The organism is Citrobacter sp. MGH 55, from assembly GCF_016906145.1.
Lineage (GTDB): Bacteria > Pseudomonadota > Gammaproteobacteria > Enterobacterales > Enterobacteriaceae > Citrobacter_A > Citrobacter_A amalonaticus.
The window spans coordinates 2,875,931-2,933,601 of record NZ_CP070239.1; the positions used below are offsets into that span (position 1 = coordinate 2,875,931).

General features: G+C 53.2%; 53 protein-coding genes and 1 pseudogene (1 of these 54 cut by a window edge). 41 read left to right on the forward strand and 13 right to left on the reverse strand.

Annotated elements, in window-relative coordinates; genetic code table 11:
* Positions 1-102: 102 nt before the first annotated feature.
* The 3 genes from JTI98_RS11475 to JTI98_RS11485 all read left to right on the forward strand — a co-directional run bounded on the left by JTI98_RS11475 (position 103) and on the right by JTI98_RS11485 (position 3,694).
* Positions 103-630, forward strand: a complete 528-nt coding sequence (locus tag JTI98_RS11475) for an ATP/GTP-binding protein (RefSeq protein ID WP_216081273.1) — start codon at positions 103-105, stop codon at positions 628-630.
* 40 nt (positions 631-670) lie between these two features.
* Positions 671-1,030, forward strand: coding sequence for a hypothetical protein (locus JTI98_RS11480; protein ID WP_046401778.1), 360 nt, complete (start codon positions 671-673; stop codon positions 1,028-1,030).
* 225 nt (positions 1,031-1,255) lie between these two features.
* Positions 1,256-3,694 (forward strand): sulfatase-like hydrolase/transferase, encoded by a 2,439-nt coding sequence (locus JTI98_RS11485; RefSeq protein WP_216081274.1) that lies wholly within the window; start codon positions 1,256-1,258, stop codon positions 3,692-3,694.
* A 156-nt stretch (positions 3,695-3,850) separates the two neighbouring features.
* Here the strand turns inward: JTI98_RS11485 and mnmC are convergent, their stop codons facing one another.
* Positions 3,851-5,851: a bifunctional tRNA (5-methylaminomethyl-2-thiouridine)(34)-methyltransferase MnmD/FAD-dependent 5-carboxymethylaminomethyl-2-thiouridine(34) oxidoreductase MnmC gene (mnmC, locus tag JTI98_RS11490; RefSeq protein ID WP_044327715.1), complete on the reverse strand. Its 2,001-nt coding sequence runs from the start codon at positions 5,849-5,851 to the stop codon at positions 3,851-3,853.
* Between the two features lie 158 nt (positions 5,852-6,009).
* On the opposite strand from mnmC, the gene fabB reads away from it, so the two are divergent.
* Positions 6,010-7,227: a beta-ketoacyl-ACP synthase I gene (gene fabB, locus JTI98_RS11495; RefSeq protein WP_044258478.1), complete on the forward strand. Its 1,218-nt coding sequence runs from the start codon at positions 6,010-6,012 to the stop codon at positions 7,225-7,227.
* A gap of 40 nt (positions 7,228-7,267) precedes the next feature.
* Here fabB and JTI98_RS11500 read toward each other — a convergent pair whose 3' ends face one another.
* Together JTI98_RS11500 and JTI98_RS21215 are read right to left on the reverse strand one after the other, a co-directional pair.
* On the reverse strand, positions 7,268-7,798 hold the full coding sequence (locus JTI98_RS11500) for a YbjP/YqhG family protein (protein ID WP_044327714.1): 531 nt from the start codon (positions 7,796-7,798) through the stop codon (positions 7,268-7,270).
* A gap of 2 nt (positions 7,799-7,800) precedes the next feature.
* Positions 7,801-7,893: pseudogene (locus JTI98_RS21215) on the reverse strand (hypothetical protein); the annotation flags it as partial.
* Between the two features lie 651 nt (positions 7,894-8,544).
* On the opposite strand from JTI98_RS21215, the gene JTI98_RS11505 reads away from it, so the two are divergent.
* Entirely contained in the window at positions 8,545-9,723 is a 1,179-nt protein-coding gene (locus JTI98_RS11505; protein WP_090049619.1) for an MFS transporter, read from the forward strand.
* Here the strand turns inward: JTI98_RS11505 and flk are convergent.
* Entirely contained in the window at positions 9,720-10,721 is a 1,002-nt protein-coding gene (gene flk / locus JTI98_RS11510) for a flagella biosynthesis regulator Flk (protein WP_216082245.1), read from the reverse strand. The genes JTI98_RS11505 and flk overlap by 4 nt on opposite strands.
* Before the next feature lie 103 nt (positions 10,722-10,824).
* Here flk and pdxB point away from each other — a divergent pair, with 103 nt between their 5' ends.
* From pdxB to hisP, 15 genes are all read left to right on the forward strand, one after another.
* A complete protein-coding gene (gene pdxB / locus JTI98_RS11515; RefSeq protein WP_044258488.1) occupies positions 10,825-11,961 on the forward strand; it encodes a 4-phosphoerythronate dehydrogenase PdxB in 1,137 nt (378 codons plus the stop codon).
* 66 nt (positions 11,962-12,027) lie between these two features.
* The gene (locus JTI98_RS11520; RefSeq protein WP_042999992.1) at positions 12,028-13,041 is read left to right on the forward strand and encodes an aspartate-semialdehyde dehydrogenase; all 1,014 of its coding nucleotides are present in this window, start codon (positions 12,028-12,030) and stop codon (positions 13,039-13,041) included.
* Positions 13,041-13,853, forward strand: a complete 813-nt coding sequence (truA, locus tag JTI98_RS11525) for a tRNA pseudouridine(38-40) synthase TruA (RefSeq protein ID WP_044327711.1) — start codon at positions 13,041-13,043, stop codon at positions 13,851-13,853. Before JTI98_RS11520 ends, truA begins: the two co-directional genes overlap by 1 nt.
* Positions 13,854-13,877: 24 nt before the next feature.
* Complete coding sequence (locus JTI98_RS11530) at positions 13,878-14,537, forward strand: DedA family protein (protein WP_042999994.1); 660 nt, start codon at positions 13,878-13,880, stop codon at positions 14,535-14,537.
* A gap of 153 nt (positions 14,538-14,690) precedes the next feature.
* Positions 14,691-15,605 (forward strand): acetyl-CoA carboxylase, carboxyltransferase subunit beta, encoded by a 915-nt coding sequence (gene accD, locus JTI98_RS11535; protein WP_042999995.1) that lies wholly within the window; start codon positions 14,691-14,693, stop codon positions 15,603-15,605.
* 69 nt (positions 15,606-15,674) lie between these two features.
* Complete coding sequence (gene folC, locus JTI98_RS11540; RefSeq protein WP_044327710.1) at positions 15,675-16,943, forward strand: bifunctional tetrahydrofolate synthase/dihydrofolate synthase; 1,269 nt, start codon at positions 15,675-15,677, stop codon at positions 16,941-16,943.
* A complete protein-coding gene (gene dedD / locus JTI98_RS11545) occupies positions 16,933-17,616 on the forward strand; it encodes a cell division protein DedD (RefSeq protein ID WP_042999997.1) in 684 nt (227 codons plus the stop codon). Before folC ends, dedD begins: the two co-directional genes overlap by 11 nt.
* A gap of 247 nt (positions 17,617-17,863) precedes the next feature.
* The gene (gene cvpA, locus JTI98_RS11550; protein WP_042999998.1) at positions 17,864-18,352 is read left to right on the forward strand and encodes a colicin V production protein; all 489 of its coding nucleotides are present in this window, start codon (positions 17,864-17,866) and stop codon (positions 18,350-18,352) included.
* Between the two features lie 34 nt (positions 18,353-18,386).
* The gene (purF, locus tag JTI98_RS11555; RefSeq protein ID WP_042999999.1) at positions 18,387-19,904 is read left to right on the forward strand and encodes an amidophosphoribosyltransferase; all 1,518 of its coding nucleotides are present in this window, start codon (positions 18,387-18,389) and stop codon (positions 19,902-19,904) included.
* Between the two features lie 96 nt (positions 19,905-20,000).
* A complete protein-coding gene (locus JTI98_RS11560) occupies positions 20,001-20,570 on the forward strand; it encodes a UbiX family flavin prenyltransferase (protein ID WP_216081275.1) in 570 nt (189 codons plus the stop codon).
* 288 nt (positions 20,571-20,858) lie between these two features.
* Positions 20,859-21,641, forward strand: a complete 783-nt coding sequence (argT, locus tag JTI98_RS11565) for a lysine/arginine/ornithine ABC transporter substrate-binding protein ArgT (protein WP_043000001.1) — start codon at positions 20,859-20,861, stop codon at positions 21,639-21,641.
* 247 nt (positions 21,642-21,888) lie between these two features.
* Positions 21,889-22,671, forward strand: coding sequence for a histidine ABC transporter substrate-binding protein HisJ (hisJ, locus tag JTI98_RS11570; protein WP_216081276.1), 783 nt, complete (start codon positions 21,889-21,891; stop codon positions 22,669-22,671).
* Positions 22,672-22,858: 187 nt separating this feature from the next.
* On the forward strand, positions 22,859-23,545 hold the full coding sequence (locus tag JTI98_RS11575) for a histidine ABC transporter permease HisQ (RefSeq protein WP_043000003.1): 687 nt from the start codon (positions 22,859-22,861) through the stop codon (positions 23,543-23,545).
* Positions 23,542-24,249 carry a histidine ABC transporter permease HisM gene (gene hisM / locus JTI98_RS11580; RefSeq protein ID WP_043000004.1) on the forward strand — a complete coding sequence of 236 codons (708 nt, stop codon included), beginning with the start codon at positions 23,542-23,544 and terminating at the stop codon, positions 24,247-24,249. The genes JTI98_RS11575 and hisM overlap by 4 nt, the downstream gene beginning before the upstream one ends.
* Positions 24,250-24,262: 13 nt before the next feature.
* Entirely contained in the window at positions 24,263-25,036 is a 774-nt protein-coding gene (gene hisP, locus JTI98_RS11585) for a histidine ABC transporter ATP-binding protein HisP (protein WP_043001873.1), read from the forward strand.
* A 179-nt stretch (positions 25,037-25,215) separates the two neighbouring features.
* On the opposite strand, the gene JTI98_RS11590 is transcribed toward hisP, so the two are convergent.
* From JTI98_RS11590 to yfcG, 4 genes are all read right to left on the reverse strand, one after another.
* Complete coding sequence (locus tag JTI98_RS11590; protein WP_043000005.1) at positions 25,216-25,719, reverse strand: GNAT family N-acetyltransferase; 504 nt, start codon at positions 25,717-25,719, stop codon at positions 25,216-25,218.
* A gap of 69 nt (positions 25,720-25,788) precedes the next feature.
* A complete protein-coding gene (locus tag JTI98_RS11595; protein ID WP_216081277.1) occupies positions 25,789-26,682 on the reverse strand; it encodes a TIGR01777 family oxidoreductase in 894 nt (297 codons plus the stop codon).
* A gap of 20 nt (positions 26,683-26,702) precedes the next feature.
* Positions 26,703-27,065: a dihydroneopterin triphosphate 2'-epimerase gene (folX, locus tag JTI98_RS11600; RefSeq protein ID WP_043000007.1), complete on the reverse strand. Its 363-nt coding sequence runs from the start codon at positions 27,063-27,065 to the stop codon at positions 26,703-26,705.
* A 66-nt stretch (positions 27,066-27,131) separates the two neighbouring features.
* The gene (gene yfcG / locus JTI98_RS11605) at positions 27,132-27,767 is read right to left on the reverse strand and encodes a GSH-dependent disulfide bond oxidoreductase (protein WP_044326794.1); all 636 of its coding nucleotides are present in this window, start codon (positions 27,765-27,767) and stop codon (positions 27,132-27,134) included.
* Between the two features lie 138 nt (positions 27,768-27,905).
* Between yfcG and yfcF the strand changes: the two genes are divergently transcribed.
* From yfcF to yfcD, 3 genes are read left to right on the forward strand one after another with little or no spacing between them, the layout of a single operon-like run.
* Entirely contained in the window at positions 27,906-28,550 is a 645-nt protein-coding gene (gene yfcF / locus JTI98_RS11610) for a glutathione transferase (protein ID WP_216081278.1), read from the forward strand.
* Between the two features lie 55 nt (positions 28,551-28,605).
* Positions 28,606-29,157 (forward strand): phosphodiesterase, encoded by a 552-nt coding sequence (gene yfcE / locus JTI98_RS11615; protein ID WP_044326792.1) that lies wholly within the window; start codon positions 28,606-28,608, stop codon positions 29,155-29,157.
* Between the two features lie 56 nt (positions 29,158-29,213).
* On the forward strand, positions 29,214-29,780 hold the full coding sequence (yfcD, locus tag JTI98_RS11620) for an NUDIX hydrolase YfcD (protein ID WP_042317782.1): 567 nt from the start codon (positions 29,214-29,216) through the stop codon (positions 29,778-29,780).
* A 53-nt stretch (positions 29,781-29,833) separates the two neighbouring features.
* Here yfcD and yfcC read toward each other — a convergent pair whose 3' ends face one another.
* From yfcC to ackA, 3 genes are all read right to left on the reverse strand, one after another.
* Positions 29,834-31,354 (reverse strand): putative basic amino acid antiporter YfcC, encoded by a 1,521-nt coding sequence (gene yfcC, locus JTI98_RS11625; protein WP_043000011.1) that lies wholly within the window; start codon positions 31,352-31,354, stop codon positions 29,834-29,836.
* Between the two features lie 185 nt (positions 31,355-31,539).
* Positions 31,540-33,681 carry a phosphate acetyltransferase gene (gene pta, locus JTI98_RS11630; RefSeq protein ID WP_043000012.1) on the reverse strand — a complete coding sequence of 714 codons (2,142 nt, stop codon included), beginning with the start codon at positions 33,679-33,681 and terminating at the stop codon, positions 31,540-31,542.
* Between the two features lie 74 nt (positions 33,682-33,755).
* Complete coding sequence (gene ackA, locus JTI98_RS11635) at positions 33,756-34,958, reverse strand: acetate kinase (RefSeq protein ID WP_042317795.1); 1,203 nt, start codon at positions 34,956-34,958, stop codon at positions 33,756-33,758.
* 338 nt (positions 34,959-35,296) lie between these two features.
* Here ackA and yfbV point away from each other — a divergent pair, with 338 nt between their 5' ends.
* The 4 genes from yfbV to JTI98_RS11655 all read left to right on the forward strand — a co-directional run bounded on the left by yfbV (position 35,297) and on the right by JTI98_RS11655 (position 38,909).
* Positions 35,297-35,752: a terminus macrodomain insulation protein YfbV gene (gene yfbV / locus JTI98_RS11640; protein WP_042317796.1), complete on the forward strand. Its 456-nt coding sequence runs from the start codon at positions 35,297-35,299 to the stop codon at positions 35,750-35,752.
* A gap of 83 nt (positions 35,753-35,835) precedes the next feature.
* Positions 35,836-36,330, forward strand: coding sequence for a YfbU family protein (locus tag JTI98_RS11645; protein WP_042290698.1), 495 nt, complete (start codon positions 35,836-35,838; stop codon positions 36,328-36,330).
* Positions 36,323-37,000, forward strand: coding sequence for a sugar phosphatase (locus tag JTI98_RS11650; protein ID WP_216081279.1), 678 nt, complete (start codon positions 36,323-36,325; stop codon positions 36,998-37,000). Before JTI98_RS11645 ends, JTI98_RS11650 begins: the two co-directional genes overlap by 8 nt.
* A gap of 76 nt (positions 37,001-37,076) precedes the next feature.
* Positions 37,077-38,909, forward strand: a complete 1,833-nt coding sequence (locus JTI98_RS11655; protein ID WP_043000014.1) for an SLC13 family permease — start codon at positions 37,077-37,079, stop codon at positions 38,907-38,909.
* A gap of 47 nt (positions 38,910-38,956) precedes the next feature.
* On the opposite strand, the gene yfbR is transcribed toward JTI98_RS11655, so the two are convergent.
* Entirely contained in the window at positions 38,957-39,556 is a 600-nt protein-coding gene (gene yfbR / locus JTI98_RS11660) for a 5'-deoxynucleotidase (protein ID WP_043000015.1), read from the reverse strand.
* Between the two features lie 129 nt (positions 39,557-39,685).
* Positions 39,686-40,903, reverse strand: a complete 1,218-nt coding sequence (alaA, locus tag JTI98_RS11665; RefSeq protein WP_043000016.1) for an alanine transaminase AlaA — start codon at positions 40,901-40,903, stop codon at positions 39,686-39,688.
* A gap of 929 nt (positions 40,904-41,832) precedes the next feature.
* On the opposite strand from alaA, the gene lrhA reads away from it, so the two are divergent.
* The 14 genes from lrhA to nuoN form a co-directional block, all read left to right on the forward strand.
* Positions 41,833-42,771, forward strand: coding sequence for a transcriptional regulator LrhA (lrhA, locus tag JTI98_RS11670; RefSeq protein ID WP_043000017.1), 939 nt, complete (start codon positions 41,833-41,835; stop codon positions 42,769-42,771).
* A 629-nt stretch (positions 42,772-43,400) separates the two neighbouring features.
* The gene (gene nuoA, locus JTI98_RS11675) at positions 43,401-43,844 is read left to right on the forward strand and encodes an NADH-quinone oxidoreductase subunit NuoA (RefSeq protein ID WP_042317806.1); all 444 of its coding nucleotides are present in this window, start codon (positions 43,401-43,403) and stop codon (positions 43,842-43,844) included.
* Positions 43,845-43,859: 15 nt separating this feature from the next.
* On the forward strand, positions 43,860-44,522 hold the full coding sequence (gene nuoB / locus JTI98_RS11680) for an NADH-quinone oxidoreductase subunit NuoB (RefSeq protein WP_003028075.1): 663 nt from the start codon (positions 43,860-43,862) through the stop codon (positions 44,520-44,522).
* Positions 44,523-44,611: 89 nt separating this feature from the next.
* The gene (gene nuoC / locus JTI98_RS11685; RefSeq protein WP_080343264.1) at positions 44,612-46,414 is read left to right on the forward strand and encodes an NADH-quinone oxidoreductase subunit C/D; all 1,803 of its coding nucleotides are present in this window, start codon (positions 44,612-44,614) and stop codon (positions 46,412-46,414) included.
* A 2-nt stretch (positions 46,415-46,416) separates the two neighbouring features.
* Positions 46,417-46,917 carry an NADH-quinone oxidoreductase subunit NuoE gene (gene nuoE / locus JTI98_RS11690; protein WP_042317807.1) on the forward strand — a complete coding sequence of 167 codons (501 nt, stop codon included), beginning with the start codon at positions 46,417-46,419 and terminating at the stop codon, positions 46,915-46,917.
* A complete protein-coding gene (gene nuoF, locus JTI98_RS11695; protein ID WP_042317808.1) occupies positions 46,914-48,251 on the forward strand; it encodes an NADH-quinone oxidoreductase subunit NuoF in 1,338 nt (445 codons plus the stop codon). Before nuoE ends, nuoF begins: the two co-directional genes overlap by 4 nt.
* 83 nt (positions 48,252-48,334) lie before the next feature.
* The gene (nuoG, locus tag JTI98_RS11700) at positions 48,335-51,061 is read left to right on the forward strand and encodes an NADH-quinone oxidoreductase subunit NuoG (RefSeq protein ID WP_216081280.1); all 2,727 of its coding nucleotides are present in this window, start codon (positions 48,335-48,337) and stop codon (positions 51,059-51,061) included.
* Positions 51,058-52,035, forward strand: coding sequence for an NADH-quinone oxidoreductase subunit NuoH (gene nuoH / locus JTI98_RS11705; RefSeq protein ID WP_043000018.1), 978 nt, complete (start codon positions 51,058-51,060; stop codon positions 52,033-52,035). The genes nuoG and nuoH overlap by 4 nt, the downstream gene beginning before the upstream one ends.
* 14 nt (positions 52,036-52,049) lie before the next feature.
* Positions 52,050-52,592: an NADH-quinone oxidoreductase subunit NuoI gene (nuoI, locus tag JTI98_RS11710; RefSeq protein ID WP_005129470.1), complete on the forward strand. Its 543-nt coding sequence runs from the start codon at positions 52,050-52,052 to the stop codon at positions 52,590-52,592.
* 11 nt (positions 52,593-52,603) lie between these two features.
* Positions 52,604-53,158, forward strand: coding sequence for an NADH-quinone oxidoreductase subunit J (nuoJ, locus tag JTI98_RS11715; RefSeq protein ID WP_043000019.1), 555 nt, complete (start codon positions 52,604-52,606; stop codon positions 53,156-53,158).
* On the forward strand, positions 53,155-53,457 hold the full coding sequence (nuoK, locus tag JTI98_RS11720; RefSeq protein WP_000612644.1) for an NADH-quinone oxidoreductase subunit NuoK: 303 nt from the start codon (positions 53,155-53,157) through the stop codon (positions 53,455-53,457). The genes nuoJ and nuoK overlap by 4 nt, the downstream gene beginning before the upstream one ends.
* Positions 53,454-55,295, forward strand: a complete 1,842-nt coding sequence (gene nuoL / locus JTI98_RS11725; RefSeq protein WP_046401783.1) for an NADH-quinone oxidoreductase subunit L — start codon at positions 53,454-53,456, stop codon at positions 55,293-55,295. The genes nuoK and nuoL overlap by 4 nt, the downstream gene beginning before the upstream one ends.
* A gap of 252 nt (positions 55,296-55,547) precedes the next feature.
* Positions 55,548-57,077: an NADH-quinone oxidoreductase subunit M gene (gene nuoM, locus JTI98_RS11730; RefSeq protein WP_043000021.1), complete on the forward strand. Its 1,530-nt coding sequence runs from the start codon at positions 55,548-55,550 to the stop codon at positions 57,075-57,077.
* A 6-nt stretch (positions 57,078-57,083) separates the two neighbouring features.
* A protein-coding gene (gene nuoN / locus JTI98_RS11735; RefSeq protein WP_042317815.1) for an NADH-quinone oxidoreductase subunit NuoN crosses the window boundary here: on the forward strand, positions 57,084-57,671 show its 5' end (the start). Its footprint extends 870 nt past the window's final position; the window shows 588 of its 1,458 coding nt (coding positions 1-588); the start codon lies at positions 57,084-57,086; its stop codon lies beyond the right edge, outside the window.

The window sequence follows — 57,671 nt, forward strand, 5'->3', positions numbered from 1 at the left end:
TTTTTTCTGGTTATTTCCTTTTTTATGCTTATAATGCATTTCATACGGTGAACCTCTGAATGTTGCAAAAACACACTAATTTGCTATCTGGTGTTTTTATATATGAATGAATTAAAAATAGTGTTCGTGGGGCCAACAGGGGCTGGTAAAACGACAGCCATAAATGCAGTTAGTGAAATATCTGTTGTGAGCACGGAGGTTATGCGTTCCTCATTAGATACAGAGTCTTTGAATAGTCAGCTGGTTCCAAAGAAGACAGTCACTGTTGGCATTGATTATGGTGAGTTTAGCTTTAACAATGATACCCGTGTGAGACTCTATGGCGTCCCTGGTCAGATGAGGTTCGAGTTTCTCTGGGAGTTTATGAGTAAAGGATCAAGTGGCACTGTTATACTTTTTGATATTACCAGCAAGACATTTACCGGTGAAATTAATTTTTTCATCAATAGGTTTCGTGATGTGTTGTTGACCAGTAAATGTATTGTTGGAATTAGTAAATATAGTGATTCTTATTCCGATAGAGTCATTGAAATATTAGATTTAATTAATGATTCTAATGTTCCTGTTATTGCTGTTGATATCAGGAATAAGGAGGATGTACTAAAGTTATTGGCGTTGTTAATCGAGTAGTTTTATTGGAATTAATCTATTTTTTTATAAAGGACTTATCATGAGTAATATTTCTGAATCATTAAATTCGCTGATGCAGGTTTCTGGTGCGATCGTCGCTTCTGTTGTGGACTCTAATAGCGGTATGATGTTAGGTCAGGCTGGCTCAGGCATTAATCTGGAACTGGCTTCTGCGGGTAATACCGAAGTAGTGCGTGCGAAAATGAAAACGATGGAAACCCTTAAGCTCAACGATAAAATTGATGATATTCTGATTACGTTAGGTAAACAGTATCATATTATTTGCCCAATTGATAAGAATCCGGGGCTTTTTATCTATTTTGTTCTTGATAAGTCGAAAGCTAACTTAGCTCTGGCTCGTCACCATGTGAAAGAAGTTGAGTCCCAGTTAGTTGTATAATTTTTGATTGAGTAAAGCGTTTTGTCATTGTCATACTATGTCAATGACTGGAGGCTCAACAAATTCATTGATACCCTACCGGCATTTTGCTTGTAGGGTATTTTATTGTGTTATTTTTATAAAAACATTTATTATGAATAATATACTTACGGGAAACAGTTGATAAATAATTTTCTATGACATCAGCATTTCCAATGACTGAGATTTAAAAGGATGCAGTTTATTATGGAAATGGGAAATGAGAGTTGGTCTTTTTTAGCAGCCTTGCTTTATTTGTCTGCTTTCTTTTTTTTCTTTAAAAGCCATTGTCGAGGTATCGCCGGTTCGATCATTGCTACCTGTTTTATCCTTATTACAATCATTTTTAGTTTGTTGACAGGTTGCTATTTAGTCGCTAATTGGTTTACGGGTATAGGTTTTGATGATTCTGTATTCTACCATCTTCGATTCGGAGTCGAAGGGGGCGATTTTAGTGATTTTTACTTTTTAATATTTTACTTCTTATTGTCGCAAGCTATTTTTGCAGTTCTTATTATTATCTATTTGAGGTCTTTTCTAAAAAGCAAAAAGACCAAATTCAAAATAGTGTCGGTGGTTGAAGGCGTGATAATGGTGTTATGCGCATTCTTTTGCGCTCCTGCGACCTCAAATTTAATTGCGTATTCTTTAACATCACAATCATCAGGTGATTTTTCTGATTATTTTATAAAGCCGCAAGTCATAGCATCAACTCCCAAACCAAAGAATATCATTTATTTCTATCTGGAAAGTCTGGAAGGGAATTATATGGATGAAAGTCTTTTCCCTGGGTTGCTTCCTGAGTTGCATAAAATTGAAAAGGATAGTGTTACATTTACGAACATTGGTCAAACTATTGGTAGCAGCTGGACAATGGCTGGAATGGTTTCCAGTCAATGTGGTATGCCGTTATTATCTGTGTTCACCAATGATAATTTCCAGATGAATAATTTTATGCCCAATGCTGTATGTTTAGGGGATATTTTAAAATCGAAAGGCTATCACCTGGAGTTTATGGGCGGAGCCGAAACTGAATTCGCAGGAAAGGGGCAGTTTTATAAGGATCATGGTTTTTCTGATGTGAAGGGTAAAAAAGAGTTTGTTGATCAACATGTGGCCAAAGATTACATAAACAACTGGGGGCTGTATGATGATACTCTTTACGAACAATTACTGACGCGCGTTGCTTCTTTGCGGCAGACCCAAACCCCCTGGGGACTCTTTTCGATCAATATCGGAACCCATCAGCCGGAAGGGTATTTAGCACATGAATGTGAGTCTATGAAGTATGGTGATGGCATTGATCATCTGCTGAATGCGGCGCATTGTACCGATTATCTTATTGGTAAAGTGTATCAGTCCTTGAAGAAGGAAGGTCTTCTGGATGATACGTTGCTGGTTTTTGGTTCAGATCATCTCGCTCCAGTAATGGTAAAGACGCTACAGACGTTGAAAAAGAAGGAGCGTCATAATTTGTTGATGATCACTGGTGCGGGTATCAAGCCGACACAAAATCCTCGTCATGGTACAACTCTTGATGTTTCTCCGACCATTCTCAATTATCTGAACTATGGTTCTCACCCTGTAGGGCTTGGCCGTGATTTAAATGGCAATATGGCGACGCTCGCGGAAAACTTCTCGGGGCAAATGTTCCTGGACAAAAAGCTGCTTTCCTGGCGAACGACTATTGATATGGCATTCTGGGGTTACCCTGATATTAATGGCAGCGTTGAAATTGATTCCCATAAAAAGCAAGTTAAGATAGGCGGTAAGTCATTTAAGATCCCTTCTCTTATCCGTTACACGAAAACCGGTAAAATAGAAGATGTTGTCTTTAGCAGTGATAATATCATCTCTGTCGGGAATAACAGCTATCTTCCGGCTTTTTTCCTTGTGAACCTTATCAGCAACAATCAAATGTTTTTGTGGATAGATACTTGTCGCGAGTTATCAACACTGAATCCTGAACTGCGTAGTTTTGACAATCAGTATTGCTATTATAATGGTTCTCTGTCTTCCATTCATTCGGCATCAGGTCTTATTTCTAAAACACCCATGGCTGTTAAGGTCAGTCTGAATGAAGATAATGCTTATTCTTCCTCACGAGCGAATGATTTACGTAATGCATTGAAAGATAGAAATCTAATGGTCTGGACAGAGACGCTGTTAAAATCTGAAAAAACACATAGTTTTCCGCCTGTTAATATCATGTCTGCCGGACATCATTCACTTATTCAACCCTCTATACTTGCTAACCGCTTTCTGGAAGGCGATGGTTTGTTTTTGACCCGTTTTACGTATACAAATCTCCCTTCGGCGGGGGTTACCATCTACCCGGAATTCATTGGAAAACTGGCGGTTTGCGATAAAAAACAGGGGGAAATCTCCCTTTCCCGGATGATTAAAGATGCCCCGCCGACAAAAGGAAAAACGAATCTCTTTTATGCCATTATGGGTAATGTTGATCCGGAGTGTTCGAAGGGGATTGTTAACCGTATTGATCTCGATTTGCCTCAGTTCGCTGCATTGACTGCAGAGAAGCCTTATATCGCTATTCTTGATGATAATCTGAGGCCTCTTACTGAGCACGCTGGTCGTCCTGACCAGTCAATAGCCATACAGGTCAAATTTAATGATGATGAATAACCGTACGAGTCAGCGTAATGCTTGAGTCGTTTACCGCGTAAAGCTGCATGATACGCCTGCGTTGACTCCTTTAAGACGAGGCGTATTGATACCTTCTACGCGATATGGTCTGTTCTCGTTGGGTTTAGCTCATCATGCCGGAACTGATTTGATGGGCTACTCAACAGGCCGACCTTTCAGGAGCTTTCGGATCCACAATCGATTCGGGTTCAGTGCAGCCAGTGTCAGTTTGTCGAGGGGAAGAGGTTCACTGCTCATTTGGGAAGCCAGAATTTCTGCTGCAAGTGGCCCAGAACAAAGTCCGCGAGCACCCAGGGCGCCAATCATGTACAGGTCCGGATAATATGGGGCTAAAACGGCATTTTTAGTCTGTTCATTGAGTGTTGCATAGCATGAAAGCGTCGACGCGTAGTCCGGAACGCTTCCTACCATCGGTAAATGATCGCGGGTGGCACAACGCACGCTGCAGCGAGCATCTTTGTCGTTCACATCGACTTCTTTGGCCCAGTCTACCGCCGGGAAGCAGTCAATCAGGCGCTGCCTATTTTGCCGCTGATCGTCTTCCCGATACTGCGTCTCTTCGCTGCCACGATGGTAGCTGGCGCCAATACAGTGTTGCTGGTTCGTCGGATTCTGCGGCGTCAGATAACCGTCATAGCACAGCACCTGACGGATCCGGGAAAGCGCTGGCGTCGTCGGAATATGACTGACCTGGCCGGCGACAGCGTAGACGGGTAACGGCTGCGTTTGGGCAAAATGGTTAATCTGATGACCATTGGCCAGCACTACCGCGGCATGTTCTGCGTGATTGCCGTGCGTAAAGTGCAGATCCCAGCCGGAAGCTGAACGGTGAAGAGCTGCCAGAGAATGTTGGTAATGGCAACGTAACCCTTGCTTTTCCGCGAGTTTCAGCACGGCTGCGGTCAGTTGCGCCGGGCACAGCCAACCGCCTTGCGGATAGGTTATGCCACCGCACCCAGTCTCTACCCCGGTAAGTTTTTGTGCCTGGGTGATATCCACCGCGCTTGCCAGCGCAGACGGCAATGCCAGCGACAGCATTTGTTGGATCTTGTGCTGGCTCTTGTCGTCATAGCCAAACTGCGTGACGCCACACCAGTCATGATCAAATTCTACAGGCAGGGCGTCATACAAGCGACGGGCAAAGGTAAATGCTGCCGGGAAGAAAAGGGTGAGCGCCGTGTCGTGCTTGCTGAGCAGGGGATAAAGCGCTCCCTGACGGTTGCCGGATGCGCCTTGGGCGGGGGCGTCATCGGCACAATAGAGTGTCACTTGCCAGCCCCGGCGTAACAACGAAAGCGAAAGCAGTGCACTGGCGATCCCGCCGCCGATGATGGCGACGTCACGTTTTTCGCTTCCCTGACGAGCAAACCACGGCGTTGAGGACGGGATTTTCAGCGTCTGTTCCATGGTTCCGCGCAGCATTTCGCGCTTGCGGCCAAAACCTTTGCATTTTTGCATAGTAAAGCCGGCGTCCTGCAAACCACGACGAACAAATCCCGCAGATGTAAAGGTTGCCAGCGTACCGCCAGGACGTGCCAGACGCGCCATGGCGTTAAACAGATTTTGCGTCCACATGTCCGGATTTTTGGCCGGGGCGAAGCCGTCGAGAAACCAGGCGTCAACTTTTTGATTCAGACTGTCGTCGAGTTGATCGGTGAGTTCATTAATATCGCCAAACCAGAGGTCGAGCGTGACGCGTCCTTCTTCCAGCAGCAGGCGGTGGCAACCTGCCAGCGGCAACGGCCACTGGGCCTGAAGTTGTCCGGCAAATTCGGCCAACTCCGGCCAGTGCTGATGCGCCGCCGTGAGATCGTCACGACTCAATGGAAATTTTTCAAAACTGATGAAATGTAATCTTTGTAGCGTAGCCTCGGGCTGAGTGGCGCGAAATGCGGCGAACGCCTGCCATAGCGTGAGAAAGTTCAGACCCGTGCCGAAGCCGCTCTCAGCCACCACAAACAACGGGCGAGGATGTTCCACAAAGCGTTCAGCGATCCGGTTGCCTCCGAGGAAGACATAGCGCGTCTCTTCCAGACCGTTGTCGTTGGAAAAGTAGACGTCGTCAAAATCTCGGGAAACAGGTGTACCCTCAGCGTTGAATTCGAGGTTGGCGGGTTGTATAGCGTATTGTTTCACGTAAGTTACTCGTCTGACAGGCAGTGTCACGATCTTAGCGATGTGTGCCAGGCGGCGCAAATTTCAGTATAAATTGGCTGATCGGACTTGTTCGGCGTACAAGTGTACGCTATTGTGCCAATCGAAACTTACTATAGTGCGACTGACAGAGGTATTGAATGAAACGTGCAGTGATTACTGGCTTGGGCATTGTTTCCAGCATCGGTAATAACCAGCAGGAAGTCCTGGCATCTCTGCGTGAAGGACGTTCAGGGATCACTTTTTCTGAAGAGTTTAAAGATGCGGGAATGCGCAGCCACGTATGGGGTAACGTCAAACTGGACACCACTGGTTTGATCGACCGTAAAGTGGTGCGTTTCATGAACGATGCCTCTATTTATGCCTATCTCTCCATGCGTGAAGCTATCGCAGACGCTGGTCTGAGCGAAGAGGTTTATCAGAATAACCCGCGCGTTGGCCTGATTGCAGGTTCCGGTGGATCGTCTAAAGCGCAGGTTTTCGGTGCTGACGCCATGCGCAGCCCGCGTGGTCTGAAAGCTGTTGGCCCGTATGTGGTGACCAAAGCGATGGGCTCTGCCGTTTCGGCCTGCCTCGCTACACCGTTTAAAATCCACGGCGTAAACTATTCGATTAGCTCGGCCTGTGCGACGTCTTCTCACTGCATCGGCAATGCAGTTGAACAAATTCAACTGGGTAAACAGGACATCGTATTTGCGGGCGGCGGCGAAGAGCTGGGCTGGGAAATGGCCTGTGAATTTGATGCGATGGGCGCACTGTCCACCAAATATAACGACCAGCCTGCTAAAGCTTCCCGTACCTATGATGCGCACCGTGATGGTTTTGTTATCGCAGGTGGCGGCGGTATGGTGGTGGTTGAAGAACTGGAACACGCCCTGGCGCGTGGCGCGCATATCTACGCGGAAATCGTGGGCTACGGCGCGACCTCTGATGGCGCTGACATGGTGGCTCCGTCCGGCGAAGGCGCAGTGCGCTGCATGCAGATGGCGATGCACGGTGTAGATACGCCGATCGACTATCTGAACTCCCACGGTACTTCTACACCAGTTGGCGACGTGAAAGAGCTGGGCGCGATTCGCGAAGTGTTTGGCGATAAGAGCCCCGCGATCTCTGCGACCAAAGCCATGACAGGTCACTCTCTTGGCGCTGCGGGCGTACAGGAAGCGATTTACTCTCTGTTGATGTTGGAGCATGGTTTTATCGCGCCGAGCATCAACATCGAAGAGATGGACGAGCAGGCTGCAGGCCTGAACATCGTGACCGAAACTGTCGATTGCGAACTGAACACCGTTATGTCTAACAGCTTCGGTTTCGGCGGTACTAACGCCACGCTGGTGATGCGTAAGCTGAAAGCGTAAGACAATTGTTGACGGAAAAGGGAGCCATAAGGCTCCCTTTTTACTTTTTAAGCGCTTCGTATTCAGGTGCGATTTTCGCAGACCAGGCTCTGGCTTGGGTAATGGCACCGGCGCTGTAAATGGGATGTTCAAATTGGTTTCCAATATCCCTGACGCGATAGATTTTCCAGTGTTTTTCTTCCCAACGCGTATAGACCTCCAGATGAACGGGCGCTATGTTGGCGGGTCCACCCAGTTTGACATCTACTTTTTCGCCGCCGAGGAAGGGACGTGCTTGTCCAACCTGTAACAGTGGGATCCACTCAGGGGCATAATCCTGCACATACATAAAGTAGTCTGAGTCGATGATGTCTTGCTCATAATAGCGATCAATCAACGTCAGACGATCGATAACCTCTTTAGCAACATAACGTTGCATTAACCCGCGGGTATCGTGAGGCTTATCTGGTGCATCGATAAATGCCGCCATCCACGCGAGATAGAATTGTTTAACGTCTTCTGTGCTGTCGTGCCGGGGCGTGGAGCAACTGCAAAGCAGCAGGACAAGTGCTAAAAAAGAGAAGGCTCTCATCGCTATTTCCTGTAGATGATATAGGCCGGTTTTGCCGCCCGGTAACCAGGGCCTGCCCACATGTCGCGTTGTCTGAAATCTGAGTACCACTCTGAACGACTCATTGCGGCTGTTTTAGCCCAACTCATAATAACCCCTGTAAGTAATGTGCATAGAAAAATAAATGCAGCATTAACAAAATTATGTTTGGATGTGTAACCGTTAAGACTGTTCATGCTATTTTTGTCTATTTATTAATTGCAGTGAATAATAAAACAACTTGAATCATTCATTTGCTTTTTTAATATGATTCTACAATGCAGAATAAATATCATTTTCTCTTGTCAACTAAATATGCCACCAATAACGCCTGGATGACATGGGAAAAGCCATTTTTATGTCATTGGCGAAAGGAAGGAAATGATTTTTTCGCCATGGTTTACGATACAGGAATGTATTAGCGTACCTGGATTTTCGGCAGCGTCCACGCTGTTTATCTTCGACTCAAGATACCGAGTCCATATAAAAAGAGTATCAGGTACAAACAGGGCAAGTGCCGTATACCTTCATGCTTTAGCAACAAACCATCATTACGTAACGCAGGGTTACTGTTGACAACGTGAGTCACTCGCAGGCAGACTTCAGGCCCATCATTATCTTCCGGATAATGCGTAAGCGTTTGACGTTATCCAACGCACCTTAATCCTGACGGTCAGGTGGAGGGGGCGTGTCGTTTCCTCGCCTTACTCTGCATTCTGGAGTAACGCATGACAGCAGTAACCCATAAAGAAAAAACATCTGCAGCGAACACATCGCTTTTTCGTATCGCGTTTGCGGTCTTTTTGACCTACATGACGGTCGGCCTGCCGCTACCCGTCATTCCACTTTTTGTTCATCATGAACTGGGCTATGGCAATACGATGGTCGGTATCGCCGTGGGGATCCAGTTTCTCGCAACCGTCTTAACGCGCGGCTATGCCGGGCGACTCGCCGATCAGTACGGCGCCAAGCGTTCTGCGCTGCAGGGCATGTTTGCCTGCGCGCTGGCGGGCGGCGCGTGGCTACTGGCGGCACTCTTACCCGTTTCTGTACCGTTCAAATTCGCGTTATTAATCGTCGGACGGCTGATCCTCGGCTTTGGGGAAAGCCAGTTACTGACCGGAACCCTGACCTGGGGGCTGGGTCTGGTGGGGCCGGCACGTTCCGGTAAAGTGATGTCGTGGAACGGGATGGCAATTTACGGTGCGCTGGCGGCAGGGGCGCCGCTGGGTCTGCTGATCCACAGCCATTTTGGGTTTGCGGGTCTTGCGGGCACGACAATGGTGTTACCGCTGCTGGCATGGGCATTTAACGGAACGGTGCGTAAAGTACCGGCACATGCGGGTGAACGTCCCTCACTGTGGAGCGTAGTAGGGCTTATCTGGAAACCGGGTCTGGGCCTCGCGCTGCAAGGCGTGGGATTTGCCGTGATCGGCACCTTTATCTCTCTCTATTTTGCCAGCCACGGTTGGGCGATGGCGGGCTTTACGCTGACTGCGTTTGGCGGAGCCTTTGTGATCATGCGCGTGCTGTTTGGCTGGATGCCGGACCGCTTTGGCGGGGTCAGGGTGGCTATCGCTTCTCTGCTGATCGAGACCGTTGGGCTGGTCTTGCTCTGGCTGGCGCCGACGGCCTGGTTTGCGCTACTCGGTGCGGCATTAACCGGAGCCGGCTGTTCGCTGATCTTCCCGGCGCTCGGCGTTGAAGTGGTGAAACGCGTACCGTCACAGGTCCGCGGGACCGCGCTGGGGGGGTATGCCGCATTTCAGGATATCTCTTACGCGGTCACTGGTCCGCTGGCGGGGTTGCTTGCCACGTCCTGTGGCTATCCATCCGTGTTTCTTGCCGGTGCGATTTCAGCGGTGCTGGGGATTGTGGTGACGCTACTGTCGTTTCGCCGGCGCTAGATGACCAGCCAGAAAATCAATAACGCGACCAGCAGGGCGATAAACAGCAGTCCGGGACGCGCGGTGAACGAGCGCAGCGTATCGCTAACCGGTGTAAACGGACTATAAATCGGTTGAATGTGGCGGGGATCGTTTAATTCCCGATCGCGCTCGACGCGGCGCAGGAAGATCTGATTCAGGAGATCCTGCACTTGCGCGGTGGTCAGCACCGTCTGCGGTTGAATTTGCCAGGTCTGCTGGGCGTAATCTTTCAGGTTGAGCAGTTCATCGGCTTCCAGCGGTTGCTTGAGCGCCGCCTGTAGCGATTGCAGGGTCGGGGCGTGTTGCAGACTCAGGGTTTGACGCGCCTGCAGCCAGGTCGCCAGATGGGTGAACTGTTTTGCCGGGATCAGCTCACCGCTTTTCACGCCAGAAAGTTCCAGCATTGATTGCCAGATCAGCTTGCTGGATTCCCCCGTTGCGGCGGCCAGTTTGGTAACCAGTTGATTTAACGTATTGTGTTCGGCTGGCAGTAGCGGGCGATCGGTCGCCGGGCGCTGCTGCGGCTGCGGGATCGACAACTGTCCCTGCTGTAAAAGCGTTAGCACGTTCTTAAGCTGTTCCGGTTTGAGTTGGCTGAGCGCCGTTTGTCCGTACTGCTGACGAATAAAATCGCTGACCGCCTGGCGGTTATTTCCCTGAGTCAGTAATTCTGTCAACTGTGAAAGCACCTGGCGGTTGGCATGATTTTGTTGGGCCACACCGAGGCGCTGGTTGAGATTTTGTTCCGCCGCAGGGAAATGGCGCGACAGCAGTGGAGTATCGCTTTTTACGCCGAGATCGTGCTTCATACCTGCCCACACTTCCGCACTTTGCTGTTGCGTCAGTGAAATCAGGCGCGTTATCAGGCGTTCCAGTACGGTCCGCTGTTGCGTGGAGAGCGGTTGTTCGCCCGCCGTGGAAACCGCAGGTTGCCCTTCACCGGGAGGGCGTGCGGGAGTACCGGAAATGGGTTGCATCATCACTTATCCTTAAACCATCAATCTTAGCAAAGTATGCCTGGCGGCCAGATTATGGCACACTTGCCCGGTTAACTCTCGTTCTCAAACAGGTACGACAGACGTGAAAATTCTCGTTGATGAAAATATGCCTTATGCCCGCGAATTGTTTAGTCGTCTGGGTGAGGTCAAAGCGGTTCCCGGACGTCCCATCCCTGTCGCTGAGCTCGATGATGCCGATGCGTTAATGGTGCGTTCGGTCACCAAAGTGAACGCGTCGCTGCTGGAAGGGAAAGCCATCAAGTTTGTGGGTACCGCAACTGCGGGTACCGACCATGTGGATGAGGACTGGCTCAGGCTGGCGGGCATCGGATTTTCAGCGGCACCAGGCTGTAACGCCATTGCGGTGGTGGAATATGTGTTCTCCGCGCTACTGATGCTGGCAGAACGTGACGGATTCGCGCTGCGCGATCGTACAGTCGGGATTGTCGGTGTAGGTAACGTCGGTGGACGCCTGCAGGCGCGACTGGAAGCACTGGGGATCCGCACGCTGTTATGCGATCCACCCCGTGCGGATCGCGGGGACGAGGGCGACTTCCGCTCGCTTGATGAACTGGTTCAGGAAGCGGATGTCCTGACATTCCACACGCCGCTGTTTAAAGAAGGGCCTTACAAAACGCTGCATCTGGCCGATGATGCGCTGATTTCTCGTCTGAAACCGGGCTCTATTCTGATTAATGCCTGTCGTGGCGCCGTGGTGGATAACGCCGCGTTGCTGGCGCGTCTTAACGCCGGACAGGATCTGAGTGTGGTTCTGGATGTCTGGGAAGGCGAGCCGGATCTGAATGTGGACCTGTTGAACACGATCGATATCGGCACCGCGCACATTGCGGGCTACACGCTGGAAGGCAAAGCGCGCGGCACCACGCAGGTCTTTGAAGCATATAGCGCATTTATCGGTCATGAGCAGCGTGTCGCGCTGGATACCTTGCTGCCGGCCCCGGAATTTGGCCGTATTACGCTGCATGGTCCGTTGGATCAGCCGACGCTGAAAAGACTGGTGCATTTGGTGTATGATGTGCGCCGCGACGATGCGCCGCTGCGCAACGTTGCCGGAATACCGGGTGAATTTGATAAACTGCGCAAAAATTACCTCGAGCGTCGTGAATGGTCCTCACTGTATGTGATGTGCGACGACGCAGATGCGGCGGCGTTACTGTGTAAACTGGGTTTTAACGCAGTTCATCACCCGACACGTTAATGTCTTCTTAATGCCCCCTGACGAATAATCGGCAGGGAGGCTTATGCTTTTCTGGAGTAAACCACCATGTCTGAAGGCTGGAATATTGCCGTCCTCGGCGCGACGGGCGCCGTTGGCGAAGCGTTGCTTGAAACCCTGGCTGAACGTCAGTTCCCGGTTGGGGAAATTTTTGCGCTGGCACGTAATGAAAGCGCAGGCGAACATCTGCGCTTTGGTGGTAAGTCAGTGATTGTGCAGGATGCGGCCGAATTTGACTGGACGCAGGCGCAACTGGCCTTTTTCGTTGCTGGCGTTGAGGCCACGGCGGCCTGGGTTGAAGAGGCGACAAACGCGGGCTGTCTGGTCATTGATTCCAGCGGTCTGTTCGCCCTTGAACCCGACGTTCCGCTGGTGGTGCCGGAAGTGAACCCGTTCGTGCTGGCGGACTATCGCAATCGCAATGTAATCGCCGTGCCGAACAGCCTGACCAGCCAACTGCTGGCCGCGCTGAAACCGCTTATCGATCAGGGTGGGCTTTCTCGCATCACCGTAACCAGTCTGCTTTCGGCATCTGCGCAGGGTAAAAAAGCGGTCGATGCACTGGCCGGACAAAGCGCGAAACTGCTGAACGGGATCCCCATCGATGAAGATGATTTCTTTGGTCGCCAACTGGCGTTCAACATGTTGCCGTTGTTGCCGGATCGCGAAGGCAGCGTGCGTGAAGAGCGGCGGATCGTCGATGAAGTACGCAAAATCATGCAGGATGATGGGTTGTTGATCTCGGCAAACTGCGTACAGTCACCGGTGTTTTACGGTCACGCGCAGATGGTGGCATTTGAAGCGCTGCGTCCACTGGCTGCCGAAGAGGCGCGCGATGCCTTTTCCCGCGGCGAAGACATTGTACTGTCAGAAGAGAGTGAATTTCCGACCCAGGTGGGCGACGCTTCAGGCAGCGCGCATCTGTCTGTGGGCTGCGTGCGTAACGATTACGGCATGCCGGAACAGGTTCAGTTCTGGTCCGTGGCGGATAACGTCCGCTTTGGCGGCGCGCTGATGGCGGTGAAAATTGCGGAAAAACTGGTGCAGGAGTACCTGTACTGATGTCTGACCAGCTACAACCGCCGGTGTATAAAATTGCGCTGGGCATCGAGTATGACGGCAGCAAATATTATGGCTGGCAGCGTCAGAATGAAGTCCGCAGTGTGCAGGAAAAGCTGGAAAAGGCGCTTTCGCAGGTCGCCAATGAGCCGATTAACGTCTTTTGCGCCGGGCGCACCGATGCCGGTGTGCACGGCACCGGACAGGTTGTGCATTTTGAAACCACCGCGCTGCGTAAAGATGCGGCCTGGACATTGGGTGTAAATGCGAATTTGCCTGGTGACATTGCGGTGCGATGGGTGAAAGCTGTACCGGAAGATTTTCACGCGCGATTCAGCGCCACGGCTCGCCGATATCGTTACATCATCTACAATCACCGGTTACGTCCGGCGGTGTTAGGCAAAGGGGTGACGCATTATTACGAGCCGCTGGACGCCGAACGCATGCATCGTGCGGCGCAGTGTCTGATTGGCGAGAATGACTTTACGTCGTTTCGCGCCGTCCAGTGCCAGTCGCGCACGCCGTGGCGCAACGTGATGCATATTAATGTGTCGCGCCATGGGGCGTATGTGGTGGTCGATATCAAAGCGAATGCCTTTGTACATCATATGGTCAGGAACATTGTTGGCAGCCTGATGGAAGTTGGCGCCCACAACCAGCCGGAGAGCTGGATAGCAGAGTTGTTAGCGGCAAAGGACAGAACGCTCGCAGCGGCAACGGCGAAGGCCGAAGGACTGTATCTGGTTGCGGTGGACTACCCTGACCGGTTTGACCTTCCTAAACCGCCTATGGGCCCGCTCTTTCTGGCGGACTAATTCGAGTCGTATAAAGGCACAACTATGGACCTGATTTACTTTCTCATCGATTTTATCCTGCACATTGATGTGCACCTGGCGGAACTGGTCGCAGAGTACGGCGTCTGGGTTTACGCAATTTTGTTCCTGATTTTGTTCTGTGAAACCGGACTGGTGGTCACGCCGTTCCTGCCAGGGGACTCCCTGCTGTTTGTGGCGGGAGCGCTGGCGTCGCTGGGCACCAACGATCTCAATGTGCACCTGATGGTGGTGTTGATGCTGATTGCCGCGATTGTCGGGGATGCGGTGAACTACACTATTGGTCGCCTGTTCGGCGAGAAGTTATTCAGTAACCCGGACTCGAAGATTTTCCGCCGTAGCTATCTGGACAAAACACACCAGTTTTACGAAAAACACGGTGGAAAAACCATCATTCTCGCCCGCTTTGTGCCGATTGTCAGAACATTTGCACCGTTTGTGGCGGGAATGGGACATATGTCGTATCGTCATTTTGCGGCGTATAACGTGATAGGTGCGCTGTTGTGGGTTCTGCTCTTTACCTATGCCGGTTACTTCTTCGGCACCATTCCGATGATTCAGAACAACCTTAAGTTGCTGATCGTCGGGATTATTGTGGTATCGATCCTGCCGGGCGTGGTGGAAATTGTTCGCCATAAACGCGCAGCGTCACGTGTAACAAAATAGAAACTAACTCAGCGGTTCGACCACTTTTTTGTCCAAAGTTTCGGGCTGTTATGTTTTAATGTGCAACATTCATGGTCTGTTGGGGGCAAAAATGGCATTATGCGCCCCCACGGCAAAACTGGAACACACCAGGTTCAGGCAGAAAGGTCATAAATGAGCTGGATTGAACGAATTAAAAGCAACATTACTCCCACCCGCAAGGCAAGCATTCCTGAAGGGGTGTGGACTAAGTGTGATAGCTGCGGTCAGGTTTTATACCGTGCTGAGCTGGAACGTAATCTTGAGGTCTGTCCGAAGTGTGACCATCACATGCGTATGTCGGCGCGTAACCGCCTGCATAGCCTGTTAGATGAAGGAACGCTGGTGGAGCTGGGTAGCGAACTCGAGCCGAAAGACGTGCTGAAGTTCCGTGACTCCAAGAAATACAAAGACCGTCTGGCGTCCGCGCAAAAGGAAACCGGCGAGAAAGATGCGCTGGTCGTGATGAAGGGTACGCTTCACGGCATGCCGGTTGTGGCAGCGGCATTTGAGTTTGCTTTCATGGGTGGCTCGATGGGGTCTGTGGTCGGCGCACGTTTTGTCCGTGCCGTTGAACAGGCGCTGGAAGATAACTGCCCGCTGGTATGCTTCTCCGCCTCCGGCGGTGCGCGTATGCAGGAAGCGCTGATGTCGCTGATGCAGATGGCGAAAACCTCTGCGGCGCTGGCAAAAATGCAGGAGCGCGGTCTGCCGTACATCTCCGTGCTGACTGACCCAACAATGGGCGGCGTTTCTGCAAGCTTCGCGATGCTCGGCGATCTCAACATTGCTGAACCGAAAGCGCTGATCGGCTTCGCGGGTCCGCGCGTTATCGAGCAAACCGTACGTGAGAAACTGCCGCCGGGATTCCAGCGCAGTGAGTTTCTGATCGAAAAAGGCGCTATCGATATGATCATCCGCCGTCCGGAGATGCGCCTGAAACTGGCGAGCATTCTGGCGAAGCTGATGAATCTGCCGGCGCCAAATCCGGATACCCCGCGTGAAGGCGTGGTGGTGCCGCCGGTGCCGGATCAGGAACCCGAGGCCTGATAACTGAAAAGGGCAGGGCCACAGGCGCTGCCCTTTTGCTTTTCTCAACGTAACGATTTCACGGGCATCATGAATAACAAACGTATTCCTAAAGCCACGTCGCCCCTGGCCTCGTGGCTTTCTTATCTGGAAAACCTCCACGCGAAAACGATCGATCTGGGCCTTGAGCGCGTAAGCCAGGTGGCTGCGCGATTGGGCGTACTGAAGCCTGCGCCGTTTGTCTTCACCGTGGCTGGCACTAATGGCAAGGGCACGACCTGCCGGACGCTGGAGTCGGTATTGACGGCGGCGGGATATAACGTCGGGGTATACAGTTCGCCACATCTGGTGCGTTACACCGAACGTGTGCGTGTACGTGGCAATGAACTGCCCGAATCGGCTCACACCGAATCCTTTGCCGAGATCGAAGCGGCGCGTGGGGACATCTCGCTGACCTATTTCGAATACGGCACTTTGTCTGCATTGTGGCTGTTTAAGCAGGCACAACTGGATGTGGTGATCCTGGAAGTTGGGTTGGGTGGACGACTCGACGCGACAAATATCGTCGATGCCGATGTTGGCGTAGTCACCAGCATCGCGCTGGATCATACCGACTGGCTGGGGCCGGATCGTGAAAGCATTGGCCGTGAAAAGGCCGGTATTTTCCGTGCGGGAAAACCGGCGATTGTCGGCGAACCCGAAATGCCTTATACCATCGCCGATGTCGCACTGGAGAAAGGCGCGCGGTTACAGCGTCGTGGCGAGGACTGGCAGTTTACGGTAACGGAGACGGGCTGGTCCTTTAGCGATCGCCACGGTAGCCTGGTGGATTTACCGCTGCCACAGGTGCCTCAACCTAATGCGGCGACTGCGCTGGCGGCACTGCGCGCCAGCGGCCTGAACGTCAGTGAGCAGGCGATTCGCGACGGGATTGCCCGGGCGATTCTACCAGGACGTTTCCAGATTGTGAGCGAGTCGCCGCGCGTCATTCTTGATGTCGCGCATAATCCTCATGCGGCGGAATATCTCACCGGACGGCTGAAAATGTTGCCAAAAAAGGGGCGCGTTCTTGCCGTTATCGGTATGCTACATGATAAGGATATTGCGGGAACGTTGGCCTGGTTGAAAAGCGTGGTCGACGACTGGTATTGTGCTCCGCTGGAAGGCCCCCGGGGCGCAACGGCAGAACAACTGCTGGAACATCTCGGTAAAGGCAGTGTCTATGACAGTGTCGCGCTGGCATGGCATGCGGCGCTGGCAGACGCGAGACCAGAAGATACCGTACTGGTGTGCGGTTCATTTCACACGGTTGCACATGTCATGGAAGTGATGGACGCGGGGAGAATCGGTGGCGAGTAAGTTTCAGAATCGTTTAGTCGGCACGATCGTGCTGGTCGCGCTGGGCGTCATTGTGTTGCCCGGGCTGCTCGACGGGCAGAAAAAACATTATCAGGATGAATTCGCGGCGATCCCGCTGGTCCCGAAACCGGGCGATCGCGATGAGCCGGATATGATGCCAGCGGCAACGCAGGCATTGCCGACTCAGCCGCCAGAAGGGGCGGCGGAAGAGGTACGGGCAGGCGATGCGGCGGCACCGTCGTTGGATCCGTCACGCTATGCATCAGCGAATAATCCTGAGCTTGATTCGACGCCAGCGCCGGTAGAGCAGCCTAAACCAAAACCGGTTGAAAAGCCGAAGCCGCAACCGAAGCCGCCTGTAGAGGCAACGCCTGCTCCTGTTCCCGCTCCTGCGCCAAAACCGGCGGCAGAAGAGAAACCGGCGCCAACGGGTAAAGCCTACGTTGTGCAGTTAGGGGCGCTGAAAAATGCCGATAAGGTCAATGAGATCGTGGGGAAACTTCGTGCCGCAGGTTTCCGGGTATATACTTCTCCGTCAACGCCAGTACAGGGTAAAATAACCCGTATTCTCGTGGGGCCGGATGCATCACGCGACAAGCTGAAAGGCTCGCTCGGCGAGCTGCAGCAAATCTCCGGATTAAGCGGAGTGGTGATGGGGTACAGCCCGAACTAAGTGAGGGTTGCCTGATGACAGCGCTCGGCGTCTTATCAGGCTTCCCACCTTGTTGTATGTCGGCCGGATAAGGCGTTTACACCGCCATCCGGCAGTGCCCGAAGAGGCATAAAACGGTATGGCGTTGAAGTTTTTTTCAGCGCCATTTTTATTTACGCGCGGGAAGGAAATCCCTACGCAAACGTTTTCTTTTTCTGTTAGAATGCGCCCCGAACAGGACGACAGGGCGTAAAATCGTGGGACACATATGGTCTGGATTGATTACGCCATTATCGCGGTGATTGGTTTTTCCTGTCTGGTTAGCCTGATCCGTGGCTTTGTTCGTGAAGCGTTATCGTTGGTGACATGGGGTTGTGCTTTCTTTGTCGCCAGCCATTACTACACTTACCTGTCTGTCTGGTTTTCGGGCTTTGAAGACGAACTGGTTCGAAACGGGATTGCCATCGCGGTGCTGTTTATCGCGACGCTGATCGTCGGCGCCATTGTGAACTACGTGGTAGGGCAACTGGTTGAGAAAACCGGTCTGTCAGGTACCGACCGGGTTCTGGGGGTCTGTTTCGGGGCTCTGCGCGGCGTGTTGATTGTGGCTGCTATTCTGTTCTTTCTCGACACCTTTACCGGCCTGTCGAAAGGTGAGGACTGGAGTAAGTCACGGCTGATCCCGGAGTTCAGTTTCATCATCAGATGGTTCTTTGACTATCTGCAAAGCTCGTCAAGTTTCTTGCCCAGAGCATAAGCGTTGGGTTGTAGCTTAACGAGGAAAAAGACGTATGTGCGGTATTGTCGGTATCGCCGGTGTTATGCCGGTTAACCAGTCGATTTATGACGCCTTAACAGTGCTTCAGCATCGTGGTCAGGATGCCGCTGGCATTATCACCATCGATGCAAATAACTGCTTCCGTTTGCGTAAGGCAAACGGTCTGGTGAGTGATGTTTTTGAAGCTCGCCACATGCAGCGTATGCAGGGCAACATGGGCATCGGTCATGTGCGTTATCCAACGGCTGGCAGCTCCAGCGCCTCTGAAGCTCAACCTTTCTACGTCAACTCCCCGTATGGCATCACGCTTGCCCACAATGGCAACCTGACCAATGCCCACGAACTGCGTAAAAAGCTGTTTGAGGAGAAGCGCCGTCACATCAATACCACCTCAGATTCTGAGATCCTGCTCAATATCTTCGCCAGTGAACTGGATAACTTCCGTCACTACCCGCTGGAAGCAGACAACATTTTTGCCGCGATTGCCGCGACCAACCGCCAGATCCGCGGCGCGTATGCCTGTGTGGCGATGATTATTGGTCACGGTATGGTTGCCTTCCGTGACCCGAACGGTATCCGTCCGCTGGTGTTGGGTAAACGTGATGTCGGCGACGGTCGCACCGAATATATGGTGGCGTCTGAAAGCGTCGCGCTGGATACCCTGGGCTTTGAATTCCTGCGTGACGTTGCGTCGGGCGAAGCGGTTTATATCACGGAGAAAGGGCAGCTATTCACCCGTCAGTGTGCCGAAAACCCGGTCAGCAATCCGTGCCTGTTCGAGTATGTTTACTTCGCGCGTCCGGATTCCTTCATCGACAAGATTTCCGTCTACAGCGCCCGTGTGAACATGGGTACCAAGCTTGGCGAAAAAATTGCTCGTGAGTGGGAGGATCTGGATATCGACGTGGTCATCCCGATTCCAGAAACCTCCTGCGATATCGCTCTGGAAATTGCGCGTATTCTCGGCAAGCCGTACCGTCAGGGGTTTGTGAAAAACCGCTACGTTGGTCGTACCTTTATCATGCCGGGACAGCAGCTGCGCCGTAAGTCCGTACGCCGCAAACTGAACGCCAACCGCGCGGAGTTCCGTGATAAAAATGTCCTGCTGGTGGATGACTCCATTGTGCGCGGCACCACCTCAGAGCAGATTATTGAAATGGCACGTGAAGCCGGGGCGAAAAAGGTCTATCTGGCCTCTGCGGCACCGGAGATTCGCTTCCCGAACGTGTACGGCATCGATATGCCTACTGCAAACGAACTGATTGCGCATGGTCGTGAAGTGGATGAGATTCGCCAGATCATCGGCGCAGACGGTCTTATCTTCCAGGACCTGGACGATCTGATCGACGCGGTCCGTACCGAGAACCCGGATATCCAGCAGTTTGAATGTTCCGTGTTTAACGGCGTATACGTTACGAAGGATGTGGATCAGCAGTATCTCGATTTTCTCGATTCCCTGCGTAATGACGATGCCAAAGCAGTTCAGTTGCAGAACGAAGTTGAAAACCTCGAGATGCACAACGAAGGGTAATCCCTGACCTGCCAGGGGGCGAATCCCGCCCCCTGACTTGCAACTCCCCATAAAATCCTGCAAAGTCAGCCCAGAAGTCAGACAGGGCGATAAATCATGAAGCGACTCATTATTGGTATTTCGGGTGCCAGTGGCGCCATTTACGGCGTGCGGCTGCTCCAGGTGTTGCGCGATGTACCGGATGTTGAAACGCATCTGATCATGAGCCAGGCCGCCCGCCAGACGCTTTCTCTCGAGACTGACTTATCGCTGCGTGATGTTCAGGCGCTCGCGAGCGTGACGCACGATGCGCGCGATATTGCCGCCAGCATCTCCTCCGGCTCTTTTCAGACCGCCGGAATGGTTATTCTGCCGTGCTCAATTAAAACGCTTTCTGGTATTGTCCATAGCTATACCGATGGCCTGTTGACCCGCGCGGCAGACGTGGTGTTAAAAGAGCGCCGCCCACTGGTGCTGTGCGTTCGGGAAACGCCGCTTCATCTGGGGCATTTGCGCTTAATGACCCAGGCGGCGGAAATTGGTGCGATCATTATGCCACCGGTTCCGGCGTTTTATCATTGTCCTCAGACGCTGGATGATGTGATAAATCAGACAGTTAATCGCGTCCTCGATCAGTTTGATATCGCCCTTCCGCAGGACCTTTTTACCCGTTGGCAGGGAGCATAATATTGCCCCGTCGGCGGGCCTTTTTGCATCAATTGCCCTGAAACAGGGCAATTTTGTAACCGCGATCATATCCTCAACATTTAATTCGCTAAATCCATCTGAAACGCTGCGGTTCATCCGTCAGACCTGCTATCTTCAACATCAGGACAATATTGCAACGTTTTATTAACATATTTAACGTCGAATATCCCGAGCGGCGCGAAAATGGCATAAGACCTGCATGAAAAAGCCTGCAAACGCACAACACAACGTAAAACATAATAAAGTCATTCCACTTGAGGGTTATGTATGAAGAAGTCAATTCTCGCTCTGTCATTGCTGATTGGTCTTTCTGCTACTGCATCCAGCTATGCAGCGCTGCCGCAAACGGTGCGCATTGGCACGGATACCACCTACGCTCCGTTCTCTTCAAAAGATGCCAAAGGCGACTTCATCGGCTTTGATATCGATTTGGGCAATGAGATGTGTAAGCGTATGCAGGTCAAATGTACCTGGGTCGCCAGTGATTTCGATGCACTGATCCCGTCGCTCAAAGCGAAGAAAATTGATGCCATTATCTCTTCGCTCTCCATAACCGATAAGCGCCAGCAGGAAATTGCCTTCTCCGACAAACTGTACGCAGCGGATTCGCGTCTGATCGCGGCGAAAGGCTCCCCGATTCAGCCAACGCTTGACGCGCTTAAAGGTAAGCACGTTGGCGTGTTACAAGGCTCCACTCAGGAAGCCTATGCCAATGACACCTGGCGTAGCAAAGGCGTGGATGTGGTGGCCTACGCAAACCAGGATTTGATTTACTCTGACCTGACGGCGGGCCGTCTTGATGCGGCATTGCAGGACGAAGTTGCTGCCAGTGAAGGTTTCCTCAAACAGCCTGCGGGCAAAGACTTTGCTTTTGCCGGCCCTTCCGTGAAGGATAAAAAGTACTTCGGCGACGGTACAGGCGTCGGTTTACGTAAAGACGATACGGAACTGAAAGCTGCCTTTGATAAGGCGCTGGCCGATCTGCGTCAGGATGGCACTTACGACAAGATGGCGAAAAAGTATTTTGACTTTAACGTCTACGGCGACTGATACCTGAATACGGGGGACCCGACTGCACCGTTTGGGTTAGCCATAGCGGTGCGTGACGGGTTTAATGCACCATTATGGTGCAATTATTGCGGGTGAACAGAGCGGAAGTGCATATTTAAGCGCTTTTCATGCAAAATAAACCGGGGGCAGGGCAGAATGTTTTGCCTTGTCGACCCGATTAATGGCACGATAACTGCACCTGGTCCTGTAAACATCCCCTATAAAAGACAGTCTGTTGAGGATAGTTATGAAAAAACTGGTGTTATCTCTTTCTCTGGTCCTGGCTTTCTCCAGTGCTACCGCAGCCTTTGCCGCCATTCCGCAAAAAGTTCGTATTGGTACCGATCCAACCTACGCCCCGTTTGAGTCGAAGAATGCGCAGGGTGAATTAGTGGGTTTTGATATCGATCTGGCGAAAGAGCTGTGCAAACGTATTAATACGCAATGTACCTTCGTTGAGAACCCGCTGGATGCGCTGATACCGTCGTTAAAAGCGAAGAAAATCGACGCGATCATGTCCTCGCTTTCGATCACTGAAAAGCGTCAGCAGGAGATCGCCTTCACTGACAAACTTTATGCAGCTGACTCGCGTCTGGTCGTGGCCAAGTCATCAGACATTCAGCCGGCCGTTGAGTCGCTGAAAGGCAAACGCGTCGGTGTGCTGCAGGGCACCACTCAGGAGACGTTTGGTAACGAACACTGGGCGCCAAAAGGCATTGAGATTGTGTCGTATCAGGGGCAGGACAATATTTACTCTGACCTGACGGCCGGGCGTATTGATGCTGCATTCCAGGACGAAGTTGCCGCAAGCGAAGGCTTCCTGAAACAACCCGTTGGCAAAGATTACAAATTCGGCGGCCCGTCTGTGAAAGACGAGAAACTGTTTGGTGTAGGGACCGGCATGGGTCTGCGCAAAGAAGATAACGAACTGCGTGAAGCCCTGAACAAAGCGTTTGCAGAAATGCGCGCTGACGGAACTTACGAGAAGCTGGCGAAGAAATACTTTGATTTTGATGTTTATGGCGGCTAATCCCCGCAGGTGCAGATAAAGCCCAGGACGTGATGATGAACCGGTTTTATGCCTGATGGCACTGCGCTTATCCGACCTACAGGTGATTGATGTAGGCCGGGAAAGGCTACGCCGCCATTCGGCATAACAGGTACACCATCACGTCAAAAGAGGCTTCTAACTCGCCACTCACGACAGGACAGGCAGCATGTTGTACGGGTTTTCAGGTGTTATTTTACAGGGCGCAATTGTCACGCTGGAACTGGCTCTCAGTTCCGTGGTGCTGGCCGTTCTGATCGGCCTCGTCGGTGCGGGAGCTAAACTCTCGCAAAATCGGGTGACGGGGCTTATTTTCGAAGCTTATACCACCCTCATTCGCGGGGTGCCGGATCTGGTGCTGATGCTGCTGATTTTTTATGGCCTGCAGATAGCACTCAACACGTTAACCGATGCGATAGGCATCAGTCAGATTGATATCGACCCGATGGTCGCTGGTATTATTACGCTTGGCTTTATCTATGGCGCGTATTTTACAGAAACCTTTCGTGGCGCTTTTATGGCGGTACCAATAGGACATATTGAAGCTGCTACCGCTTTCGGTTTTACCTCTTCACAAATTTTCCGCCGTATTATGTTTCCGGCAATGATGCGCTACGCGCTGCCGGGGATTGGGAATAACTGGCAGGTGATCCTCAAAGCGACGGCGCTGGTTTCGCTGCTCGGTCTGGAAGATGTGGTCAAAGCCACGCAACTGGCCGGAAAGAGCACCTGGGAGCCATTCTATTTCGCCATCGTCTGCGGGCTTATCTATCTGGTGTTTACTACGGTTTCCAATGGTGTGCTGCTGTTCCTTGAGCGCCGTTACTCCGTCGGTGTGAAGAGGGCTGACCTGTGATTGAGATAATTCAGGAGTACTGGAAATCCCTGTTGTGGACGGATGGCTACCGGTTTACGGGGGTGGCGATTACGCTGTGGCTGCTGATTTCCTCCGTGGTGATGGGCGGCATTCTGGCCGTTTTTCTGGCCATTGGTCGTGTTTCCAGCAACAAATTCATCCAGTTTCCCATCTGGCTGTTTACCTATATTTTTCGCGGGACGCCATTGTACGTTCAGCTACTGGTGTTCTATTCAGGGATGTACACGCTGGAGATAGTCAAAGGCACCGATTTTCTGAACGCTTTCTTCCGCAGCGGTCTGAACTGTACCGTTCTGGCGCTGACGCTGAACACGTGCGCCTATACCACAGAGATTTTCGCCGGGGCCATTCGCTCTGTTCCGCACGGTGAAATTGAAGCCGCGCGCGCGTATGGCTTCTCCTCATTCAAAATGTATCGTTGCATTATTTTGCCTTCGGCGTTGCGTATCGCGTTACCCGCGTACAGCAACGAGGTCATTTTAATGCTGCACTCCACGGCGCTGGCGTTCACGGCAACGGTTCCGGATCTGCTGAAAATCGCCCGTGATATTAACTCGGCGACCTACCAGCCCTTTACCGCTTTCGGTATTGCCGCCGTGCTGTACTTAATCATATCGTATGTCCTGATAAGCCTGTTCCGCCGTGCGGAAAGGCGCTGGTTGCAGCATGTTTCCTCTAAATAATTCGGGTAACACGATGTCTGAGAATAAATTAAACGTTATCGATTTGCACAAACGCTACGGCGAACACGAAGTGCTGAAAGGGGTTTCACTGCAGGCCAACGCCGGAGATGTGATCAGTATTATTGGCTCATCCGGCTCCGGGAAAAGTACTTTTTTGCGCTGCATAAACTTCCTCGAAAAACCGAGCGAAGGGTCGATTGTGGTCAACGGCCAGAACATCAACCTGGTGCGTGACAAAGACGGTCAGCTTAAGGTAGCGGATAAAAATCAGCTTCGTTTACTGCGTACCCGCCTGACGATGGTGTTTCAGCACTTTAACCTGTGGAGCCACATGACGGTGCTGGAAAACGTCATGGAAGCGCCAATTCAGGTGTTGGGTCTGAGCAAACAGGAAGCCCGTGAACGGGCGACCAAATACCTGGCGAAAGTCGGCATTGATGAGCGTGCACAGGGGAAATACCCGGTGCATCTTTCCGGTGGTCAGCAGCAGCGAGTGTCGATTGCGCGCGCCCTGGCGATGGAGCCGGAAGTGTTGCTCTTTGATGAACCAACCTCGGCGCTGGATCCTGAACTGGTCGGCGAGGTGCTGCGTATCATGCAGCAACTGGCCGAAGAGGGGAAAACGATGGTGGTGGTGACGCACGAAATGGGCTTTGCCCGCCATGTCTCCAGCCACGTGATTTTCTTGCATCAGGGGAAAATCGAAGAAGAAGGCAATCCAGAGCAACTCTTCGGTAACCCCCAAAGTCCACGCCTGCAACAGTTCCTGAAAGGATCGCTGAAGTAACGGGTTCAGGCGTATCGTTAAGGTAAGCCGGGAAAGGCAACAGCCTCCCGGCTTTTTTTGCGAGTGACTTTCCGTAAGCCCTGAAAATATTGCAGACCAGCGCATTTAACCGGTCTTCCCGTTGACGAGCTTACCGCTACGCGCGCCTGAGACTTTCTTGCGTCGATGAACGGTTAACCTCACGCCATCTCCAGACGGTATCCCCAGTCGTCATAGTGGATACCGTTGATCTCAAACGCTTTCTCCAGCACCTGCGTACGCACAAATCCCAGTTTTTCCAGCAGGCGGACTGAACCCCGGTTCTCGGCAAGCACCCAGGCGTTGATGGCTTTCACGCCAGCTTCGCGGAAGGCATAGTCGCAGACGGCACGAACGGCCTCACTGGCGATACCGCGTCCCTGGACGGCGGGGATAACGCAATAACCGATGTCAGCTTCCTGCGGAAAATGATGACTGATTTGTAAGCCAATGTCGCCCAGCGGTGTGGCATCGTGATGCTGGCGGATCACGAAGGTGTGTTTTGAGGTAAGACGACGCGCAAACAGCAAACGCGTTTCGCGTTCCGGGCAGAGGTTGCCCATAAAACGCATGATGTCCGGATTTTCACGAAGCGCGAGGAAAAAGGGCCAGTCTGTGGGTTGAAACGGGGAAAGCGTCAGTCGTTCGGTTGTGAGTCGTGCCATAAAATCGCCATTCCGGGAGCCAGTGAGACTACCTTACCACCGGAACGGCGAGAGTGAACAGGGAAGACGTTAGCGAACGACATCCGACAGCGCTTCTTCAAGGTCATACCAACGGAAGGGAAATCCGGCGGCTTCCAGTCGTTTGGGCAGGGCGCGTTGCCCGCCCAGCACCAGTACCGATGATTCGCCCATCAGCAGGCGAATCACGGTGGCTGGTACGCGAAGAATGGCTGGCCGTTGCAGGGCATGTCCCAGCGCATGAGCAAACTGCTCATTGCGTACCGGATAGGGCGAGACCATGTTGAACGGCCCACGCAGGTCGTTATCCAGCAGCCAGAGAATCGCATTAACCATATCATCAATGTGGATCCAGGCCAGATACTGGCGGCCGTTGCCAATGGGGCCACCGAGGCCCAGACGAAACGGTGGAACCATTTTGCCTAGGATCCCGCCCTTTGGTGCCAGCACCACGCCGGTACGCAGCAGGCAAACACGCGTTTTGTCGCTTTGCGCTTCGCAGGCAATTTGCTCCCAGCGTGCGCAAAGTTTATGGGTGAATTCGTTATGCGGCGGTTCTTCCTCAGTGACGACCACTTCGCCCAGATCGCCATAATAACCTGTGGCAGAACCTGAAATCAGGACTGACGGCGGGGATTCACTGGCATTAATGAGGTCCGCCAGTTTCTGGGTGATGCGCCAGCGGCTCTGACACAAGCGATCTTTTTGCTCCGTCGTCCAGCGCTTGTCAGCAATGGGCTCACCGGCCAGGTTAATCACCGCGTCAAAACCGTCGAGATTTTGCTTATCTTCCAGCGTGTCCCACAGTGTCACCCGGTCATTGAGCTTTTCCCGGGCGGTATCGCGGTGGCGGGTCAGTACGGTCACCTGATGACCCAGTTCCTGCAGGCGCGGGACCAGGTGTCCTCCAATAAGGCCAGTCCCTCCAGTTACCAGTATCTTCATGCAGCCTCCCGTGATGGCGGTTAGCGCTGCCAGCTCAACGTCATGGAGACGGAATCGGCATAACGCAACGCGTGTAGTTTGTCGACTTCCACTTCAGCATAAGTGACCCAGTGGTGTTCGCGTGCGATATCGAGCACATCCTGGGTTAATTTTTCTAACAATGAGAAGCGATTGTTCTCAACGTGCAGGATGATATTTTTGGTGATCGTGCGGTAATTCAACGCATCATTGATATCTTCGCTGACGCGAGCCTTGTCCGCCGGATAGTGAATCGCAACGTTGATGACAATATCCTGTCGGTTATTGATCTCTTCCTCTTTGATGCCAATGAAAGTGCGTAAGCGAAGGTTTTTTATACGAATTATAGCGTCATGATGTGACATTGCAGGTCTCCTCCATGTATGAACTCTCGCATGATACACGAGAACCCGGTCGCGTTATCCTTTTGCTCACGCAGGATCCTGATGCGCCAGCATCATTGCGCGCTCTGTGGCGGGCCGACTGCGAATGCGCTCAAACCAATTCTTCACGGCAGGAAAGATGTCCAGGTCGACGCGCTGACGCTGCCAGGCGTTCACCCACGGCCAGCAGGCGATATCGGCAATGCTGTAATGCTCGCCGCCCAGCCACGGCGACATCTCCAGCCGTTTATTGAGAACGTTATACAGCCGTTGTGTTTCAACCTGATAGCGCTCAATAGCGTAGGGGATGGACTGTGGAGCAAAATGGTTGAAATGGTGGTTTTGACCAAGCATTGGGCCCAGCCCGCCCACCTGCCAGAACAGCCATTGCAGCGTGCTATGGCGCTCGCGTAATTCACCGCTAAGCAACAGGCCGCTCTTTTCTGCCAGATAGAGCAAAATGGCACCGGACTCAAACAGGCTCAGCGATGGGCCGCCATCGAGCGGGTTATGATCGACGATGGCGGGAATTTTATTGTTGGGTGAAATGGCGAGGAAATCGGGGCGAAACTGATTACCCTTACTGATATCCACTTTAATTAATCGGTAGTCCAGCGCGGCTTCCTCAAGGAAGAGGGTAATCTTGTGCCCATTGGGTGTCGGGGCGTAATAGAGGTCGATCATTTCTGCTCCACAACGTGTTTATCGGATAAGCCAACCACAAGTATAGAAAGCCTGTCGTGCTGTGTGAGTTTTCATCAGGTGACAGCGAGCGAAAGACCCTCTATGTTGGGAGAAAAGCCTAATAACGACGAGGATGCTATGAGTAAACCCACTATCACGCTTTGGTCAGACGCGAATTATTTTTCTCCTTATGTACTCTCTGCGTATGTCGCGTTACAGGAAAAGGGGCTGCCGTTTAGCCTGAAAACCATTGACCTGGGCAGCGGCGAACATCTACAACCGGGCTGGCAGGGGTATGCACTGACGCGTCGGGTACCGTTGCTGAACATCGATGGTTTTGAGTTGAGCGAGTCCTCCGCGATTGCTGAATACCTGGAAGACCGCTTTTCGCCGCCAACCTGGGAGCGAATCTATCCTCACGACCTGCAAAAACGCGCGCGTGCGCGACAGATACAGGCATGGCTGCGCAGTGATTTACTGCCCATTCGAGAAGAACGTCCGACGGATGTCGTTTTCGGTGGGATAAAAAAAGGACCGCTGAGCGAGGCGGGGAAAATCAGCGCAGACAAACTGTTCTCCATAGCGGGGAATCTGCTGGCACACGACATGCCAAATCTTTTCGGTGAATGGTGTCTGGCCGATACTGATTTAGCCCTGATGCTCAACCGTCTGGTTCTCAACGGCGACGACGTCCCGGAGCGACTGGCGGAATATGCAGCATTTCAGTGGCAACGCGCCTCTGTCCAGCGTTATATTGCGCTTTCCGCGAAGCGTTCAGGCTGATAAAACGTTTGTAATCCAGTATCATAATGCGGTTTTTGATGACACGGAGCATGTGATGAAACTGATGTTTGCATCCGACATTCATGGGTCCTTGCCTGCTACAGAACGCGTGCTGACCCTGTTTTCACAGAGCGGCGCGCAGTGGCTGGTGATACTGGGCGATATCCTTAACCACGGGCCGCGAAATGCGTTACCCGAAGGCTACGCACCCGCTCAGGTCGCTGAGCGGCTCAATGAACAGGCGTCGCAGATTGTCGCGGTGCGGGGAAATTGTGATAGTGAAGTGGATCAAATGCTGCTGCAGTTTCCAATAACCGCGCCCTGGCAGCAGGTGCTACTGGAAAATCAGCGACTGTTTCTGACTCACGGTCATCTCTTTGGGCCGGATAATCTGCCGGCACTGCGGGCCGGTGATGTCCTGGTATACGGGCATACGCATCTGCCGGTGGCAGAAAAAAGAGGCGATATTTATCACTTCAACCCGGGTTCAGTAAGCATTCCGAAAGGTGGCTACCAGGCAAGTTATGGTCTGCTGGACGATAATGTTTTGAGCGTTATCGCACTCAATGATCAAAGTATCATTGCGCAGGTGGCGATTAATTCGTAATTTACCCCCACATATGTAAATGCGCCGTAAGAGCGCCAGAAAAAGAAGGTTTCCTGATGGTGGAACAGCGTCGTTTGGCAAGTACGGAATGGGTGGATATTGTGAATGAAGACAACGAAGTCATTGCACAATCCAGCCGGGAACAGATGCGAGCGCAGGGCCTGCGTCATCGTGCGACCTATATTGTTGTACACGACGGAATGGGCAAAATACTGGTGCAACGTCGTACCGAGACAAAAGACTTTTTACCCGGAATGTTAGATGCCACTGCCGGTGGCGTTGTGCAGGCTGACGAACAGTTGCTGGATTCTGCCCGCCGTGAAGCGGAAGAAGAGTTAGGCATCGCCGGTGTGCCATTCGCCGAACATGGTCAGTTCTACTTTGAAGATAAGAACTGTCGCGTCTGGGGTGCGCTGTTCAGCTGTGTGTCGCACGGCCCGTTCGCCTTGCAGGAAGAAGAGGTCAGCGAAGTTTGCTGGCTGACGCCGGAAGAAATTACCGCCCGCTGTGATGAATTCACGCCCGACTCGCTGAAAGCGCTGGCGCTGTGGATGACCCGTAACGCTAAAAATGAAGCGGCAAGGTCAGAGTCGCAACAGGAGAAGCAGGAAGAGGCGGAGTAACGCCCTTTCTGAACTAACCGTAAAAAGGAGCCATAAGCGGCTCCTTTTGTCTTTTAGTGGTATCCCATGATTTGAGCGCCAATCACCACCACGCTGGACATAATGAACAGCAGCCCCAGCAGCGTCGCACCCACTTTCAACCAGTTACGGAAATCCACCCGACAGACGCCTAATGTCGCCATCAGTGATGCAGAGGTCGGATAGATGATGTGGCTAAAGCCATCGCCAAACTGGAACGCCAGTACGGTGACCTGACGGTTAACCCCCACCAGATCGCCGAGCGGTGCTAACAGCGGCATGGTCAGCGCCGCCTGGCCCGATCCCGACGTTACAAAGAAATTAAACACCGCCTGGAAGAGCAGCATAAACCACGCAGCAACGGCATTGTCCAGTCCGCTGATGCCGTTGGCGATGCTGTGTAACAGCGTATTGAGCACGCTGGCGTCACCCGCTTCGCCGTTGCCTACCAACAGTAAAATGCCTTTGGCAAAACCTACCAGCAGGGCGGGGGCAATCATCATGCGTGCGCCTTCGGTGAATGAGGACGCCATAATATTGACCGTCATGCCGTTAAGACGGAAGACAACGGCGATAATGCCAATGACCAGGCCCATGGTGAAAAACTGACTGGCTATCTCCGGAATAAACCATGCGTTGACGATAACGCCCCAGACCACCCAAACCATCACCCCGGTCAGCACCAGCAGCACCAGCCAGTCGCCGATTGTGAAGCGGCGCTCGACAACATCATCCTGCTGTTCGCGAAAGAAACGGTCAGATTCATGCACGCGTGACAGAAGCGGGTTCTTTTTCACCCGCGAGGCATAGACCAGGGTAAACGTCAGACCGATCAGTGTCGAAATAACCCATACCACGATACGCAGACCGGAACCGGAAAGGACCGGTACGCCGGCAATGCCCTGCGCGACCACCACGCAGAAAGGGTTCATCCACGAACTGGCAAAGCCAATTTGTGTCGCAATATAGGTCACTAACACCGTGGTGATACTGTCATACCCCAGTCGCACCATCAGCGGCGCGATGATGATCGCGAAGGCAACCGCCTCTTCTCCCATGCCGAACACCGCACCGCCCAGCGAGAAGAGAATAAACAGTACCGGGATAAACAGAACCTCGTTGCCTTTGGTATGACGGATGAGCGCAAGGATGCCGTTATCAATAGTTCCCGTGCGCATAACGATGCCAAACGCACCGCCAATCACCAGCATAAACATGATGATACCGACGGCGGTACCGAATTTAGAGCCGGAGGTCAGCCCTTCGAACGGGAAGTTCATCAGTCCCGGGCTTTCATCGCCGGTAGTGAAGAATTTAACCGGATGATACTGCGCTTCACCGGCCTCGTTGGTCAGAATACGGAAAGAGTGGGGGTCAACCACTTTACGGGTTTTTGTCTGACCATCTACCTGGTATTGCACCTCCTGGCTGTCGAACATCCCGACGGGGACAACCCAGGTCGCAAGGCTGGTTAAAATGGCGACAAAGAAAATAATGACCAGCGTATCGGGCATGGCCCATTTTCTGGCTGGCTGTGTTTCGGTTACTGCAGACATGAAAGACTATCCCTGTTGCAAAGCAAAGAGGCTAAGTATGCAAACAGGCGAATGGTTATTCATTGATGCAGCGCAGTTAAGCAAATAAATCCGTTTTTGCATTGCCAGAAACGGCAATAAAAAAGCCGGAAATCAGGGTGATTTCCGGCTTTTGACCGGGCCCGTCTGGACCCAGCGGAGACAACTTACTGCTGTTGTGAAGACTGAATTGCGGTCAGAGCGATGGTGTAGACGATATCGTCAACCAGCGCGCCACGGGACAGGTCGTTCACCGGCTTGCGCATACCCTGCAGCATCGGCCCGATGGAGATCAGGTCAGCCGAACGCTGTACCGCTTTGTAAGTGGTGTTACCGGTGTTCAGATCCGGGAAGATGAACACGGTAGCGCGACCCGCAACCGGAGAGTTCGGCGCTTTGGATTTTGCCACGTCAGCCATCACGGCGGCATCGTACTGCAGCGGACCGTCGATCATCAGGTCAGGACGTTTTTCCTGCGCCAGACGAGTTGCTTCACGCACTTTCTCAACGTCGCTACCCGCACCAGAGGTGCCGGTGGAGTAGGAGAGCATTGCGACGCGCGGTTCGATACCAAAGGCAATGGCAGAGTCGGCAGACTGGATAGCGATTTCAGCCAGCTGTTCAGCGGTCGGATCCGGGTTGATCGCGCAGTCGCCGTAAACGTAAACCTGTTCTGGCAGCAGCATGAAGAAGACGGAGGAAACCAGTGAACTGCCTGGCGCAGTTTTGATAAGCTGCAGCGGCGGACGAATGGTGTTAGCCGTGGTGTGAACAGCGCCTGATACCAGACCGTCAACTTCGTCTTGTTCCAGCATCAGCGTACCGAGCACCACGTTGTCTTCCAGCTGTTCGCGGGCAACGGTTTCGGTCATGCCTTTGCTCTTACGCAGTTCAACCAGACGCGCGACATAGCTTTCGCGAACCACTTCCGGGTCCACGATTTCGATGCCAGCGCCGAGCTCAACGCCCTGAGAGGCCGCAACGCGGTTGATCTCTTCCGGGTTACCCAGCAGTACGCAGGTTGCGATACCACGTTCAGCACAGATGGCTGCCGCTTTCACGGTACGCGGTTCGTCGCCTTCTGGCAGCACAACGCGTTTACCGGCTTTACGCGCCAGTTCGGTCAGCTGATAGCGGAAGGCTGGAGGAGACAGACGACGGCTACGCTCAGAGGTCGCGGTCAGGGACTCGATCCAGTCAGCGTTGATGTAGTTCGCCACGTATTCCTGAACTTTCTCGATGCGTGCGTGATCGTCAACCGGCACTTCCAGGTTGAAGCTCTGCAGGCTCAGAGAAGTTTGCCAGGTGTTGGTGTTCACCATGAATACCGGCAGGCCGGTAGCGAAAGCGCGTTCACACAGTTTAGAGATGCGCGCATCCATTTCGTAGCCACCGGTCAGCAGCAGGGCGCCGATTTCAACGCCATTCATCGCGGCCAGACACGCGGCAACCAGCACGTCCGGACGGTCAGCGGAGGTGACCAGCAGGGAACCGGCGCGGAAGTGTTCCAGCATGTGCGGAATGCTACGCGCACAGAAGGTGACAGACTTCACGCGACGCGTATTGATGTCGCCTTCGTTGACGATGGTGGCATTCAGGTGGCGCGCCATATCGATCGCACGGGTCGCGATCAGCTCAAAGCTCCACGGCACTGCGCCGAGAACCGGCAGCGGGCTGCTCGCGGTGAGCTGTGCCGGATCGACTTTTACGACCTGCGCTTTGGAAGAGTCGTCGAAAATCTCAGACAGATCCGGACGGGTACGACCTTGTTCATCAACCGGAGCGTTCAGTTTGTTCACGATAACGCCGGTGATGTTGGTGTTTTTTGCGCCGCCGAAGCTGCTGCGAGTCAGTTCAATACGCTCGTTCAACTGTTCCGGCGTATCGGTGCCCTGAGACATGACGAAGACGATTTCCGCGTTCAGCGTTTTAGCGATTTCGTAGTTCAGAGACTGCGCGAACTGGTGTTTACGGGTTGGGACCAGGCCTTCAACCAGTACCACTTCTGCGTCTTTGGTGTTCGCATGGTAGTTTGCGATGATCTCTTCCATCAGCACATCTTTCTGATTGCTGGACAGCAGAGACTCTACGTGGCTCATCTTCAGCGGTTCAGCCGCGGTGACAGAAGAGTTTGCACGAACGATAGCGGTAGTCTGGTCTGGCGCATCGCCACCGGCGCGTGGCTGGGCGATGGGCTTAAAGACACTCAGACGAACGCCTTTGCGTTCCATAGCGCGGATGACGCCGAGGCTGACGCTGGTCAGGCCGACGCTGGTTCCGGTAGGGATCAGCATAATAATACGGGACACGGTTTATCCTCTTTCGTTACCGCCCGTTGGGCGGGTTACAAAACAGCACCGCCAGCTTAGCTGGCGGTGTGATATCAGGCAGTCAGACGGCTCGCGTCTTGCGCGATAACCAGTTCTTCGTTGGTTGGGATCACCACCGCAGGACGGGTACCTTCTTTGTTGATGAAACCAGATTTGCCGAAACGGGCAGCCAGGTTACGTTCATGATCAACTTCAAAGCCCAGCACGCCCAGTTTACCCAGGGACAGCTCGCGAACCATGGCCGCGTTCTCACCGATACCGCCGGTGAAGACAACGGCGTCCAGACGACCGTCCATCAGCGCCGTGTAGGAACCGATGTACTTCGCCAGACGGTGGCAGTAAACGTCCATTGCACGTTTCGCGTCTTCTTTGGTGGTGTAGTTGTCTTCAACATAACGGCAGTCGCTGGTCACTTCGGTCAGACCCAGCAGGCCGGATTCTTTGGTCAGCATCTTGTTGATCTGATCAACGCTCATGCCCAGCGTGTCGTGCAGGTGGAAAATGATTGCCGGGTCGATGTCACCAGAGCGGGTACCCATCACCAGACCTTCCAGCGGGGTCAGGCCCATAGAGGTATCAACACATTTACCATTGCGGATAGCAGAAACAGAACCCCCGTTGCCCAAGTGGCACGTGATGATGTTCAGCTCTTCTACCGGTTTGTTCAGCATTTTTGCCGCTTCCTGGGTAACGAAGAAGTGGCTGGTACCGTGCGCGCCATAACGACGAACGCCGTGTTCTTTGTACAGGCTGTACGGCAGGGCATAGAGGTAAGACTCTTCCGGCATGGTTTGATGGAACGCGGTGTCAAACACAGCCACGTTTTTGTCTTTCAACTGCGGGAAGGATTTCAGTGCTTCTGCAATCCCGATCAGGTGAGCCGGGTTATGCAGCGGTGCGAAAGAGGCAGAATCTTTGATGCCCTGAATAACAGAGTCATCGATAACCACGGAGCTGGTATACTTCTCGCCGCCGTGTACGATACGGTGACCGATTGCAGTCAACTGCGCAGACAGTTCTGGTTTTTGTGCCAGAATAGTATTAACGATAAAGTTCAGCGCTTCACTGTGAGCGGCGCCTGCACCTAAAGCCGCTTCTTGTTTACCGCCGTCCATTTTCCATTTGATACGTGCTTCAGGGAGATGGAAACATTCGGCTAAACCAGAAAGGTACTCTTCACCGTTAACTGCATCGATGATTGCAAATTTCAGTGAGGAGCTACCGCAGTTCAGAACCAGTACTAACTTACTCGACATGGAAGTACCTATTATTGATACGTGGCTAAAAAAACGTCAGGGAGCCATAGAGCGTAGCGCAGTGTGACGCTGACATTTATGATTAACATCATGCCAGTTGTCTTTTTTGGCATGATGGAAGAAATACCTTTGAGTCTATGCCATTTTGCGTATTTTTCAGCCAATGGCATACTATATGTAAATTTGACGACTCAATGATTTTGGACTACAGGCCTTTTACAGGCCGCTACAGGATACCCGATAGTGGGTATCAATGACAAAATGTTTTGAACGTTGTCCCGTATAGTTGTTGTTTTGCACAAATATTTGAAATTTTATATGTGAAGTTGAGGTAAGCCATGTCGACGCCGGATCATCGCTCCGTAAATTTTTTTAGCCTTTTTCGTCGGGGGCAACATTACTCAAAGACGTGGCCAATGGAAAAGCGCCTTGCACCCGTCTTTGTTGAGAACCGCGTGATTCGGATGACACGTTACGCTATTCGCTTTATGCCGCCGATCGCTATCTTTACCCTGTGCTGGCAGATAGCACTGGGCGGCCAGTTAGGGCCTGCCGTCGCCACCGCGTTGTTCGCGCTCAGCCTGCCGATGCAGGGGCTGTGGTGGTTAGGGAAGCGTTCCGTCACGCCGCTGCCGCCCTCGATCCTGAACTGGTTTTATGAAGTCAGAGGCAAATTACAGGAGGCGGGGCAAGCGCTCTCCCCGGTTGAAGGGAAGCCGGATTACCAGGCGTTAGCTGACACGCTTAAGCGTGCCTTCAAACAACTGGATAAAACTTTCCTTGATGATTTGTAATTGCCCCCTGATTACGCATATAAAAGAAGGCATATTAATGCCTTCTTTTTTTTCACCGTTGTAGAGTGATACAGGAGTCCCAAATGGAAATGACCAACGCTCAACGTCTTATTTTGTCTAATCAATACAAAATGATGACTATGCTCGATCCAACTAACGCCGAGCGTTATCGTCGTCTGCAGACGATCATTGAACGCGGTTACGGTCTGCAGATGCGCGAACTGGATCGGGAATTTGGCGAGCTGAAAGAGGAAACCTGTCGTACGGTTATCGACATCATGGAGATGTATCACGCTCTGCATGTCTCCTGGGCCAACCTGAAAGATGCGCAAAGTATTGATGAACGTCGGGTAACCTTCCTGGGCTTTGATGCCGCAACGGAAGCGCGCTATCTCGGTTATGTTCGCTTTATGGTGAATGTGGAAGGACGTTACACCCATTTTGATGCCGGCACGCACGGTTTCAACGCGCAGACCCCAATGTGGGAAAAATACCAGCGGATGTTAAGCGCGTGGCATGCCTGCCCGCGTCAGTATCATTTGAGCGCCAACGAAATCAACCAAATCATCAATGCCTGAGGAGGTGAACGTGCAATGCAAGGGCTTTCTGTTTGACCTGGATGGAACGCTGGTTGACTCGTTACCTGCTGTGGAAAGTGCATGGTGTAACTGGGCCGATCGTTTTGGGCTGACGCATGACGAAGTGTTAAGTTTTGTTCATGGCAAGCAGGCGATTACCTCTTTGCGCCATTTCATGGTGGGCAAACCTGAGGCGGAAATCGCTGCGGAGTTTACGCGTCTGGAGCAAATAGAAGCGACAGAAACGGCGGGCATCACCGCGCTGCCTGGCGCGGTTGCGCTGCTTAACCATCTGAACAAGGCCGGGATCCCGTGGGCGATTGTGACATCAGGGTCGATGCCGGTTGCGCGCGCACGTCACCAGGTGGCCAACCTGCCAGCCCCGGAGGTTTTCGTGACCGCAGAGCGGGTCAAACGTGGTAAGCCGGAGCCGGATGCTTATCTGCTCGGCGCGCAACTGCTCGGTTTAGCGCCGCACGAATGTGCGGTGGTGGAGGATGCCCCTGCGGGCGTGCTCTCGGGACTGGCCGCAGGCTGCCATGTTATCGCAGTAAATGCCCCGGCGGATACGCCGCGTCTGGATGAGGTCGATTTCACCCTGACCAGCCTGGAGCAGCTTTCGGTGACCAAACAACCGAATGGTGATGTGGTTGTATTAAGAAATACCTGATCATGATTTAGCCCCGGCTTGTCGGGGCTTTTTTATGGCAGAATCATTCCATCTTCTCATCTGACAAGGATAGGTTGTGAACGGTGAATTGATCTGGGTTCTCTCGCTGTTGGCGATTGCTGTGATTTTGTTTGCGACGGGCAGAGTGCGTATGGACGCGGTAGCTCTGTTTGTCATCGTAGCCTTTGTTCTCAGTGGCACACTGACCCTTACTGAGGCCTTTTCAGGATTCAGCGACCCTAATGTGGTGTTGATTGCCGCGCTGTTTATCATCGGCGACGGGCTGGTACGCACCGGCGTGGCGACCGTCATGGGCACCTGGCTGGTGAAAATGGCGGGCAGTAGCGAAATCAAAATGCTGGTCCTGCTGATGCTGACCGTTGCCGGACTGGGCGCGTTTATGAGTTCAACCGGCGTCGTTGCTATCTTTATTCCCGTGGTACTCAGCGTCTCGATGCGTATGCAAACGTCGCCGTCGCGCCTGATGATGCCGCTCAGTTTCGCCGGGCTTATCAGCGGCATGATGACGCTGGTGGCCACCCCGCCCAACCTGGTCGTTAACAGTGAATTGTTGCGCGAAGGCTATGCCGGTTTCAGCTTCTTCAGTGTCACGCCTATCGGCCTCGTCGTGCTGGTGCTGGGCATTATCTATATGCTGCTGATGCGCTTTATGCTCAAAGGCGACAATCCACAACAGCAGCGAGATAGCTGGAAACGTCGCACCTTTCGCGATCTGATCAAAGAATATCGCCTGACAGGGCGCGCGCGTCGACTGGCGATTCGTCCGGGGTCACCGATGATCGGTCAGCGCCTCGACGATCTTAAACTGCGTGAGCGCTATGGCGCCAACGTGATCGGCGTCGAACGCTGGCGGCGTTTTCGGCGGGTGATCGTAAACGTGAATGGGGTATCGGAGTTTCGCGCCCGTGACGTGTTACTGATTGACATGTCCGCCGCTGATGTCGATCTCCGTGAATTTTGTAGCGAGCAATTGCTGGAGCCAATGGTGCTGCGTGGGGAGTATTTCTCTGACCAGGCGCTGGATGTGGGAATGGCGGAAATCTCGCTGATCCCGGAATCGGAGTTGATTGGCAAGTCGGTGCGGGAAATCGGTTTTCGTACCCGTTATGGGCTGAATGTGGTTGGCCTGAAACGTGACGGCGTGGCGATCGAAGGTTCGCTTGCCGATGAGCCGCTGCTGATGGGCGATATTATCCTGGTCGTCGGTAACTGGAAACTGATCGGGATGCTGGCAAAGCAGGGGCGAGATTTTGTCGCGCTGAACCTGCCAGAAGAGGTGAGCGAAGCTTCCCCAGCGCACAGCCAGGCCCCGCACGCGATTTTTTGTCTGGTGCTGATGGTCGCGCTGATGCTGACTGACGAAATTCCTAATCCCATCGCGGCGATTATTGCCTGTCTGTTGATGGGAAAATTTCGCTGTATTGATGCCGAAAGCGCCTACAAAGCCATTCACTGGCCCAGTATCATTTTGATTGTCGGCATGATGCCTTTTGCGCTGGCGCTGCAAAAAACCGGTGGTGTGGATCTGGTCGTGAAAGGATTGATGGACGTGGGCGGCGGTTATGGCCCGTACATGATGCTGGGCTGTCTGTTTGCGCTGTGCGCGACCATTGGTCTGTTTATCTCGAATACCGCGACGGCGGTATTAATGGCGCCGATTGCGTTGGCGGCGGCGAAGTCGATGGGCGTTTCTCCCTATCCCTTTGCGATGGTGATCGCGATGGCGGCCTCGGCGGCCTTTATGACGCCGGTTTCATCACCGGTCAACACGCTGGTGTTAGGACCAGGGAATTACAGCTTTAGCGATTTTATTAAGCTGGGCGTACCGTTCACCATTATCGTTATGGCGGTATGCGTGGTGATGATCCCGATGTTGTTTCCGTTTTAATGTTGTANCGCATTGCCGGATGGTGCTGACGCGCATCCGGCAAATCGTTACAGCGGAGAGTCCTGGCTAATTTCATCGAGAGACAGGTGAAAACTGGGAACGAAGACTTCCATAAAGTAATCCATCTCCGGACTGCGGCGTGACTCCAGCGTTTTTTCCAGTCGCGTCTTTGCCAGCAGGAATTCATTATTCCCTGCCGACAACTCTTCCAGACACTTCAGATACGCACACAGCGCATCGGCCTGTTTCACAATCGACTTTTCATCTTCGCTATATGCATGCTCATCAATCAGCGGGGCAAAAATATCCCGCAGCTCATCGGGCACCATATCGACCAGTTTCTGCTGAGCGATTTTCTCAATAGCCTTATATTCCTGGGCGATTTGCGAATTGAAATATTTTACCGGCGTGGGCAGATCCCCGGTCAGCACTTCTGACGCATCGTGATACATCGCCAACAGCGCAATGCGTTCGGCATTAACCTGACCGGCAAACTTACGGTTTTTGATCGCCGCCAGCGCGTGGGCCACCATCGCAACCTGGAGACTGTGCTCAGAGACGTTTTCTGTGCGCACATTGCGCATTAAAGGCCAGCGGTTAATGAGTTTGAGGCGGGAGAGGTGGGCAAAAAAATGGCTCTGCTTCATAGTGACCTTTTCATGATGACAACCTGGAGGTCATTGTGCGCAGAGAAGGCCGCCGGATGCAAATGCTCGTCATACTTCATGTTGCAGGACAAAACACCCTGGGTGTTTTGTCCTGCAACGCATTTTGGATTAAAGCTGGTGATATCCCGACAGGAAACGTGCAAATTTGCTCAGCGACATCTCTATGTCGTCGATGCGGGGCAGGGTGACGATGCGCACGTGATCCGGCCACGGCCAGTTAAATGCCGTCCCCTGAACCAGCAGGACTTTTTCCTGTAACAGAAAATCGAGCACCATTTTCTGGTCGTCATGAATATTGAAGCGCTTCGCGTCAATTTTCGGGAACATATACAGCGCACCGCGCGGCTTCACGCAGGAGACGCCCGGAATATCGTTGATCAATTCCCAGGCGCGATTGCGCTGCTCATACAGACGACCGCCGGGCATGATGAATTCACTGATACTCTGGTAACCGCCCAGCGCCGTCTGAATGGCATGCTGTGCCGGCACGTTGGCGCAAAGACGCATCGATGCCAGCATTTCCAGCCCTTCGATATAACCTTTCGCATGCTTCTTCGGCCCGTTGAGAACCATCCAGCCCTGGCGGAAACCGGCCACGCGATAGGTTTTGGACAGGCCGTTAAAGGTCACGGTCAGTAGATCCGGTGCCATCGCGGCGATGGAATGGTGCTCGGCGTCGTCATACAGGATCTTATCGTAGATCTCATCGGCAAAAATAATGAGATCATTCTGCCGCGCGATCTCGACGATCTCCATCAACAGCTCTTTGGAATAAACCGCGCCGGTCGGGTTGTTCGGGTTAATGATGACGATCCCACGGGTACGCGGCGTGATTTTGGCGCGGATGTCATCAAGGTCCGGGAACCAGTCGGATGATTCATCGCACAGGTAATGCACCGCATTGCCGCCAGAGAGCGCGACCGCCGCCGTCCACAGCGGATAATCCGGCGCGGGCACCAGCATTTCGTCCCCACTGTTCAGTAATGCCTGCATCGCCTGCACGATCAGCTCTGAAACGCCATTACCGATGTAGATATCTTCGACGGTGACGTCACGCATGCCACGCGCCTGATAGTGCTGCATGATGGCTTTACGCGCGGAATAGAGGCCTTTGGAATCGGAATAACCTTGTGCAGTAGGCAGATTACGGATGACATCCACCAGAATTTCATCGGGGGCGTCAAAGCCAAAAGGGGCGGGGTTACCAATGTTCAGTTTCAGAACCTTATTGCCTTCTTCTTCAAGGCGTTTCGCTTCCTTCAGAACAGGACCGCGGATGTCATAACAGACGTTATCTAATTTGCTGGATTTCTCAATGGGGGACATGAACCTTGACCTTTATGCTGTTATCACCACTTCCTGCCGTGGAAGTCAGTTTGGAACAATGTACTCCCCCAGCGGGGCGTTTTGAAGGCTTTGCAGAAGAAGATTTTGCTGAATGGTGATGTACTATTGTGCTGTTATTGACTGATTTTTACGGAATTTATAGAGATAAGAATAGGTTATTCAATTTTTTATAGCATGATATTGCGATTTTTACGTTCGCGGGTGGCCGATTCTCTTGTATACAAAAAGGTTCAGCGCCCGTGAAATTTCGGGGAGAATTCTGACGTCATTTAATAATTCGTAAATACTGAAAGATTAATCACTGCCCGTGTTATCGGGATGTACGGGAACCCTGGCGGTGTAAATCTAATGTTAAGCAGGATTTATGAATGACCTGGAATCTCATTAATTATTATTTAATAATTAAAAAGGCTTTACGCAAGGCGCGAATAATAGCGAGTTGATTTGAGAAACATAACAAAACTTTGCATCAGATCATTCGCATTAAAGCTTATAAATAAAAAGGTTTTAGGTTAAGATACGCATGATGAAATGACATGTGGCCGCATGATTTGTTAATATCCCGAATGGGTTTTTGTGGCTAACTTACTGCCATGTATGCTTATTTCTCGTTGATGTATGCCCGGTTCCATTCTTTACATTTACACTTTTTACATCCAGAAAATGGCAGAAATCTACATAGGCTTTAATAGGTCAGCCCGTTCTTAACGAAATAACCTGAGAGTTCGCGTAAGGTATTATTACGTAAGAAAGAGGGTAGCATTTCGCCAGTCACATGATATACCTATTTACTTTCACCTGCTGTCAGCGGGTGACTCTGCTAAGGAAGCGCATTACAAACGGAATTGCTTGATTTTGTATGCACAGCATTAACAAGCTCAGTATGAGCCGCCAGTAAGTGAAAAATTATGATAAATGCAAATCGTCCGATAATTAACCTCGACCTCGATCTGCTGAGAACATTTGTTGCTGTTGCCGATCTGAACACATTTGCAGCAGCGGCTGCAGCAGTGTGTCGTACTCAGTCTGCGGTGAGCCAACAGATGCAGCGCCTCGAACAGCTCGTGGGAAAAGAACTCTTCGCTCGTCACGGTCGTAACAAACTGTTGACTGAACACGGCATTCAGCTTTTGGGTTACGCCAGAAAAATCCTACGTTTCAATGATGAGGCCTGCTCATCATTGATGTTCAGCAATCTTCAGGGAGTATTAACTATCGGGGCTTCGGATGAATCCGCCGATACGATACTGCCTTTCCTCCTGAATCGCATTAGCTCGGTTTATCCGAAGCTTGCGCTGGATGTCAGAGTGAAGCGAAATGCCTTCATGCTCGATATGCTGAAATCGCAAGAGGTGGATCTGATCGTCACCACTAACCGTCCCGGACCGTTTGAGAGCCTGACGCTGCGTACCTCGCCGACACACTGGTATTGTGCCGCAGAGTATGTGCTGCAAAAGGGCGAACCGGTTCCGCTGGTATTGTTGGATGATCCCAGTCCGTTCCGTGATGTGGTCCTTGCCACCCTGAATGCGGCGAACATCCCCTGGCGACTGGCCTATGTGGCGTCGACATTGCCGGCCGTGCGCGCGGCGGTGAAAGCTGGTCTTGGCGTGACGGCGCGTCCGGTAGAAATGATGAGTCCGGATCTACGCGTGCTGGGGGCAGTTGACGGATTACCGCCGTTGCCGGACACCGAATACCTGCTGTGCCGTGACCCGGCCTCGAAGAACGATCTGGCGCAGGTTATCTATCAGGCGATGGATACCTGGCAGAATCCGTGGCAGTACAGCCCGATTACCCCTGAAGGGGGAGATGATTCCGTGCTGGTCCAGGGAGACTATGAGTAACGGGTCACAAAAAAAGCATTAAAAAGGGCAAGTGTAAAAAAGAGCCACTGGAGATTAAAAAACATCCAGTGGTTCTTTTTTTGTACTAATATCCTTAACGGGCAGGAGGAAAAAGGTAAAAATCCTCATAAATCAGCGAGTAGACGTTGCGATTAAAAAATGCGTAAAAAAGAAGCGAAATTCGCAGGTCAACCCTCTCATGTTAAAAAACGAGAGAAATTGTTGCTGTTTTTTGAGGTGGATTAACAAAAGCGTGTCACAGATCAAGAAAATACTCCCTTTTAGGGGAAGGCTTTTGGATCAATTCCTGTCAAAATAGGCGCGTTTTTTTCTACTTACTTCACAACGGACACGATTCAACAACATTCCCATTTAGCCTGTGAATCGATCGACACGGTGCTAAAGCGCATTAAATGTTAAGGGTGTTGTTGTCATGTAAATTAATGTGAGGAAACTTTTGTTAAAGTTGACAAAAGGTTATAGAAAGGAGTAAAAAACCCCATCAATTGGCTGTCTAAAACATTTTCTGCAGCGATTGTAAGGTTTTTTTTATTCCTCCCCATGAATCGATGTGGCGTTCATCTGCCGAAAAGAGCAGAGAATTTGGCGCTACTTTTGATGAGTAAGCAATGAGTATGTCAACATCCACTGAAGTCATCGCTCATCACTGGGCATTCGCTATCTTTCTTATTGTTGCTATTGGCCTGTGCTGCCTGATGCTTATCGGCGGTTGGTTTTTAGGCGGTCGCGCACGCGCGAGGTCAAAAAACACCCCGTTTGAATCAGGTATCGACTCGGTCGGCACCGCCCGCTTACGCCTGTCTGCCAAGTTTTATCTGGTAGCCATGTTCTTCGTTATCTTCGACGTTGAAGCGCTGTATCTGTTCGCATGGTCGACCTCTATCCGCGAAAGCGGTTGGGTAGGCTTTGTCGAAGCTGCAATTTTTATTTTTGTGTTACTGGCAGGTCTGGTTTATCTGGTGCGTATTGGCGCGCTGGACTGGACGCCCGCGCGTTCACGCCGCGAGCGTATGAACCCGGAAACGAACAGTATCGCTAATCGTCAACGCTAACCGCGAGGCATTAAGATGGATTATACGCTCACCCGCATAGATCCTAACGGTGAGAACGACCGTTACCCCCTGCAAAAACAGGAGATCGTAACCGACCCCCTGGAACAGGAAGTTAACAAGAACGTGTTCATGGGCAAACTCCATGACATGGTTAACTGGGGTCGCAAAAACTCAATCTGGCCTTATAACTTCGGCCTTTCCTGCTGCTACGTAGAGATGGTGACCTCGTTCACCGCCGTGCATGACGTGGCGCGCTTTGGCGCGGAAGTCCTGCGTGCTTCACCACGTCAGGCTGACTTGATGGTGGTAGCGGGGACCTGCTTTACCAAAATGGCGCCGGTCATTCAGCGTCTTTACGATCAGATGCTGGAGCCGAAATGGGTCATTTCCATGGGCGCATGTGCCAACTCCGGCGGTATGTACGATATTTATTCGGTAGTGCAGGGCGTTGATAAGTTTATCCCTGTGGATGTTTACATCCCGGGTTGCCCGCCGCGTCCGGAAGCGTACATGCAGGCGTTAATGCTGTTGCAGGATTCCATTGGCAAAGAACGTCGTCCGCTCTCCTGGGTGGTTGGCGATCAGGGCGTTTATCGCGCCAACATGCAGTCAGAGCGCGAGCGTAAACGCGGCGAACGCATTGCAGTCACGAATCTGCGTACACCAGACGAGATTTAATTTGCGCCTGTCGGCAGCAGCATTTTACTTCGCCCATCACTACATAATTCGCGCGAAGCTCTGTCGACAGTCACCACGGACCATTTGCAATGGTGAACAATATGACCGACTTAACCGCGCAAGAAGCCGCATGGCAGACCCGGGATCACCTTGATGACCCGGTCATCGGCGAACTGCGCAACCGTTTTGGGCCGGATGCCTTTACCGTTCAGGCGACTCGCACCGGGGTACCCGTTGTTTGGGTCAAGCGTGAACAATTACTGGAAGTGGGCGATTTCTTAAAGAGATTGCCGAAACCTTACGTCATGCTGTTTGACTTACACGGCATGGACGAACGTCTGCGCACACACCGCGAAGGGTTACCCGCCGCGGATTTTTCCGTTTTCTACCACCTGATTTCCATTGAACGCAATCGCGATATCATGCTCAAGGTGGCCTTGTCTGAAAACGACCTGCGTGTACCGACCTTCACCAAACTGTTCCCGAATGCTAACTGGTATGAGCGTGAAACCTGGGACATGTTTGGTATTGAATTTGACGGACACCCGCACCTAACGCGTCTGTTGATGCCGCCAACCTGGAAAGGCCATCCGCTGCGTAAAGACTACCCGGCGCGTGCTACCGAATTCGATCCGTTTGAGCTGACCAAAGCGAAGCAGGATCTGGAAATGGAAGCGCTGACCTTCAAACCGGAAGACTGGGGCATGCAGCGTGGTACCGAAAACGAGGACTTTATGTTCCTCAACCTCGGCCCGAACCACCCGTCTTCACACGGTGCATTCCGTATTGTTCTTCAGCTTGATGGCGAAGAGATTGTCGACTGTGTGCCTGACATCGGTTACCACCACCGTGGTGCTGAAAAGATGGGCGAACGTCAGTCCTGGCACAGCTACATTCCGTATACCGACCGTATCGAATACCTCGGCGGCTGCGTCAACGAGATGCCGTACGTGCTGGCAGTGGAAAAACTGGCGGGCATTACCGTACCGGATCGCGTTAACGTTATCCGCGTGATGCTCTCCGAGCTGTTCCGCATTAACAGCCATCTGCTGTATATCTCGACCTTTATTCAGGACGTCGGCGCCATGACGCCGGTCTTCTTTGCCTTTACCGACCGCCAGAAAATCTACGACATCGTAGAAGCGGTCACCGGCTACCGTATGCACCCGGCCTGGTTCCGTATTGGCGGCGTGGCGCATGACCTGCCGCGCGGCTGGGACAAACTGCTGCGTGAATTCCTCGACTGGATGCCGAAGCGTCTGGCGTCTTACGAGAAAGCCGCACTGCAAAACACCATTCTGAAAGGGCGTTCGCAGGGCGTTGCCGCTTACGGTAAGAAAGAAGCGCTGGACTGGGGCTGCACCGGTGCGGCGCTGCGTGCGACCGGTATTGATTTCGACGTGCGTAAAGCACGCCCTTACTCTGGCTACGAAAACTTTGACTTTGAAGTGCCGGTTGGCGGCGGGGTTTCCGACTGCTACACCCGCGTAATGCTGAAAGTGGAAGAGCTGCGCCAGAGTCTGCGCATCCTTGAGCAGTGCCTCAACAACATGCCGGAAGGCCCGTTCAAAGCGGATCACCCGTTGACGACGCCGCCGCCGAAAGAGCGCACGCTGCAACATATCGAAACCCTGATCACCCACTTCCTGCAAGTGTCGTGGGGCCCGGTTATGCCGGCGAATGAGTCCTTCCAGATGGTGGAAGCGACTAAGGGTATCAACAGTTACTACCTGACCAGCGATGGCAGCACCATGAGTTATCGTACCCGTATTCGTACCCCGAGCTACGCGCATTTGCAGCAGATCCCGGTGGCAGTACGTGGCAGCCTGGTGTCCGACCTGATCGTCCATCTGGGTAGTATCGATTTTGTTATGTCAGATGTGGACCGCTAATTATGCACGAGAATCAACAACCACAAACCGAGGCTTTTGAGCTGAGTGCGGCAGAGCGTGAAGCCATTGAGCACGAGAAGCACCACTACGAAGACCCGCGTGCGGCGTCCATTGAAGCGCTGAAAATCGTTCAGAAGCAGCGTGGCTGGGTGCCGGACGGTGCGATCCACGCGATCGCCGATGTGCTGGGGATCCCGGCAAGCGATGTCGAAGGTGTTGCGACGTTTTACAGTCAGATCTTCCGCCAGCCGGTGGGTCGCCACGTGATCCGCTATTGCGACAGCGTGGTGTGCCATATCAACGGTTACCAGGGGATTCAGGCTGCGCTGGAGAAAAAGCTCAACATCAAGCCGGGACAGACGACCTTCGACGGTCGCTTTACGCTGCTGCCGACCTGTTGCCTTGGGAACTGCGACAAAGGGCCGAACATGATGATCGATGAGGATACTCACGCTCACCTGACCCCGGAAGGCATTCCTGAACTGCTGGAGCGGTATAAATGAAAGACATTATCCGTACTCCCGAAACGCATCCGCTGACCTGGCGTCTGCGTGATGACAAACAGCCTGTGTGGCTGGACGAATACCGTAGCAAGAACGGCTACGAAGGTGCGCGTAAGGCGCTGACTGGTCTGTCCCCGGACGAAATCGTCAACCAGGTCAAAGACGCTGGCCTGAAAGGGCGCGGCGGCGCAGGCTTTTCCACCGGTCTGAAGTGGAGTCTGATGCCAAAAGACGAATCCATGAACATCCGCTACCTGCTGTGTAACGCCGATGAAATGGAGCCGGGCACCTATAAAGACCGTTTGCTGATGGAACAGCTGCCGCACCTGCTGGTGGAAGGCATGCTGATCTCCGCGTTTGCGCTGAAAGCGTACCGGGGCTACATCTTCCTGCGCGGTGAATATATTGAAGCGGCTGTGCATCTGCGCCGTGCGATTGCGGAAGCGACCGAAGCCGGTCTGCTCGGCAAAAACATCATGGGCACCGGTTTTGATTTCGAACTGTTTGTTCACACCGGGGCAGGGCGCTACATCTGCGGTGAAGAAACGGCGCTGATCAACTCCCTTGAAGGCCGTCGCGCTAACCCGCGTTCGAAGCCGCCGTTCCCGGCGACCTCCGGCGCATGGGGTAAACCGACCTGCGTCAACAACGTTGAAACGCTGTGTAACGTTCCGGCGATCCTCGCCAACGGCGTGGAGTGGTACCAGAACATTTCGAAGAGCAAAGATGCTGGCACCAAGCTGATGGGCTTCTCGGGTCGCGTGAAGAATCCGGGACTGTGGGAACTGCCGTTCGGTACCACTGCACGTGAGATCCTCGAAGATTACGCGGGCGGCATGCGCGATGGACTGAAGTTCAAAGCCTGGCAGCCTGGCGGCGCGGGAACTGACTTCCTGACCGAAGCGCACCTCGATCTGCCAATGGAATTTGAGAGCATTGGTAAAGCAGGCAGCCGTCTGGGTACCGCACTGGCAATGGCGGTTGACCATGAGATAGGTATGGTGCCGCTGGTGCGTAACCTGGAAGAGTTCTTTGCTCGTGAATCCTGCGGATGGTGTACGCCATGTCGTGACGGCCTGCCGTGGAGCGTCAAAATTCTGCGTGCGCTGGAGCGTGGCGAAGGCCAGCCTGGGGATATCGAGACACTTGAGCAACTGTGTCGTTTCCTCGGCCCGGGTAAAACCTTCTGTGCACACGCACCGGGCGCGGTTGAGCCGCTACAGAGCGCCATTAAATATTTCCGCGAAGAATTCGAAGCTGGCATTAAGCAGTCGTTCAGCAATACCCACGCGATTGGTGGTATTCAGCCGAACCTGCTGAAAGAGCGCTGGTGATTACAGGCCTCTGAACCTGTATCGCGATATGAATTTCGATTAACGCTTAGTCTCTGACTAAGCCAACTGGAAGCATGCTGACTATGGCTACGATTCATGTAGACGGCAAAGAATATGAGGTCAACGGAGCGGACAACCTGCTGGAAGCTTGTCTGTCTCTCGGCCTTGATATTCCGTACTTTTGCTGGCATCCGGCGCTGGGAAGCGTTGGTGCTTGCCGCCAGTGTGCGGTGAAGCAATACCAAAACGCGGAAGACACGCGTGGTCGCCTGGTGATGTCTTGTATGACACCGGCAACCGAAGGCACGTTTATTTCGATTGACGACGAAGAAGCGAAACAGTTCCGCGAAAGCGTGGTGGAGTGGTTGATGACCAACCACCCGCACGACTGTCCGGTCTGTGAAGAGGGCGGTAACTGCCACCTTCAGGATATGACCGTGATGACCGGCCACAGTTTCCGTCGCTATCGTTTCACCAAACGTACTCACCGCAACCAGGACCTGGGGCCGTTCATCTCTCATGAAATGAACCGCTGCATCGCCTGTTATCGCTGTGTGCGTTACTACAAAGATTATGCAGACGGTCAGGATCTGGGCGTGTATGGCGCGCACGATAACGTCTACTTCGGACGTCCGGAAGACGGTACCCTGGAGAGTGAATTCTCCGGTAACCTGGTGGAAATCTGCCCGACCGGCGTATTCACCGATAAAACGCATTCCGAACGCTATAACCGTAAATGGGACATGCAGTTTGCGCCGAGCATCTGCCAACAATGTTCCATCGGCTGTAACATCAGCCCGGGTGAGCGTTACGGCGAACTGCGTCGTATCGAAAACCGTTATAACGGGACCGTTAACCACTACTTCCTCTGCGACCGCGGTCGTTTTGGCTATGGTTATGTGAACCTGAAAGACCGTCCGCGTCAGCCTGTACAGCGTCGTGGCGATGACCTGATCACCCTCAACGCCGAACAGGCAATGCAGGGCGCGGCAGATATTCTGCGTCAGTCGAAGAAAGTGATTGGCATCGGCTCACCGCGCGCCAGCGTTGAGAGCAACTTCGCGTTGCGTGAACTGGTCGGGGTGGAAAACTTCTATACCGGGATTGCACAATCCGAGCAGGAACGTCTGCAACTGGCACTGAAGGTGCTGCGTGAAGGCGGTGTGCATACCCCTGCGCTGCGTGATATTGAATCTTACGATGCGGTACTGGTGCTGGGCGAAGACATCACTCAGACCGGCGCTCGCGTTGCGCTGGCCGTGCGTCAGGCGGTGAAAGGCAAGGCACGCGAAATGGCGGCAGCCCAGAAAGTGGCTGACTGGCAGATTGCGGCGATCCTCAACATCGGCCAACGCGCGAAGCACCCGCTGTTCGTGACCAATGTGGATAACACCCGTCTGGATGATATCGCGGCCTGGACCTACCGTGCGCCGGTTGAAGATCAGGCGCGTTTAGGCTTCGCGATTGCCCATGCGCTGGACAACAATGCGCCAGCTGTTGACGGCATCAGCAGCGACCTGCAAAACAAAATCGACGTGATCGTCCAGGCGCTGGCCGGGGCGAAAAAACCGCTGATCATTTCCGGTACCAACGCCGGTAGCGCAGAAGTGATTCAGGCGGCTGCCAACGTGGCGAAAGCGCTGAAAGGTCGCGGTGCGGACGTCGGCATCACGATGATTACCCGTTCGGTTAACAGTATGGGCCTGGGCATTATGGGCGGTGGTTCGCTCGACGATGCGCTGACCGAACTGGAAACCGGCCGTGCTGACGCGGTGGTCGTGCTGGAAAACGATCTGCATCGTCATGCGTCGGCAACGCGCGTGAATGCTGCGCTGGCAAAAGCGCCGCTGGTGATGGTGGTTGACCATCAGCGTACGGCGATCATGGAAAACGCCCATCTGGTGCTTTCCGCCGCCAGCTTTGCCGAAAGCGACGGCACGGTCATCAACAACGAAGGCCGTGCTCAGCGTTTCTTCCAGGTTTACGATCCGGCGTACTACGACAGCAATACTATCATGCTGGAAAGCTGGCGCTGGTTGCATTCACTGCACAGCACCGTACAGAACCGCGAAGTGGACTGGACGCAGCTTGACCACGTGATCGACGCGGTCGTCGCCGCGATGCCTGAACTGGCCGGTATTAAAGATGCTGCGCCGGATGCCACCTTCCGCATTCGTGGACAAAAACTGGCGCGTGAGCCGCACCGTTACAGTGGTCGTACGGCGATGCGCGCGAACATCAGCGTTCATGAACCGCGTCAGCCGCAGGACAAAGACACGATGTTTGCCTTCTCAATGGAAGGGAACAACCAGCCGTCTGCGCCGCGTTCACAGATTCCATTTGCCTGGGCGCCGGGCTGGAACTCTCCACAGGCGTGGAACAAGTTCCAGGATGAAGTGGGCGGGAAACTGCGCCATGGCGATCCGGGTGTGCGTCTGATTGAAGCCTCGGAGGGCAGTCTGGATTACTTCACGACGGTTCCTGCAAGCTTCCAGGCCCAGGACGGTCAGTGGCGTATCGCGCCGTACTACCATCTGTTTGGTAGCGATGAACTGTCTCAGCGTGCGCCGGTCTTCCAGAGCCGCATGCCGCAACCGTACATCAAACTCAACCCGGCCGATGCCGCGAAGTTGGGCGTGAATGCCGGTACCCGCGTCTCCTTTAGCTACGATGGCAATACGGTCACGCTGCCGGTTGAAATCGCCGAAGGGCTGACGGCAGGGCAGGTTGGCTTGCCGATGGGGATGCCGGGCATTGCCCCTGTTCTGGCGGGTGCGCGTCTTGAGGATCTGCAGGAGGCACAACAATGAGTTGGATTACACCGGATCTGATCGAAATCCTGCTGACCATCCTCAAAGCGGTGGTGATTCTGCTGGTGGTGGTCACCTGCGGGGCATTCATGAGCTTTGGCGAACGTCGTCTGCTGGGTCTGTTCCAGAACCGTTACGGACCGAACCGTGTAGGCTGGGGCGGTTCGCTCCAGCTGGTTGCGGACATGATCAAGATGTTCTTTAAAGAAGACTGGATCCCGAAATTCTCGGATCGCGTCATCTTTACCCTTGCTCCAATGATCGCCTTTACCTCGCTGCTGCTGGCGTTTGCCATCGTGCCGGTGAGTCCGGGTTGGGTGGTCGCGGATCTGAACATCGGGATCTTGTTCTTCCTGATGATGGCGGGTCTGGCGGTGTATGCGGTGCTGTTCGCCGGTTGGTCGAGCAACAACAAATACTCGCTGTTGGGTGCGATGCGTGCGTCTGCGCAGACGCTCAGCTACGAAGTGTTCCTCGGCCTTTCCCTGATGGGCGTGGTGGCGCAGGCCGGTTCCTTTAACATGACCGACATCGTCAACAGCCAGGCTGATATCTGGAACGTTATTCCGCAGTTCTTTGGTTTTGTCACCTTCGCTATCGCGGGCGTGGCGGTGTGTCACCGTCATCCGTTTGACCAGCCGGAAGCCGAGCAGGAACTGGCCGATGGTTACCACATTGAATACTCCGGGATGAAATTCGGTCTGTTCTTTGTGGGCGAGTACATCGGTATCGTCACCATTTCTGCGCTGATGGTTACCCTGTTCTTTGGTGGCTGGCAGGGCCCGTTCTTACCGCCATTCATCTGGTTCGCGATTAAAACCGCGTTCTTCATGATGATGTTCATTTTGATTCGTGCGTCGTTACCGCGTCCTCGTTATGACCAGGTAATGTCCTTCGGCTGGAAAATCTGCCTGCCGCTGACGCTCATCAACTTGCTGGTAACGGCGGCTGTCATTCTCTGGCAGGCGCAATAAGGGGCACAAAGACCATGACCTTAAAAGAATTGTTAGTAGGCTTCGGCACCCAGGTACGCAGTATCTGGATGATCGGCCTGCATGCGTTCGCCAAACGCGAAACGCAGATGTACCCGGAAGAGCCGGTCTATCTACCGCCCCGTTTTCGTGGTCGCATTGTTCTGACGCGCGACCCGGACGGCGAGGAGCGCTGCGTTGCCTGTAACCTGTGTGCGGTAGCGTGTCCGGTAGGCTGTATCTCTCTGCAAAAAGCAGAGACCAAAGATGGTCGCTGGTATCCGGAGTTTTTCCGCATTAACTTCTCACGCTGCATTTTCTGCGGTCTGTGCGAAGAAGCCTGTCCAACAACCGCGATTCAGCTTACGCCAGATTTCGAACTGGGTGAGTACAAGCGCCAGGATCTGGTTTACGAGAAAGAGGATCTGCTGATCTCCGGTCCGGGCAAATACCCGGAATATAACTTCTACCGGATGGCAGGTATGGCAATCGACGGCAAAGATAAGGGCGAAGCAGAGAACGAAGCCAAGCCTATCGACGTCAAGAGCCTGTTACCGTAAGGAGAGGGGCAATGGAGTTCGCTTTTTATATCTGTGGCCTGGTCGCCATTCTCGCAACCTTGCGGGTGATCACCCATACCAATCCGGTGCACGCGCTGCTGTACCTGATTATTTCGCTGCTGGCGATTTCCGGGGTGTTCTTCTCGCTGGGCGCTTATTTCGCGGGTGCGCTGGAAATCATCGTTTACGCGGGCGCCATTATGGTGCTGTTCGTGTTTGTGGTGATGATGCTCAACCTGGGCGGTTCTGAAATCGAACAGGAACGTCAGTGGCTGAAGCCGCAGGTGTGGATTGGCCCGGCAATTCTGTCGGCTATCATGCTGGTGGTGATTGTTTACGCCATTCTGGGGGTTAACGATCAGGGTATCGACGGTACGCCAATCAGCGCGAAAGCGGTAGGTATTACCCTGTTCGGGCCTTACGTACTGGCGGTTGAACTGGCATCCATGCTGCTGCTGGCAGGTCTGGTTGTTGCCTTCCACGTTGGACGCGAAGAGCGTTCAGGTGAAGTGCTGAGCAACCGTAAAGACGATAGCGCGAAAAGAAAAACGGAGGAGCACGCATGATCCCCTTACAACATGGACTGATCCTCGCTGCGATTTTATTCGTTCTGGGTTTAACCGGTCTGGTTATCCGCCGCAATCTGCTGTTTATGCTGATTGGCCTGGAAATCATGATCAACGCTTCCGCGCTGGCCTTTGTGGTTGCCGGTAGCTACTGGGGCCAGACCGATGGTCAGGTGATGTATATTCTCGCCATCAGCCTTGCGGCTGCCGAAGCGAGTATAGGGCTTGCGCTGTTGCTGCAACTTCATCGCCGTCGCCAGAACCTGAACATCGATTCAGTAAGTGAGATGCGTGGATGAACATGCTTGCCTTAACCATCATTCTGCCATTGATTGGCTTTGTCCTGCTGGCGTTCTCTCGCGGACGCTGGTCAGAAAATCTCTCCGCAACCGTGGGCGTAGGCTCCATTGGTCTGGCGGCGCTGGTCACTGCCTTTGTCGGGATGGACTTCTTCGCCAACGGCAAGCAGGCGTTCAGCCAGCCGCTGTGGACGTGGATGTCTGTCGGTAACTTCAACATTGGTTTCAACCTGGTACTGGACGGCCTGTCGCTGACTATGCTGTCGGTTGTCACCGGTGTCGGTTTCCTGATCCACATGTTCGCCTCCTGGTACATGCGCGGTGAAGAGGGCTACTCCCGCTTCTTCGCTTACACGAACCTGTTTATCGCCAGCATGGTTGTTCTGGTGCTGTCCGATAACCTGCTGTTGATGTACCTCGGCTGGGAAGGCGTGGGCCTGTGCTCTTACCTGCTGATCGGTTTCTATTACACCGATCCGAAGAATGGCGCTGCGGCGATGAAAGCGTTCGTCGTGACCCGTGTGGGTGACGTGTTCCTCGCGTTCGCACTGTTCATTCTGTACAACGAGCTGGGTACCCTGAACTTCCGTGAAATGGTTGAACTGGCGCCAGCACACTTCGCCGCAGGCAACAATATGCTGACGTGGGCGACGCTAATGCTGCTGGGTGGTGCTGTGGGTAAATCGGCACAGCTGCCGTTGCAGACATGGCTGGCTGACGCGATGGCGGGCCCGACGCCTGTCTCCGCGCTGATCCACGCCGCAACGATGGTGACCGCTGGTGTTTACCTGATTGCCCGTACGCATGGCCTGTTCCTGATGACCCCGGAAATTCTGCATCTGGTCGGTATCGTGGGTGCGGTGACGCTGGTGATGGCAGGTTTTGCCGCACTGGTGCAAACCGACATCAAGCGCGTACTCGCCTATTCCACCATGAGCCAGATCGGTTACATGTTCCTGGCGCTGGGCGTTCAGGCATGGGATGCGGCGATTTTCCACCTGATGACGCACGCCTTCTTTAAAGCGCTGCTGTTCCTGGCGTCCGGTTCCGTCATTCTGGCCTGCCATCACGAACAGAACATCTTCAAGATGGGTGGCCTGCGTAAGTCCATTCCGCTGGTTTATCTCTGCTTCCTGGTGGGCGGTGCGGCGCTGTCGGCGCTGCCGCTGATTACCGCAGGCTTCTTCAGTAAGGATGAGATTCTGGCAGGCGCGATGGCGAATGGTCATATCAATCTGATGGTGGCAGGACTGGTCGGTGCGTTCATGACCTCCCTGTATACCTTCCGTATGATTTTCATCGTGTTCCACGGTAAAGAACAAATTCATGCTCATGCAGGGAAGGGGATTACTCACCACCTGCCGTTGATTGTCCTGATGATCCTGTCCACCTTCGTAGGCGCGCTGATTGTGCCGCCGCTTCAGGGTGTACTGCCACAGACAACTGAACTTGAGCATGGCCGCGTGATGACCCTGGAAATTACTTCTGGCGTGGTAGCGATTGCGGGCATCCTGATTGCCGCATGGTTGTGGCTGGGTAAACGTACTCTGGTGACCTCGATTGCCAACAGTGCGCCGGGTCGTCTGCTGGGCACCTGGTGGTATAACGCCTGGGGCTTCGACTGGCTGTACGACAAAGTGTTCGTTAAGCCGTTCCTTGGCGTCGCCTGGCTGCTTAAACGCGATCCGCTCAATGCCCTGATGAACGTGCCAGCCATCCTTTCTCGCTTCGCAGGTAAAGGCCTGCTGTTCAGCGAGAACGGTTATCTGCGCTGGTATGTCGCATCAATGAGCATTGGCGCCGTGGTGGTGCTGGCACTGCTGATGGTACTGCGTTGAGTTTGCGGGCTGGATGAACGACTGCCGGATGGCGCTACGCTTATCCGGCCTACACGCTCAAAGAGAATTTTTAGAAAATTCGTTGAAAATCAGGTCCAACTGGACAGGCATTATCGGCGAAGTCAGAGTGAGCACCGCCTGTGCACCGCAACCGGAGCGTACTGAGGTATGTGAGGATTGCGAGTACTGTCGGGGTTCGCTATGACGAGTGAGATAGCCTGAACCGGACTTAAACAAGGAACAAAGATCACCATGTTATTACCTTGGTTGATATTAATCCCCTTTATCGGTGGCTTCCTGTGCTGGCAGACCGAACGCTTTGGCGTGAAGGTGCCGCGCTGGATCGCGCTGATCACCATGGGACTGACGCTCGCGCTTGGCCTGCAACTGTGGCTACAGGGCGGTTATTCGCTGACGCAGTCTGCTGGCATTCCGCAGTGGCAGTCTGAATTTGTCCTGCCGTGGATCCCGCGCTTTGGCATTTCGATTCACCTGGCAATCGACGGTTTGTCGCTGCTGATGGTGGTGCTGACCGGTCTGCTTGGCGTTCTGGCGGTGTTGTGTTCCTGGCGAGAAATCGAAAAATACCAGGGCTTCTTCCACCTGAACCTGATGTGGATCCTGGGCGGCGTGATCGGTGTGTTCCTTGCCATCGACATGTTCCTGTTCTTCTTCTTCTGGGAAATGATGCTGGTGCCGATGTACTTCCTGATCGCGCTGTGGGGCCACAAGGCGTCCGACGGTAAAACGCGTATCACGGCGGCAACCAAGTTCTTCATTTACACCCAGGCGAGCGGTCTGGTGATGCTGATTGCCATCCTGGCGCTGGTGTTCGTTCACCATAATGCGACCGGCGTGTGGACCTTCAACTATGAAGACCTGCTGAAAACGCCGATGTCGCACGGCGTCGAATATCTGCTGATGCTGGGCTTCTTCATCGCGTTTGCGGTGAAAATGCCGGTGGTTCCACTGCACGGCTGGCTGCCAGATGCGCACTCCCAGGCACCGACCGCGGGTTCTGTTGACCTCGCCGGTATTTTGCTGAAAACCGCTGCTTACGGTCTGCTGCGTTTCTCCCTGCCGCTGTTCCCGAACGCGTCAGCGGAGTTCGCGCCTATCGCGATGTGGCTGGGCGTAATCGGTATCTTCTACGGTGCATGGATGGCGTTCACGCAGTACGACATTAAACGTCTGATCGCCTACACCTCGGTTTCACACATGGGTTTCGTGCTGATTGCCATCTACACCGGCAGCCAACTGGCGTACCAGGGGGCGGTGATTCAGATGATTGCGCACGGCCTGTCCGCTGCGGGTCTGTTCATTCTGTGTGGTCAACTGTACGAACGTCTGCACACCCGCGACATGCGAATGATGGGCGGCCTGTGGGGCAAAATGAAATGGTTACCGGCGCTGTCGATGTTCTTCGCCGTGGCGACGCTGGGTATGCCTGGCACCGGTAACTTCGTTGGCGAATTCATGATCCTGTTTGGCAGCTACCAGGTGGTTCCGGTCATCACCGTGATTTCGACCTTTGGTCTGGTGTTTGCTTCTGTTTACTCGCTGGCGATGCTACATCGCGCTTACTTCGGTAAAGCGAAGAGCCAGATTGCACAACAAGAACTGCCAGGGATGTCGCTGCGTGAGCTGTTTATCATCCTGTTGCTGGTCGTGCTTCTGGTACTGCTTGGCTTCTATCCGCAGCCGATTCTGGATACCTCGCATTCTGCGATGAGCAACATCCAGCAGTGGTTTGTTAATTCCGTTACTACTACAAGGCCGTAAATCGCCATGACAATAACTCCACAACACCTGATTGCGCTGCTACCGCTGCTGATCGTCGGCTTGACGGTGGTGGTTGTGATGCTCTCCATTGCGTGGCGACGCAATCACTTCCTCAATGCCACGCTGTCGGTCATTGGGCTTAACGCCGCGCTGGTTTCGCTCTGGTTTGTTGGCCAGGCTGGCGCGATGGACGTGACCCCGCTGATGCGGGTTGACGGTTTCGCAATGCTCTACACCGGACTGGTTCTGCTGGCGAGTCTGGCGACCTGTACTTTTGCCTACCCGTGGCTGGAAGGCTATGACGATAACCGGGAAGAGTTCTACCTGCTGGTGTTGATTGCCGCGCTGGGTGGCATTCTGCTGGCGAACGCCAATCATCTGGCGGCGCTGTTCCTTGGTATCGAACTGATCTCCCTGCCGCTGTTTGGTCTGGTGGGCTATGCCTTCCGTCAGAAACGTTCGCTGGAAGCCAGTATCAAATACACCATCCTGTCTGCTGCCGCCTCGTCATTCCTGCTGTTTGGTATGGCGCTGGTGTACGCGCAGTCTGGCAACCTGTCGTTTGTTGCGCTCGGTAAGAGCCTAGGCGACGGT

What these genes read in the sequence shown, in the direction of transcription:
- lrhA (WP_043000017.1), top strand. Translation starts at nt 41,833, where the DNA reads ATGATAAATGCAAATCGTCCGATAATTAACCTCGACCTCGATCTGCTG.
- JTI98_RS11520 (WP_042999992.1), top strand. Translation starts at nt 12,028, where the DNA reads ATGTCTGAAGGCTGGAATATTGCCGTCCTCGGCGCGACGGGCGCCGTT.
- yfbV (WP_042317796.1), top strand. Translation starts at nt 35,297, where the DNA reads ATGTCGACGCCGGATCATCGCTCCGTAAATTTTTTTAGCCTTTTTCGT.
- nuoE (WP_042317807.1), top strand. Translation starts at nt 46,417, where the DNA reads ATGCACGAGAATCAACAACCACAAACCGAGGCTTTTGAGCTGAGTGCG.
- fabB (WP_044258478.1), top strand. Translation starts at nt 6,010, where the DNA reads ATGAAACGTGCAGTGATTACTGGCTTGGGCATTGTTTCCAGCATCGGT.
- JTI98_RS11480 (WP_046401778.1), top strand. Translation starts at nt 671, where the DNA reads ATGAGTAATATTTCTGAATCATTAAATTCGCTGATGCAGGTTTCTGGT.
- JTI98_RS11650 (WP_216081279.1), top strand. Translation starts at nt 36,323, where the DNA reads ATGCCTGAGGAGGTGAACGTGCAATGCAAGGGCTTTCTGTTTGACCTG.
- purF (WP_042999999.1), top strand. Translation starts at nt 18,387, where the DNA reads ATGTGCGGTATTGTCGGTATCGCCGGTGTTATGCCGGTTAACCAGTCG.
- nuoA (WP_042317806.1), top strand. Translation starts at nt 43,401, where the DNA reads ATGAGTATGTCAACATCCACTGAAGTCATCGCTCATCACTGGGCATTC.
- nuoF (WP_042317808.1), top strand. Translation starts at nt 46,914, where the DNA reads ATGAAAGACATTATCCGTACTCCCGAAACGCATCCGCTGACCTGGCGT.
- JTI98_RS11575 (WP_043000003.1), top strand. Translation starts at nt 22,859, where the DNA reads ATGTTGTACGGGTTTTCAGGTGTTATTTTACAGGGCGCAATTGTCACG.
- JTI98_RS11560 (WP_216081275.1), top strand. Translation starts at nt 20,001, where the DNA reads ATGAAGCGACTCATTATTGGTATTTCGGGTGCCAGTGGCGCCATTTAC.
- JTI98_RS11500 (WP_044327714.1), bottom strand. Translation starts at nt 7,798, where the DNA reads ATGAGAGCCTTCTCTTTTTTAGCACTTGTCCTGCTGCTTTGCAGTTGC.
- nuoM (WP_043000021.1), top strand. Translation starts at nt 55,548, where the DNA reads ATGTTATTACCTTGGTTGATATTAATCCCCTTTATCGGTGGCTTCCTG.
- yfbR (WP_043000015.1), bottom strand. Translation starts at nt 39,556, where the DNA reads ATGAAGCAGAGCCATTTTTTTGCCCACCTCTCCCGCCTCAAACTCATT.
- nuoK (WP_000612644.1), top strand. Translation starts at nt 53,155, where the DNA reads ATGATCCCCTTACAACATGGACTGATCCTCGCTGCGATTTTATTCGTT.
- ackA (WP_042317795.1), bottom strand. Translation starts at nt 34,958, where the DNA reads ATGTCGAGTAAGTTAGTACTGGTTCTGAACTGCGGTAGCTCCTCACTG.
- flk (WP_216082245.1), bottom strand. Translation starts at nt 10,721, where the DNA reads ATGCAACCCATTTCCGGTACTCCCGCACGCCCTCCCGGTGAAGGGCAA.
- JTI98_RS11475 (WP_216081273.1), top strand. Translation starts at nt 103, where the DNA reads ATGAATGAATTAAAAATAGTGTTCGTGGGGCCAACAGGGGCTGGTAAA.
- nuoB (WP_003028075.1), top strand. Translation starts at nt 43,860, where the DNA reads ATGGATTATACGCTCACCCGCATAGATCCTAACGGTGAGAACGACCGT.
- JTI98_RS11590 (WP_043000005.1), bottom strand. Translation starts at nt 25,719, where the DNA reads ATGGCACGACTCACAACCGAACGACTGACGCTTTCCCCGTTTCAACCC.
- alaA (WP_043000016.1), bottom strand. Translation starts at nt 40,903, where the DNA reads ATGTCCCCCATTGAGAAATCCAGCAAATTAGATAACGTCTGTTATGAC.
- JTI98_RS11505 (WP_090049619.1), top strand. Translation starts at nt 8,545, where the DNA reads ATGACAGCAGTAACCCATAAAGAAAAAACATCTGCAGCGAACACATCG.
- nuoJ (WP_043000019.1), top strand. Translation starts at nt 52,604, where the DNA reads ATGGAGTTCGCTTTTTATATCTGTGGCCTGGTCGCCATTCTCGCAACC.
- JTI98_RS11595 (WP_216081277.1), bottom strand. Translation starts at nt 26,682, where the DNA reads ATGAAGATACTGGTAACTGGAGGGACTGGCCTTATTGGAGGACACCTG.
- nuoL (WP_046401783.1), top strand. Translation starts at nt 53,454, where the DNA reads ATGAACATGCTTGCCTTAACCATCATTCTGCCATTGATTGGCTTTGTC.
- yfcG (WP_044326794.1), bottom strand. Translation starts at nt 27,767, where the DNA reads ATGATCGACCTCTATTACGCCCCGACACCCAATGGGCACAAGATTACC.
- nuoH (WP_043000018.1), top strand. Translation starts at nt 51,058, where the DNA reads ATGAGTTGGATTACACCGGATCTGATCGAAATCCTGCTGACCATCCTC.
- nuoC (WP_080343264.1), top strand. Translation starts at nt 44,612, where the DNA reads ATGGTGAACAATATGACCGACTTAACCGCGCAAGAAGCCGCATGGCAG.
- JTI98_RS11485 (WP_216081274.1), top strand. Translation starts at nt 1,256, where the DNA reads ATGGAAATGGGAAATGAGAGTTGGTCTTTTTTAGCAGCCTTGCTTTAT.
- accD (WP_042999995.1), top strand. Translation starts at nt 14,691, where the DNA reads ATGAGCTGGATTGAACGAATTAAAAGCAACATTACTCCCACCCGCAAG.
- truA (WP_044327711.1), top strand. Translation starts at nt 13,041, where the DNA reads ATGTCTGACCAGCTACAACCGCCGGTGTATAAAATTGCGCTGGGCATC.
- JTI98_RS11530 (WP_042999994.1), top strand. Translation starts at nt 13,878, where the DNA reads ATGGACCTGATTTACTTTCTCATCGATTTTATCCTGCACATTGATGTG.
- nuoG (WP_216081280.1), top strand. Translation starts at nt 48,335, where the DNA reads ATGGCTACGATTCATGTAGACGGCAAAGAATATGAGGTCAACGGAGCG.
- yfcF (WP_216081278.1), top strand. Translation starts at nt 27,906, where the DNA reads ATGAGTAAACCCACTATCACGCTTTGGTCAGACGCGAATTATTTTTCT.
- cvpA (WP_042999998.1), top strand. Translation starts at nt 17,864, where the DNA reads ATGGTCTGGATTGATTACGCCATTATCGCGGTGATTGGTTTTTCCTGT.
- folX (WP_043000007.1), bottom strand. Translation starts at nt 27,065, where the DNA reads ATGTCACATCATGACGCTATAATTCGTATAAAAAACCTTCGCTTACGC.
- hisP (WP_043001873.1), top strand. Translation starts at nt 24,263, where the DNA reads ATGTCTGAGAATAAATTAAACGTTATCGATTTGCACAAACGCTACGGC.
- argT (WP_043000001.1), top strand. Translation starts at nt 20,859, where the DNA reads ATGAAGAAGTCAATTCTCGCTCTGTCATTGCTGATTGGTCTTTCTGCT.
- yfcD (WP_042317782.1), top strand. Translation starts at nt 29,214, where the DNA reads ATGGTGGAACAGCGTCGTTTGGCAAGTACGGAATGGGTGGATATTGTG.
- hisJ (WP_216081276.1), top strand. Translation starts at nt 21,889, where the DNA reads ATGAAAAAACTGGTGTTATCTCTTTCTCTGGTCCTGGCTTTCTCCAGT.
- folC (WP_044327710.1), top strand. Translation starts at nt 15,675, where the DNA reads ATGAATAACAAACGTATTCCTAAAGCCACGTCGCCCCTGGCCTCGTGG.
- yfcC (WP_043000011.1), bottom strand. Translation starts at nt 31,354, where the DNA reads ATGTCTGCAGTAACCGAAACACAGCCAGCCAGAAAATGGGCCATGCCC.
- nuoI (WP_005129470.1), top strand. Translation starts at nt 52,050, where the DNA reads ATGACCTTAAAAGAATTGTTAGTAGGCTTCGGCACCCAGGTACGCAGT.
- yfcE (WP_044326792.1), top strand. Translation starts at nt 28,606, where the DNA reads ATGAAACTGATGTTTGCATCCGACATTCATGGGTCCTTGCCTGCTACA.
- JTI98_RS11645 (WP_042290698.1), top strand. Translation starts at nt 35,836, where the DNA reads ATGGAAATGACCAACGCTCAACGTCTTATTTTGTCTAATCAATACAAA.